This window comes from Pelomonas sp. Root405 (genome assembly GCF_001425165.1).
GTDB lineage: Bacteria > Pseudomonadota > Gammaproteobacteria > Burkholderiales > Burkholderiaceae_C > Pelomonas.
Genome location: NZ_LMDU01000014.1, coordinates 228,274 through 285,944, shown reverse-complemented (window position 1 = coordinate 285,944; position 57,671 = coordinate 228,274). Strand labels below are relative to the sequence as shown.

General features: G+C 67.8%; 47 protein-coding genes, 2 tRNA genes and 1 pseudogene (2 of these 50 only partly in view). 25 read left to right on the top strand and 25 right to left on the bottom strand.

The annotated features are described in order from the left end of the window. The 5 genes from ASC81_RS19255 to ASC81_RS19235 form a co-directional block, all read left to right on the top strand. Positions 1-1,858 carry the 3' portion of a glycoside hydrolase family 13 protein gene (locus ASC81_RS19255; protein ID WP_056270629.1) on the top strand. The gene continues 527 nt to the left of window position 1, outside the view, so only the last 1,858 of its 2,385 coding nucleotides appear in the window; its start codon lies off the left edge, out of view; the stop codon is at positions 1,856-1,858. Next, entirely contained in the window at positions 1,855-2,733 is an 879-nt protein-coding gene (locus tag ASC81_RS19250; RefSeq protein ID WP_056270627.1) for an aldo/keto reductase, read from the top strand. The genes ASC81_RS19255 and ASC81_RS19250 overlap by 4 nt, the downstream gene beginning before the upstream one ends. Further along, complete coding sequence (locus ASC81_RS19245; RefSeq protein WP_056270624.1) at positions 2,715-3,794, top strand: hypothetical protein; 1,080 nt, start codon at positions 2,715-2,717, stop codon at positions 3,792-3,794. The genes ASC81_RS19250 and ASC81_RS19245 overlap by 19 nt, the downstream gene beginning before the upstream one ends. A 68-nt stretch (positions 3,795-3,862) precedes the next feature. Next, a complete protein-coding gene (locus ASC81_RS19240) occupies positions 3,863-4,753 on the top strand; it encodes an ABC transporter substrate-binding protein (protein ID WP_056270620.1) in 891 nt (296 codons plus the stop codon). A gap of 57 nt (positions 4,754-4,810) precedes the next feature. Then, entirely contained in the window at positions 4,811-5,692 is an 882-nt protein-coding gene (locus tag ASC81_RS19235) for a hypothetical protein (protein WP_056270618.1), read from the top strand. Here ASC81_RS19235 and ASC81_RS19230 read toward each other — a convergent pair whose 3' ends face one another. The 6 genes from ASC81_RS19230 to glk form a co-directional block, all read right to left on the bottom strand. Further along, the gene (locus ASC81_RS19230) at positions 5,693-6,532 is read right to left on the bottom strand and encodes a PA4780 family RIO1-like protein kinase (protein WP_056270615.1); all 840 of its coding nucleotides are present in this window, start codon (positions 6,530-6,532) and stop codon (positions 5,693-5,695) included. 31 nt (positions 6,533-6,563) lie between these two features. After that, positions 6,564-7,298 carry a sugar nucleotide-binding protein gene (locus ASC81_RS19225; RefSeq protein WP_056270612.1) on the bottom strand — a complete coding sequence of 245 codons (735 nt, stop codon included), beginning with the start codon at positions 7,296-7,298 and terminating at the stop codon, positions 6,564-6,566. Continuing rightward, positions 7,295-8,611 (bottom strand): alpha-amylase family glycosyl hydrolase, encoded by a 1,317-nt coding sequence (locus ASC81_RS19220; RefSeq protein WP_082536655.1) that lies wholly within the window; start codon positions 8,609-8,611, stop codon positions 7,295-7,297. Before ASC81_RS19220 ends, ASC81_RS19225 begins: the two co-directional genes overlap by 4 nt. A 28-nt stretch (positions 8,612-8,639) precedes the next feature. Then, the gene (locus ASC81_RS19215; RefSeq protein ID WP_056270605.1) at positions 8,640-10,154 is read right to left on the bottom strand and encodes a tryptophan halogenase family protein; all 1,515 of its coding nucleotides are present in this window, start codon (positions 10,152-10,154) and stop codon (positions 8,640-8,642) included. Between the two features lie 70 nt (positions 10,155-10,224). After that, a complete protein-coding gene (locus tag ASC81_RS19210) occupies positions 10,225-13,002 on the bottom strand; it encodes a TonB-dependent receptor (RefSeq protein ID WP_056270602.1) in 2,778 nt (925 codons plus the stop codon). 435 nt (positions 13,003-13,437) lie between these two features. Beyond that, complete coding sequence (glk, locus tag ASC81_RS19205) at positions 13,438-14,430, bottom strand: glucokinase (protein WP_056270599.1); 993 nt, start codon at positions 14,428-14,430, stop codon at positions 13,438-13,440. A 343-nt stretch (positions 14,431-14,773) separates the two neighbouring features. On the opposite strand from glk, the gene ASC81_RS19200 reads away from it, so the two are divergent. The 5 genes from ASC81_RS19200 to ASC81_RS19180 all read left to right on the top strand — a co-directional run bounded on the left by ASC81_RS19200 (position 14,774) and on the right by ASC81_RS19180 (position 22,359). Then, positions 14,774-16,684 carry a glucokinase gene (locus ASC81_RS19200; RefSeq protein ID WP_056270596.1) on the top strand — a complete coding sequence of 637 codons (1,911 nt, stop codon included), beginning with the start codon at positions 14,774-14,776 and terminating at the stop codon, positions 16,682-16,684. Between the two features lie 180 nt (positions 16,685-16,864). Further along, on the top strand, positions 16,865-18,004 hold the full coding sequence (locus ASC81_RS19195) for an efflux RND transporter periplasmic adaptor subunit (RefSeq protein WP_056270594.1): 1,140 nt from the start codon (positions 16,865-16,867) through the stop codon (positions 18,002-18,004). 121 nt (positions 18,005-18,125) lie between these two features. After that, positions 18,126-20,126, top strand: coding sequence for an ATP-binding cassette domain-containing protein (locus tag ASC81_RS19190; protein WP_056270591.1), 2,001 nt, complete (start codon positions 18,126-18,128; stop codon positions 20,124-20,126). Between the two features lie 17 nt (positions 20,127-20,143). Continuing rightward, a complete protein-coding gene (locus ASC81_RS19185) occupies positions 20,144-21,526 on the top strand; it encodes a TolC family protein (RefSeq protein ID WP_162253765.1) in 1,383 nt (460 codons plus the stop codon). Positions 21,527-21,561: 35 nt separating this feature from the next. Then, a complete protein-coding gene (locus ASC81_RS19180) occupies positions 21,562-22,359 on the top strand; it encodes a glutaminyl-peptide cyclotransferase (protein WP_056270586.1) in 798 nt (265 codons plus the stop codon). Positions 22,360-22,536: 177 nt separating this feature from the next. Here ASC81_RS19180 and ASC81_RS28305 read toward each other — a convergent pair. The 3 genes and pseudogenes from ASC81_RS28305 to ASC81_RS19170 form a co-directional block, all read right to left on the bottom strand. Beyond that, a pseudogene (locus tag ASC81_RS28305) lies at positions 22,537-22,677 on the bottom strand (nuclear transport factor 2 family protein); the annotation flags it as partial. A gap of 218 nt (positions 22,678-22,895) precedes the next feature. Beyond that, entirely contained in the window at positions 22,896-23,486 is a 591-nt protein-coding gene (locus ASC81_RS19175) for a UdgX family uracil-DNA binding protein (RefSeq protein ID WP_056270583.1), read from the bottom strand. A 28-nt stretch (positions 23,487-23,514) separates the two neighbouring features. After that, the gene (locus ASC81_RS19170; protein WP_056270580.1) at positions 23,515-24,693 is read right to left on the bottom strand and encodes an acyl-CoA dehydrogenase; all 1,179 of its coding nucleotides are present in this window, start codon (positions 24,691-24,693) and stop codon (positions 23,515-23,517) included. Between the two features lie 143 nt (positions 24,694-24,836). Between ASC81_RS19170 and ASC81_RS19165 the strand changes: the two genes are divergently transcribed. Then, complete coding sequence (locus tag ASC81_RS19165) at positions 24,837-25,724, top strand: LysR family transcriptional regulator (RefSeq protein WP_056271789.1); 888 nt, start codon at positions 24,837-24,839, stop codon at positions 25,722-25,724. A 70-nt stretch (positions 25,725-25,794) separates the two neighbouring features. After that, complete coding sequence (locus ASC81_RS19160; RefSeq protein WP_156392303.1) at positions 25,795-27,942, top strand: transglutaminase-like domain-containing protein; 2,148 nt, start codon at positions 25,795-25,797, stop codon at positions 27,940-27,942. A 629-nt stretch (positions 27,943-28,571) separates the two neighbouring features. On the opposite strand, the gene ASC81_RS19155 is transcribed toward ASC81_RS19160, so the two are convergent. Then, positions 28,572-30,653, bottom strand: a complete 2,082-nt coding sequence (locus ASC81_RS19155) for an ATP-binding protein (protein WP_056270574.1) — start codon at positions 30,651-30,653, stop codon at positions 28,572-28,574. 215 nt (positions 30,654-30,868) lie between these two features. Here ASC81_RS19155 and ASC81_RS19150 point away from each other — a divergent pair, with 215 nt between their 5' ends. The 8 genes from ASC81_RS19150 (at position 30,869) to ASC81_RS19115 (ending at position 40,181) form a co-directional block, all read left to right on the top strand. Next, the gene (locus tag ASC81_RS19150; protein ID WP_056270570.1) at positions 30,869-32,503 is read left to right on the top strand and encodes a S9 family peptidase; all 1,635 of its coding nucleotides are present in this window, start codon (positions 30,869-30,871) and stop codon (positions 32,501-32,503) included. 168 nt (positions 32,504-32,671) lie between these two features. After that, on the top strand, positions 32,672-33,268 hold the full coding sequence (locus ASC81_RS19145) for a hypothetical protein (protein ID WP_056270568.1): 597 nt from the start codon (positions 32,672-32,674) through the stop codon (positions 33,266-33,268). Between the two features lie 253 nt (positions 33,269-33,521). Then, the gene (locus ASC81_RS19140; RefSeq protein WP_082536651.1) at positions 33,522-34,655 is read left to right on the top strand and encodes an ABC transporter substrate-binding protein; all 1,134 of its coding nucleotides are present in this window, start codon (positions 33,522-33,524) and stop codon (positions 34,653-34,655) included. A gap of 105 nt (positions 34,656-34,760) precedes the next feature. Beyond that, positions 34,761-35,417 carry an arylformamidase gene (kynB, locus tag ASC81_RS19135; RefSeq protein ID WP_056270565.1) on the top strand — a complete coding sequence of 219 codons (657 nt, stop codon included), beginning with the start codon at positions 34,761-34,763 and terminating at the stop codon, positions 35,415-35,417. Continuing rightward, positions 35,414-36,667: a kynureninase gene (gene kynU / locus ASC81_RS19130; RefSeq protein WP_056270562.1), complete on the top strand. Its 1,254-nt coding sequence runs from the start codon at positions 35,414-35,416 to the stop codon at positions 36,665-36,667. Before kynB ends, kynU begins: the two co-directional genes overlap by 4 nt. Positions 36,668-36,669: 2 nt before the next feature. Continuing rightward, entirely contained in the window at positions 36,670-37,497 is an 828-nt protein-coding gene (gene kynA, locus ASC81_RS19125) for a tryptophan 2,3-dioxygenase (protein WP_255354442.1), read from the top strand. Positions 37,498-37,580: 83 nt separating this feature from the next. Next, positions 37,581-38,264 (top strand): Type 1 glutamine amidotransferase-like domain-containing protein, encoded by a 684-nt coding sequence (locus ASC81_RS19120; RefSeq protein ID WP_056270561.1) that lies wholly within the window; start codon positions 37,581-37,583, stop codon positions 38,262-38,264. Between the two features lie 99 nt (positions 38,265-38,363). Beyond that, positions 38,364-40,181, top strand: a complete 1,818-nt coding sequence (locus ASC81_RS19115; protein WP_056270558.1) for an aminopeptidase P family protein — start codon at positions 38,364-38,366, stop codon at positions 40,179-40,181. Positions 40,182-40,185: 4 nt separating this feature from the next. Here the strand turns inward: ASC81_RS19115 and ASC81_RS19110 are convergent, their stop codons facing one another. Continuing rightward, positions 40,186-41,382 (bottom strand): MFS transporter, encoded by a 1,197-nt coding sequence (locus ASC81_RS19110; protein ID WP_056270555.1) that lies wholly within the window; start codon positions 41,380-41,382, stop codon positions 40,186-40,188. A 155-nt stretch (positions 41,383-41,537) separates the two neighbouring features. On the opposite strand from ASC81_RS19110, the gene ASC81_RS19105 reads away from it, so the two are divergent. Then, positions 41,538-42,620: an NAD(P)/FAD-dependent oxidoreductase gene (locus ASC81_RS19105; protein ID WP_056270551.1), complete on the top strand. Its 1,083-nt coding sequence runs from the start codon at positions 41,538-41,540 to the stop codon at positions 42,618-42,620. Here the strand turns inward: ASC81_RS19105 and ASC81_RS19100 are convergent. Next, positions 42,617-44,857, bottom strand: coding sequence for an aminotransferase class V-fold PLP-dependent enzyme (locus tag ASC81_RS19100; protein ID WP_056270548.1), 2,241 nt, complete (start codon positions 44,855-44,857; stop codon positions 42,617-42,619). The two genes, ASC81_RS19105 and ASC81_RS19100, sit on opposite strands and share 4 nt — an antisense overlap. 79 nt (positions 44,858-44,936) lie before the next feature. Between ASC81_RS19100 and ASC81_RS19095 the strand changes: the two genes are divergently transcribed. After that, complete coding sequence (locus tag ASC81_RS19095) at positions 44,937-45,518, top strand: cysteine hydrolase family protein (protein WP_056271781.1); 582 nt, start codon at positions 44,937-44,939, stop codon at positions 45,516-45,518. 154 nt (positions 45,519-45,672) lie between these two features. After that, positions 45,673-46,236 carry a hemerythrin domain-containing protein gene (locus ASC81_RS19090; RefSeq protein WP_056270544.1) on the top strand — a complete coding sequence of 188 codons (564 nt, stop codon included), beginning with the start codon at positions 45,673-45,675 and terminating at the stop codon, positions 46,234-46,236. 92 nt (positions 46,237-46,328) lie between these two features. Here the strand turns inward: ASC81_RS19090 and ASC81_RS19085 are convergent. The 7 genes from ASC81_RS19085 to uvrC form a co-directional block, all read right to left on the bottom strand. Beyond that, positions 46,329-46,404: transfer RNA gene (locus ASC81_RS19085), tRNA-His, on the bottom strand. Positions 46,405-46,432: 28 nt separating this feature from the next. Continuing rightward, positions 46,433-48,346 carry a SurA N-terminal domain-containing protein gene (locus ASC81_RS19080; RefSeq protein WP_056270541.1) on the bottom strand — a complete coding sequence of 638 codons (1,914 nt, stop codon included), beginning with the start codon at positions 48,344-48,346 and terminating at the stop codon, positions 46,433-46,435. Positions 48,347-48,466: 120 nt separating this feature from the next. After that, a tRNA-Val gene (locus ASC81_RS19075) sits at positions 48,467-48,542 on the bottom strand. A gap of 25 nt (positions 48,543-48,567) precedes the next feature. Next, positions 48,568-48,840 (bottom strand): HU family DNA-binding protein, encoded by a 273-nt coding sequence (locus tag ASC81_RS19070; RefSeq protein WP_056201680.1) that lies wholly within the window; start codon positions 48,838-48,840, stop codon positions 48,568-48,570. A gap of 221 nt (positions 48,841-49,061) precedes the next feature. Beyond that, positions 49,062-49,628: a CDP-diacylglycerol--glycerol-3-phosphate 3-phosphatidyltransferase gene (gene pgsA, locus ASC81_RS19065; RefSeq protein WP_056271778.1), complete on the bottom strand. Its 567-nt coding sequence runs from the start codon at positions 49,626-49,628 to the stop codon at positions 49,062-49,064. Between the two features lie 77 nt (positions 49,629-49,705). Next, a complete protein-coding gene (locus ASC81_RS19060) occupies positions 49,706-50,233 on the bottom strand; it encodes a hypothetical protein (protein WP_235533711.1) in 528 nt (175 codons plus the stop codon). A gap of 56 nt (positions 50,234-50,289) precedes the next feature. Next, positions 50,290-52,254 carry an excinuclease ABC subunit UvrC gene (uvrC, locus tag ASC81_RS19055; protein ID WP_082536648.1) on the bottom strand — a complete coding sequence of 655 codons (1,965 nt, stop codon included), beginning with the start codon at positions 52,252-52,254 and terminating at the stop codon, positions 50,290-50,292. A gap of 32 nt (positions 52,255-52,286) precedes the next feature. On the opposite strand from uvrC, the gene earP reads away from it, so the two are divergent. After that, positions 52,287-53,318, top strand: coding sequence for an elongation factor P maturation arginine rhamnosyltransferase EarP (gene earP, locus ASC81_RS19050; protein ID WP_056270539.1), 1,032 nt, complete (start codon positions 52,287-52,289; stop codon positions 53,316-53,318). An 84-nt stretch (positions 53,319-53,402) separates the two neighbouring features. Next, positions 53,403-53,957, top strand: a complete 555-nt coding sequence (efp, locus tag ASC81_RS19045) for an elongation factor P (protein ID WP_056270537.1) — start codon at positions 53,403-53,405, stop codon at positions 53,955-53,957. A gap of 51 nt (positions 53,958-54,008) precedes the next feature. On the opposite strand, the gene ASC81_RS19040 is transcribed toward efp, so the two are convergent. The 6 genes from ASC81_RS19040 to tmk form a co-directional block, all read right to left on the bottom strand. After that, positions 54,009-54,236, bottom strand: a complete 228-nt coding sequence (locus ASC81_RS19040; protein WP_056270535.1) for a hypothetical protein — start codon at positions 54,234-54,236, stop codon at positions 54,009-54,011. 117 nt (positions 54,237-54,353) lie between these two features. Then, a complete protein-coding gene (locus ASC81_RS19035) occupies positions 54,354-55,016 on the bottom strand; it encodes an ankyrin repeat domain-containing protein (RefSeq protein WP_056270532.1) in 663 nt (220 codons plus the stop codon). Continuing rightward, positions 55,013-55,798, bottom strand: a complete 786-nt coding sequence (locus ASC81_RS19030) for a TatD family hydrolase (RefSeq protein ID WP_056270530.1) — start codon at positions 55,796-55,798, stop codon at positions 55,013-55,015. Before ASC81_RS19030 ends, ASC81_RS19035 begins: the two co-directional genes overlap by 4 nt. A 4-nt stretch (positions 55,799-55,802) precedes the next feature. Continuing rightward, a complete protein-coding gene (locus tag ASC81_RS19025) occupies positions 55,803-56,192 on the bottom strand; it encodes a PilZ domain-containing protein (RefSeq protein ID WP_056271770.1) in 390 nt (129 codons plus the stop codon). A gap of 64 nt (positions 56,193-56,256) precedes the next feature. Then, complete coding sequence (locus tag ASC81_RS19020) at positions 56,257-57,264, bottom strand: hypothetical protein (protein WP_056270528.1); 1,008 nt, start codon at positions 57,262-57,264, stop codon at positions 56,257-56,259. Next, positions 57,258-57,671: the 3' portion of a dTMP kinase gene (tmk, locus tag ASC81_RS19015; protein WP_056270526.1), read on the bottom strand. It continues 204 nt past the right edge of the window; only the last 414 of its 618 coding nucleotides appear in the window; the start codon falls outside the window, past its right edge; its stop codon occupies positions 57,258-57,260. The genes ASC81_RS19020 and tmk overlap by 7 nt, the downstream gene beginning before the upstream one ends.

Sequence of the window (57,671 nt, the reverse complement as noted above, 5' to 3'; positions counted from 1 at the left end):
GCGCGCCACCCTTGTCATCGAGCGCCGCCAGATGACGGGCAACCAGGAACAGCTGGCCTACGAGCCGGTCGCGCGCATCGACATGACGCCACAGTCGCGCGGCATGGGCACCGGCTTCACCGCGAGCTACAGCTTCACCGCGACCGGCATCTACGGCTACTGGTTCGAGATCGAAACCGACCAGGGCAAGTACGCGCTGCAGAACAACAAGGACGCCATCTACTGGACCCGCGAAAAGGGCTCGATGGGCCCCGCCTCGGTCGAACGCCTGCCGGCCAACCTGAACCGCGTGCGCCGCTACCGCCAGACCATCCACGCGCCCGGTTTCGAGGTGCCGGCCTGGGCCCAGGACATCGTCTACTACTACGTCTTCCCCGAGCGCTTTCGCAACGGCGACAAGGCCAACGACCCGCGCCCCGGTGGCGGCCGGCCGCAGGACCGCTACCAGGATCGCGACGTCGAGCGCCACGCCCGGTGGAACGAGAAGCCCTTCAAGCCCGGCACGGGCGATGGCTCCGACAAGCTCTTCAACAACGACTTCTTCGGCGGCGACCTGGCCGGCCTCATCGAGAAGCTGGACTACATCAAGGGCCTGGGCGCCAACGCCCTCTACCTGACGCCGGTGTTCCGCGCGCCCAGCAACCACAAGTACGACGCCGCCGACTACAAGCAGATCGACCCGGCCTTCGGCACGAACGACGACTTCGTGCGCTTGTGCGCCGAAGCGGCGAAGCGCGGCATCCGCGTCATCCCCGACACGTCGCTGAACCACGTCGGCAGCGACTCGCCCTACTTCAACCGCTTCGGCAATTTCCCTGCGGGCGGCGCCTTCGACGGCGGCAAGATCAACCCGGCGTCGCCGTATGCGAGCTGGTTCAAGTTCAAGCCCGAAGAGACCGACCCGGACAAGCAGTTCCAGGGTTGGGTGGGCGTCAAGGACCTGCCGGAGTTGGACAAGGACGACCCGTCCTGGCGCGCCTACGCCTACCGCGACCCCGACTCGGTGACCAACTACTGGCTGGACCGCGGCGCCGCCGGCTGGCGCATGGACGTGGCGCCCTGGGTGCCCGACGACTTCTGGCGCGAATGGCGAGCGGCGGTCAAGAAAAAGAATCCCGACGCGCTGACGGTGGCCGAGACCTGGTTCGACGCGAGCAAGTACTTGCTGGGAGACATGTTCGACTCGACGATGAACTACATCTTCCGCAACGCCGTGCTGGACTACGCCGCCGGCAAGCCCGCGCGCGAGGCCTATGCCAACCTGGAGCTGATGCGCGAGGCCTATCCCAAGCAGGCGCTGTATGCGCTGATGAACCTGCTGTCCACGCACGACCAGGCGCGCGCGCTGCACCACTTCGGCTATCAAGACGACGGCAACGCTGTGGCGCTGAAGCTTGCCAAGCAACGTCTGCGCCTGGCCGTCTTCTTCCAGATGACCTATCCCGGCTCGCCCACCATCTATTACGGCGACGAAGTGGGCCTCGGCGGCGGCGACGACCCCTTCAACCGCGCGCCCTATCCCTGGGCCGACGAAGGCGGCAAGCCGGACGAGGCACTGCTGGCCGACTTCAAGCGGCTCACGAAACTGCGGCACGACCTGCCCGTGCTGCGCCACGGCTCGCTGAGTGCGCCGCTGCACGCGGACAAGCACGTCGTCGTGCTGGCCCGCCAGGACGGCAAGACCTGGGCCATCACGGCCACCAACAACAGCACCGCACCCCAGACCGTGAGCGTCGTCGTGCCTTTCGAATCGGGCCGTCTGCGCGACGCGCTGGGGGGCGAAGACGTCACCGTCAAGAACCACGGCATCCAACTGACCGTGCCGCCGCTGTTCGGCCGGGTGCTCGTCAATCCATGATCCTGAATCCCCTCGGCCACACCGGCCTGCAGGTGTCTGCGCTCGGCTTCGGCGCCATGCACATCAACGACGAGCGCACGACCGAAGCTGAGGCCGGCGCGCTGCTCAACCATGTGCTGGATGTCGGCATCAACCTCATCGACACCGCGCGCGGCTACGGCCTGAGCGAGGAGCGCATCGGCCGCCATCTCAGCGCGCGCCGCACGGAGTTCATCCTGTCCACCAAGGTCGGCTATGGCGTCGAAGGCGTGCCGGACTGGACGTATGACTGCATCGTGCAGGGCGTCGAGCGCGCGTTGCGGTTGATGAAGACCGACTGGCTCGACATCGTCCACCTCCACTCCTGCCCGCTGCACGTGCTCGAACAAGGCGACGTCGTGCGGGCGTTGAACGACTGCCGCACCGCCGGCAAGCTGCGCGTCGCCGCCTACTCGGGTGACAACGCCGAGATCGACTTTGCGATTGCCAGCGGCGCCTTCGGCAGCCTGCAAACCTCGGTCAGCCTGTGCGACCAGGCGCATCTGCAGCACCGCGCAGCCCGCGCCGACCACGCCGGCATCGGCGTCATCGCCAAGCGCCCGCTGGCCGGCGCGGTGTGGCGCCATGCAAAGCGGCCCGTTGACTCCGCCGAAGGCCAGTACTGGGACCGCTTCCGCGCCATGGGCCTGATCGCGCAGGAAGACTGGGCCGACGTGGCCTTGCGTTTCGCAGCCTTCCACACGGGCGTGGCCAGTGCCATCGTCGGCACCGCCAAACCGGCCAACCTGCAACGCAACCTCGAAGCGGTCGAGCGCGGGCCGTTGCCCGGAGAACTGGTGGTGGCCATCCGCGCGGCCTTCGACCGCCATGGCGATGCATGGACGGGCCTGATCTGACGCTGGACGAGGCGCGCCAGCGGGCCAACCTGGCCTTCATCGCCAGCGGCGCGGAGTTCGCCTTTGGCAACGCGGCCGCCCTGCCCTTGCCTGTCGCAGCTTTGAAGGCGCTGCACGCCGGCAGCCCCGGCGTCGAGGCCGTCCACGATGGCGGCTTGACCGCCGAGGTGCTGTGCCTGCACCACGCGGGCCGCCGCTGGGCTGTCAAGCGTGCCCGTACGGAGTGCCTCGTGCGCAATCCGGACGGTGAGACGTCGTTCCTCAATGAACTGCAGCGCCACGCCGAACTGGCACCGTTGAAGCTGCCCGGCGTCGCGTCGCCGGTTTACGGCTCCCTGCGCAACGGCCTCGTCGTGTCGCCCTGGATCGCCGGCCGCCACCCCGGCGTGTTGAACGAGCGTCAGGCCCGCACGCTGCTGGAAAGCGGCTGCGCGTTGATCGAGCAGGGCTTCTTTGAGTGGGACTACAGCGCCGGCAACCTGCTGGACGACGGCGAGCGCCTCTGGCTTTACGACTTCGGCTACTGCTACCGCTTCGACCCGCTGACGCAGCTCAACAGCGCCGGCCACGGCCTGGACCACCCGCAGCATCATCCCGCCGAACGCATCGAAGGCCGCCACCTGTTCGGTGCCCTGCTCGACGCCGGCGACGACGACGACGATGCCCTGTCCCATTTCATCGCCTTCAAGCAGCTGGCCGCGCAGGCCTATGAGGCACTGGCCGACCGCCTGGCCGGCCGTGGCGCGACATCCTGCGTGCTGGGCCACTACCGCGGCTTGGCCGCCCACTGGCGCCAAGAACTGGCCGATGCCCCCGGCGGGCTCTACCTGGCCGCCGCCTGGCAGGCCCACAGCAGCGATCTCGACGACGACCTGCGCGGCCGCTCCTGCACGCCGCGCACGCTCAGGCGCGCTCTGTGGCTGCAACGCGCGCTGCGGGAGCATGCGGCGGAGCTGCGCGCCTGCGGTGCGCTCTCGCCGGCCGACGCCGCGTTGAGCGACGCCGCCCTGCTTCAGCGCCTTTGCCAACGCGAACTCGAAGCCCGGCAGCACCAGCTCTGACGCCCGTCAAATGCGGGATTGCGAGGCCGCGACGCACCGCCCGTCGCGCTGTCGCATGATTCGGCTTCATGCTGCCCACCGAGACTACGCTGCGCCGCCGGCCGCTGCTGGCCCTGCCACTGCTGCTGGCCGGCCGCACGCTGCATGCCCAGTCCGGTGAGCCAGTGCGCCTGCCGCGCCACATCAGCATGCCGGACCCGCAGCTGGACTATGTGCGCCGCCTCGTCGAGCTGGCGCTGGCGCGCGCCGGCAGCAAGCTGGAGATCCGCCCCGTCGCCCTCGACATGGCGCAGGGCCGAACGCTCGTCGAGCTGGCCACGGGCAACAGCCCCATCGACCTGATGTGGACCGTGACGGACCGTGAGCGCGAATCGTCCGGGCTGCTGCCGGTTCGCATCCCCATCGACCGCGGATTGATGGGCTGGCGATTGCTGCTGGTGCGCCGCGGCGAGCTGGCGCAGTGGGCCCGCGTGCGCAGCCTGCAAGACCTGCGCGGCCGCCTGGCAGGCCAGGGACATGACTGGCCGGACACCACCATCCTGCGCGCCAACGGGCTTCAGGTCGGTACCAGCAGCGGCTATCAGGCGCTGTTCCGCATGCTCGCGGCCGGCCGGGTCGACTACTTCCCGCGCTCCATCCTGGAGATCGATGCCGAGATGGCCGGCGGCCGCCATCCGGAGCTGGCCATCGCGCCGGGCCTGATGCTGCACTACCCGGCGGCGGCCTACCTGTTCGTCAGCCCGCACCGGCCCGAGCTGGCCGCCGCTTTGAAGGCGGGGCTGGAGGTGGCCGTGGCGGAGGGCAGCTTCCAGCGCCTGCATCGCGAGCGCTATGGCGCCGCGCTGAAGGCCCACCCGATCGCGCCCGGGCGCGTGCTCAAGCTCAGCAACCCGCTGCTGCCTCGCGAGACGCCGCTGCAGCGCCGCGAGCTGTGGTTGCAACCCGGCGAGACAGCCTAGCGCGGCAGGTGAAACTCATTGGCCCGCCCATTTATGAGGCTGGCATGATGGGTCGCCATGATTCCTCACCTGTTCGACATCCCCAGGCGGGCCCTGCTGCTCGGGGCGCTTGCCGCGCCGCTTGCGCGTGCCGAGTCCGTGCGCGTCTGGCTGCCGCGGCACATGAGCACCGCCGACCCACAGCTGCCCTATGTGCGCCGCCTCGTGATGCTGGCGCTGGACCGGGCCGGCGTCAGTGGCGATGTCCAACTGATGAACTTGGAGATGTACCAGGGCCGCAGCCTGACGGAACTGGCGCGCGGCAGCAGCCCCATCGACCTGATGTGGACGATGACTGACCATGAGCGAGAGTCGTCGGGCCTGCTGCCGGTTCGCATCCCCATCGACCGCGGCCTGATGGGCTGGCGCGTGCTGCTGGTGCGCCGGGCCGACCTGCCGCGCTGGGCCCGGCTGCGCGGCCTGGACGACCTGAAGCAACGCGTCGCCGGCCAGGGCCACGACTGGCCCGACACCGCCATCCTGCGCGCCAACGGCCTGCAGGTCAGCACCGCCAGCGGCTATGACGCCTTGTTCCGCATGCTGTCCTCGGCCCGCTTCGACTACTTTCCGCGGGCGGTGTTCGAGGTGGACGCCGAGCTGGCCAGCAATCGCCACCCCGACCTCACCGTGGTGCCCAATCTGATGCTGCACTACCCGGCGGCAGCCTATCTGTTTGTTTCGCCGCGCCGGCCGGAGCTGGCCGAGTTGCTGCGCGCCGGGCTGGAGAAGGCGGTGGCCGAAGGCTCGCTGCAGCAGCTGCACCAGGCCCATTTCGGCGCGCTGATCAAGACGCATGCGGTCAGCCGCGAACGCGTCATCAGGTTGCAGAACCCGCTGCTGCCGCCGCAGACGCCGCTGCAGCGGCGCGAGCTGTGGCTGCAACCCGGCGAGCCTGCCTGATCAGCTCATGCGCAGCACCCGCTCCGCTTCTTCCAGCCGCGCATCCTCGATCTCGCGCAGCACGCTGGACAAATCCACCTCGCCGGCCTTGCGCTCGTAGCGCCCGGTCAACGGCATGCCCGGCACCAGCCGGCCGGTGGCGTAGATGGCCCAGATCTCGGGGCCATATTGCGTGCCCAGCAGGGCCGGCGCGTACTGGCCGAAGAAGTTGCGCAGGTTGTTGACATCGCGGATCAGCATGCGCGGCGCGTGGTTGTTGCCGGCGGCGTCCACCGCCTGCGGCAGGTCGATGATGACCGGCCCGTCGGCCGCCAGCAGTACATTGAACTCCGACAGATCGCCGTGGATGACGCCCGCGCACAGCATGCGCACCACCTCGTCAATCAGCGTCGCATGGTGCTGCAGCGCCTCGGTGGCGGTGAAGCTCAGGTCGTTCAGGCGCGGTGCGGCGTCGCCGTGTTCATCGGCCACCAGCTCCATCAGCAGCACGCCGTCGTGGAAGTTGCCAGGCTGCGGCACGCGCACGCCGGCCGCGGCCAGCCGGTACAGCGCGTCCACCTCGGCGCTCTGCCACGCAGCCTCCTGCTGCTGGCGGCCATAGGTCGTGCGCTTGGCCATGGCGCGCCCCTGGCGGCTGTTGCGCACCTTGCGGTTCTCGGTGTAGTCCACCGCCTGGCGGAAGCCCCGCTTGTTGGCTTCCTTGTAGACCTTGGCGGCGCAGGTGTCGTCGCCGCAGCGCACCACGTAGACATCGGCTTCCTTGCCGCTCTTGAGCTGCCGCACGACCGTGTCGATCAGGCCTTCGTCAATCAGTGCCTGCAGGCGTGGGGGTGCTTTCATGCCCGGATTGTCGGGCCGCTGGAACCAGCGGCTAACGCGACAGACGCGCCGACAGTGGCGGCAGCCCGGTCGGCCCGCCGACGAGGCGCTGGTCGTGGCGATAGTCCTGGTGCGCCTCGACGCGCCAGTCGCGGCCGAACTTCCGCGCCAGCGCACGGGCCAGCTCGTCGAAGCGCCAGGCCTCGTCGGCATTGCTGTCCAGGTGGTGCACGCCGGCCAAGGGCCGCTCGATGAGACCCAACAGGGCCACGGCCGTGTCGGCCATGAAGGAGCAGGCGGGCGTCCAGGCGCTGCTGGCCTTCACGCAGCCATCGCGTTGCTGCCACTCGTCCAGCGTCAGCAGCATGTTGTTGCCGGGCCGCGTCTCGTCGATCTGCCAGCCGATGCGGGCGATGACGGGGCGCTCGCAGGCCAGCAGCACGGCGTCTTCGCACTCGGCCTTGTAGAGGCCGTAGTCATTGGTGGAGTTGCGCGTGTCGGCCACGTCGTGCGGGCCGTCGGGCTCGTGGTCGAACACCATGACGGTGCTGGTGAACAGGAAGTTCGGGCAGCGCGAGGCCAGCCAGCCAGCGAAGCGCGCCGAGGACATGCCGAGGTGGGCAATGGCATCCACGGACTGCGCGGACAGCCAGGCGGCCGACAGCTTCTCGTCGTCGATGTCCACCGCCTTGCGGTCCCAGCCAATCACTTCGTGCCCCGCCGCGCGCGCGGCTTCGGCCAGGCGCGGGGCGAGCGTGCCGTTCAGGCCGGTGATGAGGATTCTCAAGACAGGCTCCAACCCCAGGGCCCGAGCTTGCTGGCACCCCAGGCCTGCTCGGTCCTGGACAGGTTGACGGCGACGCGCACGACGTCGTTGCCGAGCCGGCGCTCGAAGGCGACCACGTCGGCGGGCGCGTCCAGCAGCTTGACGGGCGCGCCGTACTGCCCGGCCGCCAAGGCCGGATGCTTGTGCTTCAACGCGATGAGCCGCTGGTAGAAGCCCGTCAGCTCATGGCTCTTCCAGGCAATCGGGTCCTTCTCGAAGAATTCCAGCTTTTTGGTCAGGCGGGACTCCTGGCCGTTGTAGATCAGCGGCATGCCGGGCAGCGTGAAGGTCAGCACCGCCAGCGCCGGGTAGGCGTCGCCGTAGAGATCAGCGTCGGTGCCGTGCCAGGAGTTGAAGTCATGGTTGCTCGTGAAGCGCATGCGATAGGCGTGGGCCGGGTAGCCATTGCCCGGGCCTTGTTCCTTGGCCAGCCAGGCCTTCAGCAATGGCGCTCCCGCCTCGCCCTTGCCGATCTTCTTGAACACCTGGTCTGCCAAATCCCAGGAATAGGTCATGTCGAAGGCGCCGCTCGTGTGCAGTTCGATGGCGTCGGACTCGGCCAGCATGAACATCGGCTTGATGGCGTCGAGCGCCTTACGTGCACGGACCCAGAAGTCGGTCGGCACCAGGCTCGCCACGTCGCAGCGGAAGCCGTCCAGGCCGACCTCGCGCACCCAGAAGGCCATCGCGTCGATCATCGCGTCGCGCAGGGCCTGGCTTTTGTAGTCCAGCGCGACCACGTCGGTCCAGTGCTCCTCGCCGGGCTGGCCTTCGTTGAAGGTGACCGGGTAGATCTCGCCCTTGGCATTGAGCTTGTACCAATCCTTGTGCGCCGTCGCCCAGGCGTGGTCCCAGGCGGTGTGGTTGGCCACCCAGTCGAGGATGACCTTGAGGCCGAGCTTGTGTGCCGCCGCGACGAAGGCCTTGGCATCGGCCAGCGTGCCGAACTCGGGGTTCACGGCCGTGTAGTCGCTGATCGAGTAATAGCTGCCCAGCGTGCCCTTGCGGTTGAGCTTGCCGATGGGCTGCACCGGCATCAGCCACAGGATGTCGACGCCCAGCGCCTTGAGCCGTGGCAGGTCGGCCTGCACGGCCTTGAAGGTGCCGGCCTGCGAATACTGGCGCACGTTGACTTGGTAGATGACGGCCTGGCGGGACCAGGGGAGATGGGGCATGTCAGCCGCACTTGCGGTGGCAGTGGCAGCGGTGGCGGTGTTCATCATGGGCAGGGCGAGCGAGGTCGCAGCGGTCAGCACGGTCCGGCGGTTAGGCATGGTGGATTCTCGGTCGGCAAGGCCAGGCTCACATGGGCTTGGCCGCGCAGTGCTGCGCGATATAGGCAGCGTGGTCGGGCATGACCTCCACGCATTTGGCAATCACCTCACGGACGCCTTCGAGGTAGTCGTGCGTGTCCTGCTCGGTCTGCAGCTCGGCCAGCGGATGGTGACGCAGCGGTTTGAGGTTCTGGCCTTCCATGACCTGGACCCACCCCACCTCGCTAAAGAGTTCGTTGTCGCGGCGGATGACGCGGCCGTGGCTGCGGTAGAGATCGATCTTCTCCTTGAGCGTGTCGGGGATCGCCATGTGCGCACAGGCCTGCCAGAACGCGGAGTCGTCGCGTTGGTTCAGGTGGTAGTGCAGGATGACGAAGTCGCGGATGCGCTCGTAGTGGAAGCGGCTGTGGCGGTTGAATTCCGCGATGTCGGTCGCGTCAAAACCACGGTCCGGGAAGAAGTCGATCAGCTGCTGGATGGCCGACTGGATCAGGTGGATGGAGGTGGACTCCAGCGGCTCCAGGAAACCGCTGGCCAGGCCGATGGCGATGACGTTTTCGTTCCAGGCAAGGCGGCGCATGCCGGTCTTGAAGCGGATGGGGCGCGGGTCGGCCAGGGGTTTGCCATCGAGGTTGGCCATCAGCGTGGCGGCGGCCTCGTCGTCGCTGATGTGCTGACTGCAATAGACATGGCCGTTGCCGATGCGGTGCTGCAACGGGATGCGCCATTGCCAGCCGGCGCGGTGGGCGGTGGAGCGGGTGTAGGGGGTCAGCGGTGCGACCGATTCACAAGGCACAGCCAGCGCACGGTCACAAGGCAGCCAGTGGGTCCAGTCCTCGAAGCCGGTGCCAAGCGTCTGCTCGATCAGCAGGCCACGGAAGCCTGAGCAGTCGATGAACAGGTCGCCCTCGACGCGCTCGCCGCTTTCCAGCATCACGGCGTCGATGTGCCCGGCCTGAGCGCCTTCGCCGCGGCGCGTGGCATGGGTGATCTTGCCCTCGATGCGCTGCACGCCGCGCTGCTCGCTCAAGCGGCGCAGGTAGCGCGCATAGAGGCTGGCGTCGAAGTGGTAGGCATAGGCAATCTCGGCCAGTGGCGAGTTGCCGAGGTCGGTGCGCGGCGGCATGAACTTGTTGGCCAGCGCCGCCATGCGCGCGATGCAGTACTGCTCCAGTGGCTGCGCCCGGCCGAGCGTGTGCATGCGCTGCCAGTACTGGTCGAACGGTACCGTCCACAGGTCCTGGCCGAGGCGGCCAAAACCGTGCATGTAGCGGTCGCCCAAACGGCCCCAGTTCACGAACTCGATCCCGAGCTTGAAGCTGCCGCAGGTCTCACGCAGGAACTCGTTCTCGTCGATGCCGAGCAGCCGGTTGAAGCGCTGGATCATCGGGATGGTCGCCTCGCCGACGCCGACCGTGCCGATCTCGTCGGACTCGACGACACGGATCTGGTACCGGCCACGCAACACCGTGGCCAGAGCAGTGGCGGTCATCCAGCCGGCAGTGCCACCACCGACGATGACGATGCGATCTATCTGATGCATGGGAACAGCGCTTCGCAAATGAAAAGGCCCCCGCCACCTTACGCTGGCGAGGGCCAAAGGGTCGACCGGATTACAGCTTGTAATTCAGACCGAACAGGTAGGTCTTGCCGTACTTGGTGTTCTCGCGGATGTCGTTCGGATTGTTGGCGTAACGGATGAACGGCTCGTCGGTGACGTTGTTGATCTGGAACACCAGCGAAAGACCCTTGAACATGCCGCTCTGCATTTCGTAGCCGAGCTGCACGTCGGTGACGGTGTCGCCCTTGACCCAGGTGAACTGCTTGTCGCCCGTGAAGCTGCTGACTTCGCCGATGAAGTCGCTGCGCTTGCGAGCGGCCACGCGGGCCGAGAAGCCGTACTTGTCGTAGTAGAGCGTCAGGTTGCTGACGTTCTTGGACAGGCCGGGCAGCGGGATGTCGACGGAGCTGATGCCATCCACCGTCACGCCGCCGAGCAGCAGCTTGACCGAGCTGTCGGTGTAGCTGTAGTTGGCCTGCATGCCGAAGCCATCCAGCGGCCGCCACAGCATGCTGAACGGCAGCGAGGCTGACAGCTCGACACCTTGCAGCTTGCCGCCGTTGCCGTTGAGCGGCATCGTCAGTGCACCGATGTTGCTTGGCAGCTTCTTGGTGGAAGGCGTGATGTAGGAGGAGAAGTCGAACGGCACCGACTGGCGCAGCACATAGGTACGCAAATCCTTGTAGAAGCCCGCGACGCCGACATAGGCCTTGGTACCGAAGTACTTCTCGTAGGCGATGTCAAAGGCGTTGGCGCGCGTCGGTTCCAGCGCGGGGTTGCCCGCGTCACCGGTATAGATCTCGCGCTGCACGCCGTTCTCGTTGAAGGTGCTGACGCTCAGGCCCAGGCTCGCACGCATCTCGTTGAGGTTGGCGCGAGCCATCACGCGCGACACACCCAGGCGAACGATCTGGTCAGCGCTGAGCTCGAAGTTCAAGTTCAGGCTCGGCAGCACGTCGGTGTAGCGCGTGCCGCCCTTGCTCTCCAGCGCCGGGCAGTTCTGGTCGCTGGGGCAATTGCCGCGGTCCACATTGAAGCCGGTTGAGTTCTGCTTGGTACCGACGATCTGCAGACCGAGGTTGCCGCGCACGGGCATGCCCAGCAGTTCAGTGTCGATGTCGGCTTTGGCAAAAGCGGTGGTCAGCTTTTCCTGAACCTTCCAGTCCTTGTTGTAGATGTCCGGATGCAGCTTGGGGGCGATCTGGTAGACGGAGCCGATGGCATTCGTGGGATCAAACGTCGCGAAGCTGACGCCGCTGAGCGTCAGCGTGTCAGAGCCAGGCATCGCGGCTGAAGCAAGCCCGCTGGTGCCGCCGGCGATGATCAGTCGACCCTCGATGTAAGCGCGCGTCTTCTCACGCTCGGTGTAGTTGGCGCCGAACTGGTAGCCGGAGAACCACGCGTTGTCCTTCAGCGCCCTGTGCAGCACGACCTTGCCGGAGTTCAGCTCGTCATTGACGTTGGGCAGCTTGGAGTAGCCCGCCTGCGGCGAGTTGACGCCACCACCCCAACCTTGCACGTCGGTCAGCTTGACGATATTGCGGTCGGTGTAGTTCAGGCCCGGCGTGAAGCTGCGACCATCGGTGAACTGCATCGTGTCGAGTTGCGCCGTGTTCAGCGCCGATTGCGCTGTGCCGGCGGTGGTTTCGAGGATCTGGCCACGGCGCTTGGCCGTCGAACGGTTCAGGTCGGCTTCGACCATCCAGTCTTCGGCGAACTTCAGCTTGTTGTTCCAGCCTACCGAGCTGAGGCGGTCCTTCAGGTCCTCAGCATCGTTGCGGATGACGGCGCGGACGTTGTTGAACGTGCCCTGCGTGACATTGCTGCCGCTCAGCGTGGCGCTGGTCAGCGTGCCCGGCTTGTCGTAGCCGTTGCCTGCCGGGTCCAGCCACGAGTCGTTCAGCGGCGCTTGGAAGCCTTTGGTGCTTTTGACCTGATCGAACTTCGAGTAGTAGACGTCGACCGCGCTCTCGAAATTGGCGTTGGGCTTGAACTGAAGCACTGCCATTGCGCCGTCGCGCGTTTGCTTGGTCTGGTCGGCGAACAACCCAAAACCGTTGTACGGCACGTTGACCGTCTGGCCATTGAAGGTGGTCGTGCCACCGCCCCAGGAGTCGAAACGCTCGGTCTGGCCGGTCGTTTCGTCGAGGCGCGCAAAGCCCAGTGCAATGCCGATCGTGCGGTCAGCGAAGTTGTCGATGTAGGACACGCTGGCACGAGAGCCATCGCCCTCGCTGATCGTGCCGACGCCCAGCTTCTGTTGGCGATAGTTGACGGCCGCAGCGCGCTGCTTGAATGCAAGCGGCCGTGCCGTCTGCATGTTGAATGTGCCAGACAGGCCATGCCCGACCAGCGCTGCGTCAGGCGACTTGTAGATGTCGACCTTGCTGATCAGTTCGCCGGGGAACTGGTCGAACTCGACGCCGCGGCTGTCACCCGTGGTGACCTGCTCGCGACCGTTCAGCAGCGTGGCGGCGTAGTCGGGCGCCATGCCGCGAATGCTGATCTGGGAGGCGCGGCCACGCGTGCGCTGCGCAGCGATGCCAGGCAGGCGGGCAATCGATTCCGCAATGCTGGTGTCCGGCAGCTTGCCGATGTCTTCGGCGGAGATCGACTCGATGATGGAGTTCGAATTCTTCTTGGTGACGATGGCGTCTTCGATGCCCTTGCGGATACCCGTGACAACCACGGTGTCCAGCGTCTGGGGGGCAGCGGTCTGCTGAGCGCTTGCGCAGGTGGTGGCGATCAGCAGCGTGCAGCCGACGGCGACCGGACTGATGCGGAAGAACGCGGCGGTGCCCGATCCGCGCTTGTCTTGGCTCTTGGTCATGGATGTCTCCTCTAGTTCATTGCAAAACGGCTTGCCCGAATGCGAGCCGGCGGCCGGCTTGCTTCTTGTTGGGCGAGAACCTTGTGTCTCCACCGCGTTTGTATCAAAACTAGATTTTTTTCCGCACCTGCGTAAACCCTAGACGTTGCGCATAAGCGACCTGATTTCACCCTGAAACCAAGGGTATACCAGCATGGAACAGGGGATTGCGACTGACATCTCGTGGACTGAACTTGAACCCAAGACGAATCTTGTAGCTCAACTACAGCCTCAATCTAGGGTTAACAACAGGTGGTTGACCGTCGGGGCTGCATCGACAGTACGCGCGACCGGGCGCACGCCAGCGCCCGTGCTTGCGCAGCCGAAGCAACGCCAGCACAGAAGAATCTCGTGAAGGAAGAGAAGAGCCGCGCGCGCAGACCTGCGCGCGGGCGGTCAGGCGTCGGCCTGCTCCAGCGCCAGGGCGGCGCCCGACAGCGCGGCGAGCGTGTCGGTGATGAGAGCGGTCGGGATGCCCTCCAGATAGGACTGGAAGCGGCCCTTGGCCTCGAAGCGAGCCCGGAACTCAGACTGGAAGAAGCGCTCGCCCAGACGCGGCACGATGCCGCCGCCGATGAAGACGCCACCGCGCGAACCCAGCGTTAGGGCAACGCTCCCGGCAAAGCCGCCGAGCATGGCGCAGAAGACATCCAGCGTGCGCACGCAGGCCGGGGACTCGCCGCTCAGGCCGCGCGCGACGATCTGTTCGGTCGGCAGCGCGCTGACATCTTCACCTTCACCCAGCGCAGCCGCCACCGAGCGGCACAGCACCGGCAGGCCGATGCCCGACAGGAAGCGTTCGGCCGACACATGCGGGAACTCGCGGCGCGCGTGGCTCAACACGGCGCTCTCGAAATCGTCGGCTGGCGCCAGTGTGACGTGACCGCCTTCGCCCGGCAGCGCCAGCCAGCGGCCCGGCGCACGCACCACGCCACCGACACCCAGGCCCGTCCCCGGGCCGATGACGGCCATCACGGTGCCGGTGGCGACGCTGTCAACCGGCGGCGGCGGCGCGCCCCATGAACGCAACTGGTGCGACTTGAGGCGCGGCAACGACAGCGCCTGGGCTTCAAAGTCGTTCAAGCAGATCAGCGTCTGCAAACCCAGTTCGGCCTGGGTCTGAGCGCGCGAGAAGCCCCAGGCACCGTTGGTCAACTCGATCCGGTCATCAGTGATCGCCGTGGCGAGCGCAAGGGCGGCACTCCTGGGCGCGGCGCTGCCGGGCGCTTGACCGTCCACATAGGTTCGCACCGCCGCTGCCAAGCCCGCATGGCCCGCCACCGACAACACCCGCACGTCTTCCACCGCGGCGCCTGGGCCGGCCACGATGCCGAAACGGGCATTCGTGCCGCCGATGTCTGCCACCAGCCAGGGATAGACCGCGCTCATGCCCGGGCTCCGGAATCGAGGGGGCACGACAAGCTGTGGATATTCAGGAGGCGGACAGGGGCAAACACGGGTTCTGAAGGTGAAATTGGCGGCGCGGCGGACGGTAGCAAAACTACATGAAATCGACAATACAAATGCACCCTGGGTTTCGTTCCACTAGGGCGAAAACGGTTTCAGCGTTCATTGACCCAGTGATCGCCGCATGGAAACCGCGGTGTGTGAGCCGTAGTGCAGCTACAGCGCTTTTCAGCGCCATCACGAAGATCGCCTGCGAGGCGCGCCGGCTGACCCGCCAACGCATCTGCTGATAATCGACCGTTCATTCTCAGGTTCAGCCAGCCCCATGCCACGTTTCGACAGCCCCCGTCTGCTCGCCGATATCGGCGGCACCTATGCCCGTTTCACGCTCGAAACCGGCGCGGGCGAGTTCACGCAGCTGGCCTCGCTGCGCTGTGCTGACCATGCCGACTTCCATGCCGCCGTGCGTGCCTATCTGGAGTCGCTGAATTGGCAAGACGGTGGCACGCAGCAGATCGCGCACGCGGCCATCGCCATTGCCAATCCGGTGGAAGGCGACCGGGTGCGCATGACCAACTACCACTGGCAGTTCTCCATCGACGAGATGCGCCAGCGGCTGGGGCTGGACACCCTCGTCGTCGTCAACGACTTCACCGCGCTCGCCATGGCGCTGCCGCGGCTGGCGGAGGCCGACGTGCACCAGGTCGGGGGCGGCCAGGCACGGCGGCCCAGCGTCATCGGCCTGCTGGGTGCGGGCACCGGCCTGGGCGTGTCGGGGCTGATTCCGGCGGGTGAAGGCTGGATCGCCCTCGGTACGGAGGGCGGCCATGTCAACTTCGGCCCGCGCGACGAGCGCGAGATGGACATCCTCAAGTTCGCGTGGAAGACGCTGGACCATGTGTCTTATGAACGCCTGATCTCCGGCCCCGGCCTGGAGCTGATCTACCGCGCCCTGGCCGACCGCAACGGGGTGAGCGTGGACCCGCTGCAGGCACCCGCCATCACCCAGCGCGCGCTGGAGGACGGCGACGCCCTCTGCCTGGAGACGCTGGAAATCTTCTGCGGCCTGCTCGGCACGGCCGCCGCCAACCTGGCAGTGACGCTCGGATCGCTGGGCGGCATCTATATCGGCGGCGGCATCGTGCCGCGCCTGGGCGAGTATTTCGACCGCAGCCCGTTCCGCGAACGCTTCGAGGACAAGGGGCGTTTCCGCGAATACGTGTCGGCCATTCCGACCTTCGTCATCACCGCCGAGCACGCCACCTTCAAAGGCGCGTCGGCCATCCTCGAGAACCAGCTGCGCAACCTGCAGGCCTCGCCCGGCTCGGCCATCCTGGGCCAGATCCGGCGCGCGCGCAGCGAGTTGTCGCCGGCCGAGCTGCGCGTGGCCGACCTGGTGCTGGCCCAGCCGCGTTCGGTGCTGAACGATCCCATCGCCGAGATCGCCCGCGCCGCCGGCGTCAGCCAGCCGACCGTCATCCGCTTCTGCCGCTCGCTGGGCTGCGAGGGCCTGTCGGACTTCAAGCTGCGCCTGGCCTCGGGCCTGACGGGCACGGTGCCCGTCACGCACACGCAGGTCAACACCAACGACTCCATGCTGGAGCTGGGCGCCAAGGTGCTGGGCAACACGGCCAGCGCCATCCTGCAGGTGCGCAGCCACCTGAACCGCGACACCATCGACCGCGCCATCGACATGCTGCTGTCGGCACACCGCATCGAGTTCTTCGCGCTCGGCCATTACGGCGTCGTCGCCCAGGACGCGCAGTTCAAGTTCCTGCGCTTCGGCATGCCTTGCGGCGCCTACACCGATCCGCGCCTGCAACTGCTGGCCGCGGACGTGCTGCGCGAGGGCGACGTGGCCGTCGTCATCAGCAGCGGCGGCCGCCTGCCCGAGCTGTTGCAGGTGGTCGATAAAGCGCAGGAGCGCGGCGCCAAGGTCATCGCCATCACGGCCAGCCAGAGCCCGCTGGCCAAGAAGGCCGACCTGACGCTGATCGTCGACCACATCGAGGACATCGCCACGCACCTGCCCATGGTGAGCCGCATCCTGCATCTGCTGGTCATCGACATCCTGGCCGTCGGCGTGGCCATGCGCCGCAACCCCGACAGCATCGCCGCGCTGACCGCCGGCGCCAGCGAGGACGACGACGGCAAGGCCGGACGCGGTGCCAGCACGGCGGCGCCCGGCGTCAGCATGGCGTCGCCGCTGGCGCGGCTGACCTCGCACAGCCGTTGAGCGGGCAAGCCCTGACCCCAGCGTCGTGCGTGACTTTCGCCAAGTCGCGCTTCACCCAAGACGATGAGTCGACGGCGGCCGGCCCGGCTACCGTGCGACTGATACGCTAGCAACGCCATCGACCCATCGCGCCGACGCGAACCGAAGGGGCGAACAGACCCCATGAGTCCTGGGAGGGACATGAAAGCTTTTCTCAAACGCTGGCGCGTGCGCCTGATCGTCGTCGCCCTGCTCGCCGCCGGTGGCGCCGCCTGGTGGTTCACCCGCACCCCGCCCGCACCCCCTGCCCCTCCCACCGGCGTCGTCGCACTCGCCGATGTGTCCCAGACCGTGCAGGCCGCCGGCGTGCTGCAGGCCAAGACCCGCGTCGATGTCGGCGCCCAGGTCAGCGGCCAGATCCAGACCCTGCACATCCAGTTGGGCGACAAGGTCAGCAAAGGCCAGCTGCTCGTCAGCCTCGACCCCGAACTGGCCCGCAGCGACGTGGCCCAGGCCGAAGCCGCCGTCGCCCAGGCCGGCGCCGCCATCGACAGCCGCCGCATCGACGCCGAGTCGGCCCGCCGCGAGCTCAAGCGCCAGCAGCGCCTGCTGGCCGGCCAAGCCACTGCGGCCAACGAGGCCGAGAAGGCCGAGACCGAGCTGGCCAAGATCGAAGCCGACCTGCGCGGCCAGGCCGCCAACCTCGCGCGGCTGCAGGCCGACCTGGACAAGCGCAAGGTCAACCTTTCCTACACGCGCATCACCGCGCCCATGGACGGCACCGTCGTCAACCTGCCGGTGCAGGTTGGTCAGACGGTCATCTCGGTGCAGATCACGCCCATCATCCTGACGTTGGCCGACCTGGACACGATCACCGTGCGCACCAAAGTGCCCGAAGCCGACGTGCAGGCCGTCAAGGTGGGCCAGGTGGCCCGCTTCACCACGCTGTCGGGCGAGGGCAAGCGCTACGAGGGCAAGCTGCGCGTCATCCAGCCGGTGCCCGAGCGCGCCGGCAATGCCGTCTTCTACAACGTGCTCTTCGACGTCGACAACCGCGACCGCGCGTTGTTCAGCGACATGACGGTGCAGGTAGACATCGAGACCGGTGCCGTCAAGCAGGTGCCGACCATGCCCATCGTGGCCCTGGGCGAGCGGGGCAAGGATGGGCGCTTCACGGTGACGGTGCTGGACGCTGCCAACAAGCAGGCGCCGCGGCAGGTGAAAGTGGGGCTGCAGGATGGAGCGAGGGTTCAGGTGGTTGACGGCTTGAAGGCGGGCGAGAAGGTGTTGCTGGCGCCGCCAAGTGCGGTGGATGCGGCGGCGTCGGCGGCGAGCAGCTAATGGTTACCTTCTTGGGCGCCCAAGAAAGTGACTCGCCCGCGGGGGCGAAAACCGAAGGTTTCGGCGAAGCCAAATCCCCGCTGGTCCTGGGCGGCAAGCCAACGTTCACAGAGGCCTCCCCATGCCTCTGATCGAACTCAACAACGTCGCCCGCCACTACCAACTCGGCGAGATCGACGTCCCCGCGCTTGACGGCGTGACGCTGGCCATCGAGGCCGGCGAGTTCGTGGCCATCATGGGCCAGTCGGGCTCTGGCAAGAGCACGCTGATGAACGTGCTCGGCTGCCTGGACAACCCCACCCACGGCAGCTTCGTCATCGACGGCAAGGACGCGAGCACGCTCGGCGCCGACGAGCTGGCCGCACTGCGCCGCGAGCGCTTCGGCTTCATCTTCCAGCGCTACCACCTGCTTCCCCACCTGGACGCGCGCGCCAACGCCGCCCTGCCGGCCGTCTATGCCGGCGTGGGCACCGGCGCGCGCGGCGAGCGGGCGCGCGCATTGCTCGAACGCCTTGGGCTGGGCGACCGCCTGCATCACCGCCCCAACGAACTCTCAGGTGGACAACAGCAGCGCGTGTCCATCGCGCGGGCGCTGATGAATGGCGGCCAGATCATCCTGGCCGACGAGCCCACCGGCGCGCTCGACTCCGCCTCGGGCGCCGAGATGCTGCGTCTGCTGCGCGAGCTCAATGAGCGCGGTCACACCATCATCCTCGTCACACACGATGCCGCCGTGGCGGCCCATGCCCGCCGCGTCATCGAGCTGAAGGACGGCAAGGTCGTCGCCGACAACGGCACGCCGGCCGGGCATGTCGCGCCCGCCGAACCAACCAGCGACGCACCGCCCGTGAAGCGCAGCGCCTGGCCCGGCCGCTGGCTCGTGCAATGGCGTGAAGCGGTCGCCACGGCGCTGCTGGCGCTGCGCAGCAACCGGCTGCGCACGGCGTTGTCCATGCTCGGCATCAGCATCGGCATCGCCTCGGTGGTCAGCATCGTCGCGTTGACGACGGCAGCCCGTGACTCCATCGAGAGCAATGTCGCCAGCATGATGTCCGGCCGCATCCCGGTCTGGGCCGGCAACCCCTCGCTGCCGCCGGGCGTGCAGGCCAAACCCTTCCGGCCCAACGAGATCGACTCGCTGCGCGCGCTGGACGGCGTACGCGGCATCACGCTGAACCGGCAGATGCAGCTGACCGCCCATCACCGCTCCCGCGACGCAACGGTGCAGGCCGTGGCCGCCGACGCCAACACGCTCAAGGGCCGCAAGCTCAAGCTCGTGCAGGGGCGCTACTTCGGCGCTATGGACTTGGAGGCCCACAGCCAGGTGCTGGTGCTGGACGAGAAGGCGCGCGACGCGCTGTTCAAGAAGGGCCAGTCGCCCATCGGCCAAGTGGTGCTGCTGCAGCTGGGCGGTGGCCCGGCGGCCGGGCAGATGGCCGCGCCGCCCTCGGCTGCCCTGCCATTCACCGTCATCGGCATTGCCGCCGCAGACGGTGGCGCGATCAGCTTCAGCGGCGGCCAGAGCCAGCTCTACCTGCCGAACACGACGTTCGGGCGCAAGCTGGAGTCGCGCGCCGAGGTCTGGAGCTTTGATGTGCAACTGGACACCAGCGTGCCGCCGCAGCAGGTGCGCGAGCACGTCATCCACCGTCTGAAGGCCTTGCACGGTCGTGAGGACTTCAGCAGCTTCAACGCCGAAGAAGAGTTCCGCAAGTTCCAGCAGATCACCAGCGCGATGGCGGCCGTCTTCGCCGGCGTCGGTGCCATCTCGCTGCTGGTCGGCGGCGTGGGCGTCATGAACATCATGCTGGTGTCGGTGTCCGAGCGCACCCGCGAGATCGGCATTCGCATGGCCGTGGGCGCGCGCCAGGGCGACGTGCGGCTGCAGTTCCTCATCGAAGCCGTGGTGCTGTGCTGCCTGGGCGGTCTGGTGGGCGTGGGCCTGAGCTGGCTCGCCGCGCAAGGGCTGAACGCGGCGCAGAAGGAAGTCGTCGTGGTCGTCAGCTGGGCGGCGCTGGGCGTGGCCTTCGCGGTGTCCAGCCTGGTCGGCCTGGTGTTCGGCACCCTGCCCGCGCGGCGCGCGGCGGCATTGAGCCCCGTGGATGCGCTGGCGCGCGAATGAGCACGAGAGTGAACAAGATGAAGCTGACCACGATGGCCTTCGCCGCCCTGCTGCTCGCCGGCTGCGCGCACGGCCCCACTGCGCAGGCGCCTGAAGCTGCCTTGCCTTCGGGCTGGAGCGCCGCCGGCGGCGACGTCGGCCCCGACTGGGCCGGCCTGCTCGACCCGCAGCTGGCGGCGCTGCAGGACCGCGCACTGGAGGCCAACCGCGACATCGCCCGCGCCGCGCTCAGCTGGCGCCAGGCACAGTTGCTGGCCGACCAGAGCGCGCTGCGCTTCACGCCCAGCGCCAGCCTGTCGACCAACGCGAGCCGACCGGTGGAAACGCAGAGCAGCACCCGCAATGTCGACATCGGCGGCGGCATCACCGTGCCGGTGACGACGTCCACCGGCTGGAGTCGCAGTTATGGCGCCTCCGTCGGCGTCGGCTATGAGCTGGACCTGTGGGACCGCCTGGCGCAGACGACGGCCGCCCAGCGCGCCAATGCCGAGGCGGCGCGTACCGACATCGAGGCCGCCCGCCTGTTGATCCGTAGCCAGGTGGCCGAGGCTTACTGGACGCTGGCCGCCATCGGCGCGCAGCGGCCGCTGGCCGAAGCCCAGCTCGCGCTGACCCGTGAGACGCTGGACCTGACCCGCCAGCGCGTGCGCGAGGGCAAGCTGCTGCCCATCGAGCTCGACAAGATCGCCGTCAACCTGCAGGCCGCCGAGTCGCGCCTGGCCGACCTCACCGCCGACGCGCAGTTGCAGCGGCAGATCCTGGCCCTGCTGCTCGACGAGCCGCTGCCTGGCCCGTCGCCTGAAGCGGTGCTGCCCGCCGCCGATCCGCCGCGCTGGCGGCTGGCAGAGCCGGCCGAGGTACTGGCGCGTCGGCCCGACGTGCAGCGGGCCCGCCTGGGGGTTGATGCATCGCTCGCGCGACTGCGGGCCAGCGAGGCCGCGCGCTACCCGAGCCTGAGCTTTTCAGCAGGCCTCAGCACCGGCGGCAGCCATGCGCGCGACTGGCTGTCGCAGCCGCTGGCCTCGCTCGGGGCCAGCCTGGTCGTGCCGATGATCGACTGGCAACGCCTGGCCCTGCAGCGCGACGGCGCCCGCACCGAACTCGACCTGTCGGCGCTGGTGCTGCGCGACACGCTGCAGCGCGCGCTGGCCGACATCGAGACCCAGCGGATCGAAGCCGAGCGCGCCGCCCAGCAGCTTGACGCCAACGCCGGCCGGCTGCGCGAGGCGACCGAGAACGAGCGGCTTGCCGCCCTGCGCTACGAAGTGGGCGCCGTCGCTCGCGCCGATTGGTTGCAGACCCGCAGCGCAGTGCTGGACGCCGAGCAGGGACGCATCCGGCTGCGGCTGCAGCAGTGGTTGCGGCAGGCCGCCTTGTTCAAGTCGCTGGGCGGTGCCTGAGCAGCGCCATCAACGACCTGATTTACGCTGACGGCATGCACCCGATATTCGACCCTCGGCGACGTACGCTGCTGGCCGCGCTGGCCCTGCTCGGCGGCGGTGCCGTCGCCACTCGCACACATGCGGCCGTCGCGCTGCCCGTCCAAGGCTTCAAGGTCGTGCAGAGCTACCCGCACGACCCCGACGCCTTCACGCAGGGCCTGTTCTTCCACGCCGGGCATCTGTACGAAAGCACCGGCCTGCGCGGGCGCTCCACCATCCGCAGGGTCGAGATCACGACGGGCCGCGTGTTGCAGGCCGTCGACCTGCCACCGGAGGTGTTCGGCGAAGGCATCACGCGCTGGGGTGACCGCCTCATCGCCCTGTCCTGGCAGGAGCAGACCGCCTTCGTGCTCGACCTCAAGACCTTCAAGCTCTGGCGCAAGTTCAGCTATGCCGGCGAGGGCTGGGGCCTGGCGAACAGCGAGCGTGAGCTGATCATGAGCGACGGCACGGCCGAGCTGCGCCTCCTGGACCCGCTGACCTTCAAGGAGCTGCGCCGCCTGCGCGTGACCGCCGCAGGCCGGCCGGTGGCGCAGCTCAACGAGCTGGAGTGGGTGGACGGCCAGATCTGGGCCAATGTCTGGCAGACCGATCGCATTGCCCGCATCGACCCCAGCAGCGGCCGCGTGCTCGGCTGGATCGACCTGACCGGCCTGCTGCCGGCGGCACAGCGAACGGGCCATGACGACGTGCTCAACGGCATCGCCTACGACGCGGCGGCCAAGCGCCTGTTCGTCACCGGCAAGCTGTGGCCGCGGCTGTTCGAGATCCAGCTCACCCAGCCGCGCTGACGGGTCAGTTGCAGACGTCGCTGCCCTGGTCGAAAACGATCTCCCAGCCGCCGGCCGGCTTGCGCCTCCACACCGACTGGAAGCGCGCGACCGCCTTGCCATCGGGGCTGGTGACGGCCCGCTGCTCTGGGCCAGGTCGCCGCTGGGTAGCACGACGACGATGTCGGGCGCCCAGGAAAACGGGGCCTTGGGCCCTTCGAAGAACCGGGCCCAGCCCGCCATCACGGCGTCGGGCCCGTGCTGCGGCGTCCTGCCATTGAGCCAGATCGTGTCGGGCGCCAGATAACGCCGGAACGCAGCGGCGTCACGGTCCGCCATGGTCTTGGCGAAGGCCGTCTCGACGGCAGTGACCTCGGCGACGCGGCGGGCGATCTCGTCGGCACTTGGCCAGGCCTGGTTGGTGGCCGCACCCGCTGCGGCGGGCAGCGTGGCGGCGGCAAGCAGGGCGTGGCGGCGTGTGGTCATGGGCAGTCCTGGTCATGCAAGGGGAGCAGCATGCCTCGCACCGGTCGACCATGCCGCAAGTCATCCGGTGTTCATCCCGGCGAAGCACCCGGCAGGCGCCGCAGGTCGTCCAGCCAGGCGGCGTAGGCGGCCGCTCGCTCCTCGCCCTGCAGCCTTAGCAGGGCCGACGGGTGCAGCGTGATCAACACCGGGATGCCGTCCTCACGCTGCAGCCACTGGCCGCGCTCGCGCGTGACGGCCACCGGCCGCCCCAGCAGCGCGCGGGCGGCGGTGGCGCCGAGTGCGGCGATGGCACGGGGCCGCACGGCCTGGATCTCGCTTTCCAGCCAGTGGTTGCAGGCGGCCACTTCGCTCTGCGCCGGCGTCTTGTGCATGCGACGCTTGCCGCGCAGCTCGTACTTGAAGTGCTTGACCGCGTTGGTCACGTAGAGGTCTGCGCGGTCCAGCCCCAGCTCGCGCAGCGCCTCGTCCAGCAGCCGTCCCGCCGGGCCGACGAAGGGGTGGCCAGCCAGGTCTTCCTTGTCGCCTGGCTGCTCGCCCACCAGCATCAGCGGTGACTGGGGCGGCCCCTCGCCGAAGACGGTCTGCGTGGTGCCTTGCCACAGCGGACAGTCACGGCAGCCGGCGGCCGCCTCGCGCAATTGCTTGATCGTCGGGCGCATGCCGCCGCAGCGGCAAGACAGATGCCCGTCAGAAGGCGGCGATGCCCGTCTGCGCCCGGCCCAGGATCAGCGCATGGATGTCATGCGTGCCCTCGTAGGTGTTCACGACTTCCAGATTGACCAGATGGCGGGCGATGCCGAACTCGTCGGAGATGCCGTTGCCGCCGAGCATGTCGCGCGCCATGCGGGCGATGTCCAGGCTCTTGCCGCAGCTGTTGCGCTTCATGATGGACGTGATCTCGACTGCCGCCGTGCCCTCGTCCTTCATGCGGCCCAGGCGCAGGCAACCCTGCAGTCCGAGCGTGATCTCGGTCTGCATGTCGGCCAGCTTCTTCTGCACCAGCTGGTTGGCCGCCAAAGGTTTGCCGAACTGCTTGCGGTCCATCGTGTATCGGCGGGCCGTGTGCCAGCAGTCCTCGGCCGCGCCGAGCGCACCCCAGGCGATGCCGTAGCGCGCGCTGTTCAGGCAGGTGAACGGGCCCTTCAGGCCGCGCACGTCGGGGAAAGCGTTCTCCTCGGGGCAGAACACGCCGTCCATGACGATCTCGCCGGTGATGGACGCGCGCAAGCCCACCTTGCCGTGGATGGCCGGGGCGCTCAGGCCCTTGGCGCCCTTCTCCAGCACGAAGCCGCGGATCTGCCCACCGTCGTCCTTGGCCCAGGCGACGAACACGTCGGCGATGGGGCTGTTGGTGATCCACATCTTGCTGCCGGTCAGCTCGTAGCCGCCGTCGACCTTGCGGGCGCGGGTGACCATGGAGCCGGGGTCGGAGCCATGGTTGGGCTCGGTCAGGCCGAAGCAGCCGATCCACTCGCCGCTGGCCAGCTTGGGCAGGTATTTGCGCTTGGTCGCCTCGTTGCCGAACTCGTTGATGGGCACCATCACCAGCGACGACTGCACGCTCATCATGGAGCGGTAGCCCGAGTCCACGCGCTCCACCTCGCGGGCGATCAGGCCGTAGCTGACGTAATTCAGGCCGGCGCCGCCGTACTCGGCCGGGATGGTCGGGCCCAGCAGGCCCAGCTCGCCCATCTCGCGGAAGATGCCCGCATCGGTCTTCTCGTTGCGGAAGGCTTCCAGCACGCGCGGCCGCAGGCGGTCCTGGCAATAGGCGGCAGCCGCGTCGCGCACCATGCGCTCGTCATCCGAAAGCTGCTCGTTCAGCAGCAGCGGGTCGTCCCAGTGGAAGCTTGCCTTGGTGGCCATGTGCGGTCTCCTGAATCAGAAAGCGCCCGGCAGTCGGCGGGCGCAAGTGGGGCGAAGTTTCCGCCCGGTTGGCCATTCGTGTCCAATTCAAGAAACGACTTCGACGATTCGCAATGCCTATCGAGCCCGCCGCCACCCGTTCACTGGAATTCCGCCACCTGCGCTACTTCATCGCGCTTGCCGAGGAACTGCACTTCGGCCGCGCGGCCCAGCGGCTGGCCATCTCGCAGCCGCCGCTGTCGGTGGCCATCCAGCAGTTGGAAGCCAACGTCGGCGCCCGCTTGTTCGACCGCGACAGCAAGGGCGTGCGCCTCACGCCCGCAGGCGTCGCCTTCCGCAGCAGCGCGCAGGGCCTGCTCGACCGCGCCGAAGACGCCTGCGCCCTGGCCCGCGAGGTGCAGGCCGGCGAGGTGGGGCGGCTGCGGCTCGGCTTTGTCGGCTCCACGCTGTTCAACGGCCTGTCCGCCTGGCTGCAGGCATTCCAGGCCAGCCACCCCAAGGTCGAGGTCGTCGTCGTCGAGCTGAATTCCCAGGATCAGATCAACGCCTTGCTAGGCGAAGAACTCGATCTGGGCCTCGTCCATACCGACCGCCTGCCGCCCACGCTGATCTCGCAGCCGCTTTACAGCGAACCGTTTCTCGCCTGCCTGCCGGCCAACCACCCGGCGGCGAAGTTGAAGGAGATCCCGCTGGCCTTGCTGAGTGATCAACCCTTCATCCTGTTTTCCCGCAAGGGCTCACCCGACTATCACGCCCGCATCGTCGAGATCTGCCGCCAGCACGGCTTCTACCCGCGGCTGCAGCACGAGGGTCGGCATTGGCTGTCGGTGGTGTCGCTGGTGGCGCAGGGGATGGGGGTGTCCATCGTTCCGGCGGCATTTCAGCGATCGGGCATACAGGGCGCCACCTTCAGGCCGCTGGCCGAAGCCATTGAATCCTCGGCGGTGTTTGCGGCATGGAGGCAAAACTCGGCCGACCCATTGATTCAGCGCTTTCTTTCGATGCGCACAATCCCTAATTTGTTGATTTAACCAATCTCACACGGACGTGTAACTTTATTCAGATGAATTAAAATCAAAGCAGGCGCAGATTAATATAAACATGCTGCAACAAATGGTTTCAAAGTCGAAACTATCTTTTGAATTAGGGCTTGCCCGCGCGGCTGTGGCGGGAGTCGCCGCGTCGTCAATTGCCGGTTGCGGAGGGGGCGGTGGCAGCGCGGCGGCCCCCGGCCTGCAGACCGCCGCCGAACACGCAGCACCGGGCCCGACCATCGTGACGGCAAGCGTCTACCCCGCCGTTGCGGGTCTGGTCTTCGTTGAGTACGACGCCGACGGCAACGAGCTTCAGAAATCGGCGCCGACGCAAGCAGACGGCAGCTTCAGCCTTACCGGTCCGTTGTCCGGAACGCGGCTACAAGCGCTCGGAACGCCGTCCGGGGCCACGGTGGCCCCGCTGTACTCGACGCAGCTGCGCGCGGCATCACTGACGGCCTCCCGGTTGCAGGTCACCGCGCTGACCACCTGGCACGACCAGTTGCGCAAGCACGGTGTGGCGGAGGAGGAGGCAGCGAACCGCGTCGTCTCGCTGGTGGCCGGAAACTGCCTGGCGCAGTTCGATCCGACCGATGGCCAGCAGGCTGGCGCCCTGCATGCCGACATGATCGTGCCTGCCCATAACCATGACTGGCTGCTCAGCGCCGTCTCGGCTTATCTGCAGTCTGCTCGGGCGATCGGCCTCGGCCCGCAGGTCGACTTCAACGGTTGGAATAAGGTGCTGGACAAGCGTGGTGAGCTGCTCGCCCAGCTGTGTCAGTACGCGTCCTCCGTCTCTGCTGCCAGCTGGAAGGAAAAACAGGCGCTGCGCGTGCAGACGGAAGCCAAAGTTGCTGCCGTTGACAACGCGCGGCTGGATGCGGCCATCTCCGAAGCCAGAACCCAGGGGCTCGCATTGCTGGCCCGACGCATCCAACTGCTTGAGTATCCCGATCAGACGGCAGTTCTGCTACCGCAGACCACCGCCGTGCAGGGGCAGGAAATGTCCCTGGCCTCCAACTTCGTCATGGCCCAGTACAAGCTGCAGGCGTCGACAACCAAATCGCAGGCGCTTGTGGCCCCGCCGACGCCCATGCTGCTGGGCGTCACCTCGACCGGTCAAATCGTCGGCGCGGTTCAAGCGAGCGCCACGCCCACGGTGGACGCAACCGCGCTGCTGCGGCTGTCGAACCGCGGTGGTGAGGACAAACGGGTGGGCCTCACCCTCAACGGGCAGAACATGGCCGACCTCGGTGGCGTGCTGGAGCATATTCTTGCGCTGCCGGTGGCCCACACCGGCGAACCGCTGTATCGCAAAGCCTGGCGCTACGTCATCGCCCAGCGGCAACGCACCGTGCCTGTGGCCATCGGCAATTTCCAATACCAGCCCGACCTGTGGCTGCGCTCCGTCGGTTCCAGCTACTGTGAGGCGCAGGCCACCGCGCTTCACTTCATCTGGAAGGCCATGGGGTACGAGGCTCGCGTCATTGGGCTTACCGGTCACGTCGTTCCCGAGGTCAGGATCGACGGCCGTTGGCAGGTGTTCGACCCCTACCTCGCCACCTACTACACGGATCGGGGCGGAGCGAACATCGTCGGCGTCAGCGAACTGCAGCAGGACACCAGCTTGGTCAGCAATCCGGCGACGCCGCTGCTGCCCTTGCCGGATACGGCTTACTCCCAACTTGTCGCCGACTTCTACGGCAGCACCGACGACAACTTTCCGTTGTCCTCCGTGATGACGCCCACGGTGCAGCCCATGGGCAACGAGCTGCAGGTCCCCGCAGGCGGGTATGTCGATTTCGACGCTTCCGCAGGTCTGGCGCGTCCGTCGACGGAACCCGGTCATCAGGTCAGCATGGCCCAGCTGAGGCTGTGGGTGCCGCCGGGCTACAAAGGCGTCATCAAACTGCCGTTGCTGCTCGTGGACGTCAAGGGCGTTGGTCAGGTGACGATGTTCGGGCGCAGCCTCGACCCCTCGGTCACCAACGTCGGCGCCCTGCTGAACGACTTCCTGTTGCTGAGCAATTCGGAGGTCGGCGTGAGTGAACTGGTCATCGACTCCGTCGGCACAGGCGGACTCACGCTGACGCTTATGCTCAACCCGCTGTATTTCAGCAACAGGCAGCATCTGACCGTCCGCGCCTTCGGCCCCGATGTCAAGGGGCTGAGCTTCGACGGCGAGGCGACAGCCATGCCCGCGCAGCCCCTGTAGCCGGCTCAATGACCGGGGTCGACCTGAGCGCTGCACTTGTCTTTGGATCCGGTGCGTGTCTCCATGTCGGATGACGCAGCGAACGACACCCATGATGGCAGCAGCTTGGTGTGCTACTTGCCGCCTTGATCAGTCCGGCGGCCTGCGGCGGCGGTTGCGGCTCCTCCGGCGGCAGTCACGCACCCATCCCGTCGCCTGCACTGGCGCGGCGCTCCCGCGCCAGTGCCTGCACCCACTGCACGACACTGGCCGCGCCCAACCGCCCGCTTCCCCTTCCCCGGCTTTGGCGCCCCGGCCATCGCCCGCGCCTGCGCCAGGCGCCGCTCCGCAAATTGACATGTTCAACACGCGCATTGACGATGTGCAGGGCTTCCCCGTGCACGCCAGCAGCGCGACCGGATCAGCAACATCAGCACAGCGCGAGCTTTCCGCCCCGACTGGGGCGCCAGCGAGAACCCGCAGCAACCGGCCGACTACTATGTGCGGGGCGAGCCAGCGCGCTGTGGCAGGACGGCATGATTCGCCCATCTCAAGACGCTGCGCGCGCCGGATTTCTGGTCCGTCTACATGGGCACCACCACTTTGACAGCCAGTTAGGCGCGAATTCGTTCCACGCGAGCTGGTAGCGCTCAGCCCGGCGCACTGGCAGCCCGGGCGACCAGCAGCGCGTCCACCGCGGCAAAGTCCACCGGCTTGACCAAGTGATGGTCGAACCCCGCCTCGGCGGACAGCCGGCGGTCGTCGGCTTGGCCCCAGCCGCTGGTGGCGATCATCAGCGCGTCGCGGCCCCAGGGCGTCTGGCGCACCTTGCGGCACACCTCGTGGCCATCGAGGCCCGGCATGGCGATGTCCAGCAGCATGACCTGTGGCCGAAACGCCTGCGCGATCTCGAAAGCCTCGCGCCCGTTCACGGCGGTGCGCACCTCATTGCCGTTGATGGCCAGCAGCAGCGACAGGCTCTCCGCCGCGTCGGCGTTGTCGTCGGCCACCAGCACGCGCAGGCCGGACGCCACCCGGACCGCCGCCGCCGCCGTGCCCGCATCAGGCAGAACCAGCGCCTGCCCGCCCAGCGGCAGCCTCACGACGAACTCGCTGCCCTGGTTCGGGCCGGCGCTATGGACCGCCACGCTGCCGCCGTGCCGCTCCACCAGTTGCCGCACCAGGGTCAGGCCGATGCCCAGCCCGCCGCCGACATGCGCGTGCGAACGCTGCACCTGCGTGAACATGTCGAACACGCGGTCCAGCATCTCGGGCGGGATACCGATGCCGTCGTCCCGCACCGTCAGCACCGCTGCCCCGTCTTCGCAGCTCAGGCCCACCTCCACCGTGCCACCTCGCGGCGTGAACTTGGCAGCGTTGTTGATCAGGTTGGACAGCACCTGGATGAGCCGCGTCTCGTCGGCCTCCACCACGCAATCCTGCGCCGGCAAGGTGGACAGCAGCCGGTGACCGGCCTGTTCCACGCCGGGGCGGCTGGCCTCCACGGCCTGGCGCACCACACCCAGCAACGACAGCGGCTCGCGCTTGAGCTCGACGATGCCGCGCGTCAGGCGCGACAGGTCCAGCAGGTCGTCGATGAGCCGCACCATCTGCACCACCTGGCGCTCGATGATGCCGCGGCTGGACGCCAGGATGTGCTCGCTGTGCTGGCCGTGCTGTTGCAACGCCAGCGCATTGCTGATGGCCGCCAGCGGGTTTCGCAGCTCGTGTGCCAGCGTCGCCAGGAACTCGTCCTTGGCGCGGTTGGACTCGGCCAGCGCGCGCGACAGCTCGCGGTAGCGCGCCTCGTTGGCGCGCAGCGCAGCGTCGGCCCGCTCACGGTCGGTCACGTCGGCGCCCTCGACGAAAATGCCCGTCACGCGCCCGTCCTTGCCCTTGATCGGCTGGTAGACGAAGTCGACGAAGCGCTCGGTCGCCGGCTCGCCCGGGCGGCTCTGCGACATGAACTTGGCGCCCGTGGCGATGTAGGCCTCACCGCTCGCATAGACGCGGTCCAGCAGCCCGCCGTAACCCTGCGCCACTGCGTCGGGCATGGCCTCAGCCAGCGTTTGGCCCACCACCTCGCGGTCCACCAGCTTCAGGTAGCTGGGGTTGGCGATCTCGAACTTGTGCTGGGGGCCGCTGAGCAGCGCCATGAAGGTGGGCGCCTGCTCGAAGAGCTGGCCGAGCTGGTCGCGCTCGGCGGCAATGCGCTGGTGGGCCAGCACCTGCTCGGTCGTCTCGGTGCACACCACCAGCACACCGCCGATGCCGTTCGGGCTGTCCTCGTCGTCGATGGGGCTGTAGCTGTAGGTCCAGTACACGTCCTCGCGCTGGCCGTGGCGCGTGATCGGCACCAGGTGGTTCACGTTCCACGTCGCGCCGCGGCCCTCGCGCACCTGCTCGATCTGCGGGCCGATGATGGGCCAGATCTCGTCCCACACCTCGCGCGCCGGCCGGCCCAGCGACCCCGGGTGGCGCTCGGGGCCGATGCACTCACGGTAAGCGTCGTTGTAGAGGCAGGCGCCCTCGGGGCCCCACCAGATGTACATCGGGTGGCCGGTGTTCAGGATCAACCGCACCATCGCGCGCAGCGGCTGCGGCCAGGCCTGCGGCGGGCCCAGCGGCGAATGGGTCCAGTCGTGCGCCCGCATCAGCGCGCCCATTTCGCCGCCACCGGCCAGGAAGGCGGGCGAAGCGGGGGCGGCGTCGTGCGCGGTGAGCGTATTCAAAGGGGCTTGCATCGTCCTGCGGCGTGTCAACGTCGGGCGATTGTCAGCCGAGTCTGCGGGGCAGCACGGGGTGCGATCAGCAGGTAGCCGACCGCCGCGCGGGAGGGGCGCAACCGTTCGTCGTGGCCATCCGGCAATCTGTCGCAACGCCGCTGCGCGGCCCGGCCAGGCTGCGGAAGATGCCGGCTTCGTTCGACATTCCGACAGCTTTTCTCATGACCTCCTCCCGATTTCGATCCCGCGCCGCCCTGCTCTCCCTGCTGCTTGCCCCGCTGATCGGAGCAAACGCCGCAGCCAGCGAACCCATCAATGGCGAATGGGCCGGCCTGATCGAGATGGACGGCCGCGCGGCCTTCTGGCGCCTGCGGGCCGAGCAGGCCGACGGCAAAGCGCAGCTGGCCTATGCCATGCCCGGCGGCGGCGTGAACGCCGGTGGTGAATGGCAGCCGCTGCCGGGCGCGACGCTGGCCGATGGCCGCATCGGCTTTGCGCTGCCGGCCGCGATGGGCGGTGGCTCATGCACTGCCAAGCGCGAAGGCGGGTCGCTGCTTTCCGCAGCGACCGACAGCTGCCGGCTGTCGATGGTGCAGGTGGTCGCGTCGCCGCCGCAGCCCGCCGTCACGCCCGGGCTCTACCGGCTCCAGGACGGCCGGCTCGTGTCGGTGGGCTCTTTTGCCGATTTCCCCCAGCCGACCCTGATCGAGTTCGGATCGGGCCGTTGGACCTTCCTGTTCGAACGCGGCGACGGCGTGGCCACTGCGGGCCCATCGCTTCAATCGCCATGGCCGGTGCGGCTGACACTGAAGCGCCTGCCCGAGCAAGGCTCGCGCGAGCGACTGCTGTGGGCCGAAACCGGCGCCAAGCCACTGGTCGGTGAGCGGGTCGACATCATCGAGCGGCCGCTGCGCTGGACCAACGGCGCGCTGAGCCTGGCCGGCACCCTGCTGCTGCCAACCACCCCTGGCCCGCATGCCACGGTCGTGCTTTCGCCCATGTCCACCAACGCGCCGCGCGAGGCCTACCGCCAGCAGGCCGAGTTCTTCGTCAGCCAGGGCCTCGCCGCCCTCATCTACGACAAGCGCGGCGTGGGCGAGTCCAAGGGCGACATCCGCGACACCGGCCTCAACGACCTGGCCGACGACGCCATCGCCGCGGTGCGGCTGCTCAAGCAGACACCCGGCGTCGACCCCCGGCGCATCGGCGTCTGGGGCCACTCACAGGGCGGCTGGGTTGCGCCCATCGCGGCGGCACGCAGCAGCGACGTCGCCTTCGTCATCGCGCAGTCCGGGCCCTCCGTGACTGCGGCCGAGCAGGAGATCTACCGCGTCGAGACCAGCGCCCGCAACGAGGGCCTCAGCCCCGACGAAGTGGCCGAAGCCGCCGACTACGAGCGCCGCCTGATGCATTGGGTCGAGACCGGCGAGGGCCGCGAGTGGCTGGAAGCGGCTGCACGCACCAAGACCAGCGCGCGCTGGGCCCACCTGGTGGAATTCAACGAGAAGCTGCCGGACCTGCCGAGCCGACGTGCCAAGACCTTCTGGTACTTCGACCCGATGCCGTCGTATGCCCGGGTCAAGGTTCCCATGCTGGCCGTGTTTGGCGACCGCGACGCCTTCGTGCCGGTGGAGCGCAGCGTGACGCTGCTGCGCCAGGCCCTGGCCCAGGCCGGCAACCGCGACCACCAGATCACCATCCTCGACCACGCTGCCCACGGCCTGTGGGCGACCGACCTCGACAGCGGCCATAAGGCAGCCACGACGACGGGCTTCCATGCCGACTACTTTCCGACGCTGGTGCGGTGGATGAAGGCGCAGGGGCTGACCGGGACGGGGACCGAAAGCGCTAGGTAGCAGCTGCCAGCGGCGGCAGGCGAGGCTCCTTGTTTGCGCAAAACCGCACGTTACCGTCGGCCTGACCCCACGGTCGAGCGGTACCTGCACCGGGACCGACTGGGACACTGCGCACCGCCCGAGCCGACCCACACAGGTCGCCGGCAATCAGCAACCCAGGGAGAACCCATGCGAAAGATCTTCGCCCCGTTGGCCGTGGCCCTCTTGGCCATGTCCACTCAAGCCAGCGCCGGATGGCGCACCTTCGTGGCCCATGGCCACGTCACTATCGCCACTCCAACCGCCCCCAGCGGTGCCAAAGTCACAATCCAGTTCTCGTACGACGCCGACATCGGCGAACCCAATCTCGCCAGCCATGGCGATGGCAAAGGCAGCGGGTACACCACAGCGGCCTACGGCTTCGCCACCGAGGTGACGATGAAAGTCAACGGGCACGTCATGACTGCGCCAAACGTGCGCATCGATATCCTCAACAACGCCGGCAGCAATGTGGAAGACGCGTTCAGCGTCTACGCCTACCCGATGGTGATGGATGGGACAACTTTTCCCGAAGGAAGCATCGGCTTCTACCTTGGCTCCGGCCCGGGCAACACCAAGGTGCTGAAAAGTACGGCGCTGCCCCGCAAGATCAAGGTCGAAGAATTCGACTCACCCGGCTTCCAATACGGCTTTGCACAGACGGACGGGTCGTCCAATGGCGGCCTGTTGAATATCGTGATTGACTCGGTCGAGGAAATTGATTCCCACAAGGGCGGCAAGCACTGATCACCGCTCACTGCGGCAATCCTCGGGGCAGGCCATAGGTCTGCCCTTTTGCTTCCGCCTTTTAGATGCCCCATAGCGACGAAACCTCTCGTTGCTTTTGGCGCGGGCAACGCCCAGCGCCATACGTGAAGTCCACACGCTGCCGTCGTCCGCCCGGCACACCCCGCATGCTTGAATTGCACACCCGCGCGCAGGCCGCTCAGAGCCTCTGACAAAGAGCCAGCCGCACCCAGGGGCAGCTTGGAGACAACCCATGACCTCACTACGGCAAGTGGCCCGGCGCCTCCTGCTCGCCGCCACGGCCACCACCCTGGTCACCGGCGTGGCGTCCACTACGGCACATGCGCAAATCAACATCGGCCAGACCGCCGGCCACACCGGCCAGGTGGCTGCGAGCGTCGGTGAGGCGACTCGAGGCGCCAAGCTCTACCTGGACGTCGTCAATGCCGCCGGTGGCGTCAATGGCCAGAAGATCAACCTGGTGTCGCTGGACGACAAGTTCGACCCCAAGATCGCCGTCACCAATGCCAAGCAGCTGATCGACCAGGGGGTCATCTCGCTGTTCCTGAACCGCGGCACGCCGCACACGCAGGCCATCATGCCGCTGCTGACCGAGCACAAAGTGCCGCTGGTGGGGCCGTCGACGGGCGCGATGGTGCTGCACAAGCCGGTGCACCCATGGCTGTTCAATGTGCGAGCCACTTACCAGCGCGAGGCGGAGCGCGCCATCGAGCACTTGAGCCTGATCGGCATGGAGCGGATCGCCATCGTGCAGGTGGACGACAGCTTCGGTGAGGACGCCGTGGCCGGCGCGCTGGCGGGCCTGGCCAAGACCAACAAGACGGCCGTGGCACACGAGAAGTACGACCGCGCCAAGCCCGACTTCGCGCCCATCGTGCCCAAGCTGCTGGCCAAGCAGCCGCAGGCGGTGCTGTTCGTCGGCTCGGGCACCGCGGTCGTGCAGGGCATGAAGGCGGTACGGGCGGCGGGCTCGAATGCGCAGTTGGTGACCTTGTCCAACAACGCGTCGGCGGGCTTCATCAAGGACCTGGGCGAGCTGGCCTACGGCGTCATCGTCAGCCAGGTGTTCCCGTACGAGCGATCGATTGCCAAGCCCATCATCAAGGAGGCGCTGGAGGCCGCGCGCAATGCCGGCCTGGAGCTGACGCCGACGGTCGTTGAGGGCTATGTGTCGGCCAAGGTGCTGGTGGAAGGCCTGAAGCGCGCCGGCAAGCAGCCCACGCGCCAGAGCCTGCGCGATGCGCTGGAGGCCATGGGCCGCTTCGACGTGGGCGGCATCGAGGTGGGCTACAACGCCAAGGACCACAGTGGCCTGGACTATGTGGACCTGGCCATCATTGACCAGTCGGGCAAGTTCCGGCGCTGAGCCTTCTGGCCTCACGCTGGCCGTCTACCAGCCGGGCGCTGGTTGACAGGCAGTTGGAATTAACCGACACCACGCTCTCCGGCCTGCCGCTATGGTGCCGCCGCCATGAGCAGTTCCAACGCCCCACCCATCCACCGGCCCCGACTCTGGGACATCTCCCCCACCGTCGCGCCCGACGCGCCCATCTTCCCGGGCGACGAGCCCTACAGCCTGCGCTGGACGGCGCAGCTGTCGCCCGGCTGCCCCGTCAACCTCAGCGCGATCACGATGTCGCCCCACGTGGGCGCGCATGCGGATGCGCCGCTGCATTACGCCAACGACGCGCCGGCCATCGCCGACGTGCCGCTAGACACCTACCTGGGCCGCTGCCGCGTCATCCATGCAATTGGCGCGACGCCGCTGATCACGGTCGCGCACCTGCAGCACGCTGAAGGCGACCTGCCACCGCGGGTGCTGGTGCGCTGCTGCGAGCGCGCCGACACCGCCTGGAACCCGGCCTTCACCGCTTATGCGCCCGAGGCTGTCGAATGGCTGGCCGCGCGCGGCGTGCGGTTGATCGGCATCGACACGCCGAGCGTGGACCCCGCCGATTCCAAGGTGCTCGACAGCCACCAGCTGCTGCGTCGCCACGACCTGCGCGTGCTGGAGAACCTGGTGCTGGACGATGTGCCCGAGGGCGACTACGAGCTGATCGCCCTGCCCCTGAAACTACAAGGCGCCTGCGCTTCGCCCGTGCGCGCCGTCCTGAGGGAACTCAAATGAACCTTGACGATGCCAAGCGGCTCGACGCCGCCGACCCCCTGCGCAGCCTGCGCGACCTGTTCACGCTGCCGGACGGCGTGACCTACCTCGACGGCAACTCCCTCGGCGCCCTGCCTCGCGCCACGCCGGAGCGCATCCAGCGCGCCGTCGAGCAGGAGTGGGGCCAGGGCCTGATCAAAAGCTGGAACACCGCCGGCTGGATCGACCTGCCGCGCCGCCTGGGCGACCGGCTGGCGCCGTGGCTGGGCGCTCGGCCGGGTGAAGTGCTGGTGGCCGATTCAACGTCCATCAACCTCTACAAGGTGCTGCACGCGGCGCTGCAGCTGCAGCAGGGCAAACGCAAGGTGGTGGTGAGTGAGCGCAGCAACTTCCCGACCGACAACTACATCGCCCAGAGCGTGGTGCGCGCCCACGGCGGCGAGCTGATCCTGGCCGAGACGCCGGAGGACATCCCGCCGCTGCTGGACGAACACTGCGCGGTGCTGATGCTGACGCATGTGAACTACCGCACTGGCCGCATGCACGACATGGGGCTGCTGACGCGCTGGGCCCAGCAGGCCGGCGCACTCGCCGTGTGGGACCTGGCGCACAGCGCCGGCGCGGTGCCCATCGACCTGCTCGGCAGCGCGGCGGATTTCGCCATCGGTTGTGGCTACAAATACCTCAACGGCGGCCCGGGTGCGCCGTCCTTCGTGTGGATGCACCCGCGCCACGAGGGCCAGGTCTGGCAGCCGCTGACGGGCTGGCTGGGGCACGCCAACCCCTTCGACTTCGACAGCGAATACCAGCCCGCGCCGGGCATCCAGCAATACCAGTGCGGCACGCCGGCGGTGCTGGCGATGACCGGGCTGGACACCGCGCTGGACGTGTTCGACGCGGCGCAGAAGCTGGGCGGCATCAAGGCACTGCGCAACAAGTCGCTGGCGCTGACCGAGGCGTTCATCGGCGGCGTGGAGGCCCGCGTGCCGGGCGCCGTCATCGCGACGCCGCGCGACGCCGCGCTGCGCGGCTCGCAGGTGTCGTTCTCGCTGCCCAAGGGCGTGGACGGCTATGCGGTGATGCAGGCGCTGATTCACCACGGCGTCATCGGCGACTTCCGCGCCGGCGACCCGGAGCTGCTGCGCTTCGGTTTTGCGCCGCTGTACAACGGCTTTGCCGATGTGGCGCACGCGGTGCAGGTGCTTGGCGACATCCTCGATGCGGGTTCCTGGAATGCGCCGCAGTTCACCAGCCGCAGCAAGGTGACCTGACTGTGAGCACGACTGAACACCATGGCGCTCAGCTCGATTTCTCCAAGGAGATGAGCTACGGCGACTACCTGCAGCTCGACGCCATCCTGAACGCTCAGAAGCCGCTCTCGCCCGACCACAACGAGATGCTCTTCATCGTGCAGCACCAGACGTCCGAGCTGTGGATGAAGCTGATGCTGCACGAGCTGCACGCCGCCGTCGCCAACGTGGCCGCCGACCGCCTGCCCGAGGCCTTCAAGATGCTGGCGCGGGTGTCGCGCATCATGGAGCAGCTCGTCCACGCCTGGGACGTGCTGGCGACGATGACGCCGCCCGAGTACAGCGCCGTGCGGCCCTACCTCGCCAAGAGCAGCGGCTTCCAGAGCGCGCAATACCGGCGCATCGAATTCACCCTGGGCAACAAGAATGCGGCCATGCTCAAGCCCCACGAGCACCGGCCCGACCTGCTGGCCCAGGTGCAGGCGGCCTATGAAGCGCCGTCGCTCTACGACGAGGTGCTCAAGCTGATGGCCCGCCGCGGTATCCCCGTGCCGGCGGCCCACCTGAACCGCGACTGGACGCAGGCCCACGTGGCCGCCGACGGCGTGAAGGACGCCTGGCTGATCGTCTACCGTGCGCCACAAAGCCACTGGGACCTCTACCAGATGGGCGAGGAACTGGTGGACCTGGAAGACGCCTTCCGGCTTTGGCGCTTCCGGCACGTGACGACCGTGGAGCGCGTCATCGGCTTCAAGCGCGGCACGGGCGGCACGGGCGGCGTCAGCTACCTGCGCAAGATGCTGGACGTGGTGCTGTTCCCCGAGCTGTGGGCGCTGCGGACGGAGCTGTAGACGCACCGCTTCATGTCGATATCCGGCGTCGTGGATCGTCGTGAACTGCCCGGCCCGGTTGGCCGGTTCCGGGACAAGCCACGATGAAACTCCTCCTCACCTCCGCCGGCATCCGCAACGCCAGCATCCATGCGGCGCTGCTGGACCTGCTCGGCAAGCCCATCGCCGACTGCAACGCCCTTTGCATCCCGACCGCCTTGTACGGCCATCCACACGGCAGCCCCGACAACACCTGGCGTTTCGTCAGCGGCCAGCAGCCTTCCACGCCGATGTGTGGGCTCGGCTGGAAATCGGTCGGCGTGCTGGAGCTGACGGCCCTGCCCAGCATTGATCGCTCGCGCTGGGAAGGCTGGGTCAGGCAGGCCGACGTGCTGCTGGTCGACGGCGGCGACGCGCTCTACCTGTGCCACTGGATGCGCCAGTCTGGCCTGGTCGATCTGCTGGAGACGCTGCCCGCCATGGTCTGGGTGGGCCTGAGCGCCGGCAGCATGGTCATGACGCCGCGGGTGGGCGAGGCCTTCGTCGAGACCAAGCCGCCCATCACCGGCAACGACAAAGCCCTGGGCGTCGTCGATTTCGCCATCTTTCCCCACCTGGACTACCCAGGCTGGCCGGACAACCGCCTGGCTGCCGCCGAGAAATGGGCGGCGGAGATCGGCTGCCCGGCCTATGCCATCGATGACGAGACGGCCCTGCGGGTGGTGGACGGCCAGGTGGACGTCGTGTCCGAAGGCCACTGGAAGGCCTTCCGCCCCAACCCGGCATGACAACCTGACGTGCAGACCCCGGCTCCTACAATCCGCGACACCCCTTTTCCATGACCCGGCGCCCACCCGGCGCGGGTCCCTGACCGAGGTCCTGACGCCATGGACACCCGCACCCACGAAACCCGCCTGCGCATCGAGCGCCTGCGCGACGCCCTGGCCGCCACCGGCGCGCATGCCGTGCTGGTGCCGTCCAGCGACCCGCACCTGTCCGAATACCTGCCCGGGCGCTGGCAAGGCCGCGAATGGCTGTCGGGCTTCACCGGCTCGGTCGGCAGCCTGGTCGTCACGCGCGAACACGCCGCGCTGTTTGCCGACAGCCGCTACTGGGCCCAGGCCGAGGCGCAGATCGCCGGCAGCGGCATCCAGCTGGAGAAGATGGCCAGCGGCGCGTCAACCCAGTACATCGACTGGATTGCGCAGCAGTTGAAACCCGGCCAGGTGCTGGCCGTGGACGGCCAGGTGCTGGGCCTGTCGCTGGCCAACGCGCTGCGCGGCGCGATGCATCGCGCCGGCATCCAGCTGCGCACCGACGCCGACCTGCTGCAAGCCGCGTGGGACGGCCGCCCCGACCTGCCCACCGAGGCTGTCTACGAACACCAGGCGCCCCACGCCGCCGTGGCACGAGCCGACAAGTTGGCGCGTGTGCGCAAGGCGATGGCCAGCATCGGCGCCAGCCACCACCTCGTCTCGACCGTCGACGACGTGGCCTGGCTGCTGAACCTGCGCGGCGCCGATGTCGAATGCAACCCCGTGTTCATCGCCCACCTGCTGCTGGACCCGACAGGCGGCCACCTCTTCATCGGCAACGGCAAGGTGCCGGCCGACGTGGCGGCGCGCCTTGCAGCGGATGGCATCCAGCTTGCGCCCTATGACCAGGCCGCCGCGGCGCTGGCCGCATTGCCGGCCGATGCCAAGCTGCTGATCGACCCGCGCCGCATCACGCTGGGCCTGCGCGAGGCCGTGCCGGCGGGCAACAAGGTGGTCGAGCAGATCAACCCCAGCACGCTGTTGAAGAGCCGCAAGACGCCGGCCGAAGCCGTCTTCATCCGCGAGGCCATGGCCGAGGACGGCGCGGCGATGTGCGAGTTCTATGCCGAGTTCGAGGCGTCGCTGGCCCGCGGCGAGCGCTGGAGCGAGCTGGACGTTGACACGCGCCTGTCCGCGCAGCGCCGCAAGCGCAAGAACTTCATCGGTCTTTCCTTCTCGACCATTGCCGGCTGGATGGCCAATGGCGCCCTGCCCCACTACCGCGCCACGCCCGAGTCCTTCGCCCAGATCGAGGGCGACGGCCTGCTGCTGATCGACTCAGGCGGCCAGTACCTGGGCGGCACGACGGACATCACGCGCGTCTGGCCCATCGGCACCGTCAACACGGCGCAGAAGCGCGACTACACACTGGTGCTCAAGGGCACGCTGGCGCTGTCGCGCACCCGCTTCCCGCGCGGCACGCTGAGCCCGATGCTGGACGCGATTGCCCGTGCACCGCTGTGGGAGCACGGCTTGGACTACGGCCACGGCACCGGCCACGGCGTGGGTTACTTCCTGAACGTGCACGAAGGCCCGCAGAGCATCAGCAAGGCAATCCCAGAGCCGCAGATGGCGATGGAGCCCGGCATGATCACGTCCATCGAGCCTGGCCTGTACCGGCCGGGCCTGTGGGGCGTGCGCATCGAGAACCTCGTCATGAACGTGGCCGTCGACACGCCCGAGAAGAATGCCTTCGGCGAGATGCTGGCGTTCGAGACGCTGACGCTCTGCCCCATCGACACGCGCTGCATCGACCTGAGCCTGATGCGCGCCGACGAGATCGCCTGGCTGAACGACTACCACGCCACGGTGCGCGGGCGACTGCAGCCCCTGGTCAGCGGCGCGGCGCTGGCCTGGCTGCTGACGCGCACCGAACCGATCGCCGCCTGAGCAATCAGCCCGCAGCCACGGCAGCAGGCTGCACCGCCGGGTAGTGCCACACCAGCGCCGCACTGGCCATCAACATCAACAGCATGCTGCCGAACAGCGGCACCGTGCTTTCCGCATGGCCCATGAAGGGCGCAACGACCTGCGTGCCCACGGCGCCTGCGGCCAGTAGCGCCAGGACCAGCATGGCCGTGGCCCGGCCCATCTGCGCGGGCGGCACGGCCAGCGCGTCGCCAAACGTCGCCGGCCCGCGGATGGCCAGCGCACCGCAGAAGCAGAACCAGTAGGCCAGCAGCGCCTCGTAGGGCAGCGCTCCCCACACCAGCGCGGCGACGAGGGCCAGTGAGCAGGCCGCCAGCTGCACCGCATTGCCCAGCCACACCAGGCGGGCATGGCCCAGCTTTGCGGCCAGCCGGCCTGACTGCGTCGCGAACAACATGAAGGCGCCCACGCCGATGACCTGTTGCAGCGCGAAGGCCTCAGAGCCCAGCCCCAACGTGTGCTGAAGCAGTTGCGGCGAGCTGGCGAGGAAGGTCAGCAGCGCACCGATGCACAGCGCATGGGACAGCGCCAGCCGCAGGAAGCGCGGGTTGCGCGCGATGTCCAGATAACTCGCATGGTGGGCCATGTCCAGCCCCGGCAGCCGGCGCGGCGCGATCTTGACGACCCAGGGCAGCACGGCCAGCGACAAGCCCAGCAGCACCCAGAAGGTGCCGCGCCAATCCATCACCTGCAACAGCAGCGCGCCGATGACCGGCCCAGCCGCCGGCACGATGGCCTCGACCATCGAGATGGCGGCAATGCCGCGCACCATGTCGGCATCGCTCAGCGTGGCGCGCACGACGCTGGGCGACACGATGGTGGCCGCCCCGGCCGCCACGCCCTGCAGCAGGCGAAGCACCAGCAGGGTCTCGATGTCGGGCGCGAGTGCGCAGCCCAGGCTGGTCAGCGCCAGCAGCACCAGGCCCACCTCCATGCAGCGGCGCGGGCCCAGGCGGTTCAGCAGCTCACCCCACAGCAACTGGGCGGCGGCCAGGCCAGCCAGGTAGACGGCCACGGTGGCCTGCGCCATGGGCACGCTGATGCCCAGGCCCGATTGCAGGGCCGGCACGGCGGGCAGGTAGAGATCCAGCGCGGCCATGCTGACGCCGGTGACGATGGCCAGCGGCAGGATGGTGCGTATGGAGGGGGACGGTGATTGCATGGCGAGCCTCTTCTTCACAGAGGGCGCCCTTGTCCTGTCGTCACCACCCAGCGTGGCGGAAGCATCGTGGCCTCCGTCGCAGCACCCCTGGGCAGGAACGGCACCGCGGCAACAGCCCGCGGCGCGCATCAATTTTAGGCAGGCAAACTCCCGTCATGGACCAAGTTGAAGTGGCCGTCATTGGCGCTGGCGTCGTCGGCCTTGCCATCGCCCGCGAGCTGGCTTTGCGCGGTCGCGAGGTCGTCGTCATCGAGGCGGGCAGCGCCATCGGCACCGGCATCTCCTCGCGCAACAGCGAGGTCATCCACGCCGGCCTCTACTACCCGGCGGGCAGCCTGAAGGCTCAGCTGTGCGTGCGCGGCAAGGCGCTGCTGTACGACTACTGCGCCGCGCGCGGCATTGCGCATCGGCGTTGCGGCAAGCTGGTGGTGGCGACGCGCGATGAAGACCTGCCGCGGCTGGCGCAGCTGGCAGCCAGCGGCGCGGCCAATGGTGTCGATGACCTGCGCCTGTTGAGCCGCGCCGAGACGCTGGCGCTGGAGCCGGCCCTGCGAGCCGCCGGCGCGCTGTTGTCGCCGTCCAGCGGCATAGTCGACAGCCATGGCCTGATGACGGCGCTGCTGGGCGACGCCGAGGCGGCCGGCGCGGTGCTGGCGCTGGCCAGCCCGGTCACCGGCGGCGCACGTGAAGGCGGGGGCTGGCAATTGCGCGTCGGTGCGGACTTCGAGCTTGCCGCGCGCTGCGTCGTCAACGCGGCCGGGTTGTTTGCAGCGCAGGTGGCCACTTCACTCGGCACGCCGGCGCCGCCGCTGCGCTTCGCGCGTGGCCACTATTTCTCGCTGGCGGGCCGGGCACCGTTCACGCGGTTGATCTATCCGCTGCCGGTCGACGGCGGCCTGGGCGTGCATCTGACACTGGACCTTGGCGGCCAGGCGCGCTTCGGTCCGGACGTGCAGTGGCTGCCCGACGCCGATCCGGCGGCGCTCGACTACGCCGTCGACCCGGCCCTCGGTCCAGCCTTCGAGGCCGAGGTGCGCGGCTACTGGCCAGCGCTGCCGGCCGGCGGGCTGCAGCCGGCCTACAGCGGCATCCGGCCCAAGCTGAGCGGCCCGGGTGAAGTGACGGTGGACTTCCGCATCGACTGCGCCACACCTGGCCTGGTCAACCTGTTCGGCATCGAGTCGCCCGGGCTGACGGCCTCGCTGGCGCTAGCCGAAGCGGTGGCCGCGCGGCTTTAGATCGCCAGCGCTGCGTCGCTCGCGGCCGCGCGCGGCCACAGTGCCAGTCCACCGCCGAGGCTCCAGGCCTGCTCATGGCCGAGCCGGCGCAATGCCTTGGCGGCCTGCGCGCTGCGGTTGCCGCTGCGGCAGAAGAAGACAACGGGCGTCTCGGCCGGCAGGGCCAGCCAGCGCGTCAACGCATTCGGCAGGCCGGACAGCGGCACGGCCTCGCGCCTGACTGAGTGACCAAGTTCGGGCGGCTGCCCAAGGCGCTGCTCATAGGGTTCGCGCACGTCGACGAGCAGCAAGCCCGGGTGCCCGATCAGCAGCTCATGCAGTGCGTCCAGGCTGACCTCGCTCGACACCAGTGCGCAGCCGCTGTCGACGCGCGCGCCGCAGGCCACGGTCTGGTACTGCGTCAAGGCCAGGCCCTGCTCCAACTGCGCCTTGGCCGCGGCAAAACCGGCGGCGTCGATGCGGCCGCTGAGCACGTCGGCCAGCAGCGGCTGGGCGGCGCATTCGACGGCCAGCGTGCTGGCGAACCGGTCGTCGTAGTCATGGCCCGGCAGCAGCAGCGTGTGCGGGCCGACGACCTGTTCCAGGCGGGACAGCGACGCGCCATATTGCAGCGGTGCGCTCTGCTCGAAGTCGCTGCGGCCCAGCGCGCCCGGCATGACGGTGTCACCGACGAAGGCCAGGCGCAGCTCGCCCGCGCTGTGCAGCAGGTAGGCGGTCGAGTCCTCGGTGTGGCCGGGAACGACCAGGCGGGTCAAGCGCGACGCACCGAGCGTGATCGCCTCGGCGCCCCGCGGCCAGCCCAGCGCGTCGACATCGCCGCGCGCTTGCTGCACGGCAGCCAGCAGCTCGGGCGCGGACGAGGCATGGTCGCCATGGCTGTGGGTGTCCAGCACGGCAGCGAGTGCATAGCCCTGGCAGCTGACCCATTGGGCCAGGCGCTCGGTGAGCTCAGGCAGCGGGTCGATGACGACGGCGCGGCGGCTGGCGGCGTCGGCGAGCAGATAGCAGCAGGCGCCATCGACGACGAAGCGGGTCAGGCCGTCGGCCGGCAGGGCTTGCCCCGGGGCGTTCGGGTCCAGGCAGCTTTCGCGCAGCGACTCACCGCAGACGCGGATGCGCGCACAGGCCTCGGCGATGAAGGCGGCGTCAGCCACCGGGCCGAAGGACAGGCGCACCGCCGAGGCGGTCTGCCAGGCGGGCAGGCCCATGGCTTCGAGGACATAGCTGGGCTGCGCCTTGGCCGCGCTGCAGGCCGAGCCGCCGCTGACGCGCAGCTCGGCGGCGTCGAACAGGTCCAGCAGCAGCTTGGAGCTGATGCCGGGGACGGCGAAGTTCAGCGTCGTCGGCAGGCAATGCTCGAGCGGCGCATTGAAGACGAGCCCAGGAAAGGCCTGCTGCAGCGCTTCGGCCAGGCGGTCCCGGTAGGCGACCAGCGTCGCGTGATCGCGGAATGACCTGCCGTCCTCCAGCGCTGCCAGCACCGCGCCGAGGGCGGCGATGCCCGACATGTTCTCGGTGCCCGAGCGCAGAGCGCCCTCCTGGCCACCGCCGGCCAGCAGCGGCGTGAACGGCGCACCCTCGCGCACATAGAGCAGGCCGATGCCCTTGGGCGCATAGAGCTTGTGGCCGGAGAAGGGGGCGTAGTCGATGCGGCGCTCAGCCAGTCGCAGCGGCAACTTGCCCAGGGCCTGCACGCCGTCCACCATCCACAGCGCGGCGCTACCGGCCAGCGCGGCGGCGATGCCGTCGAGGTCGCTGATGACGCCGGTCTCGTTGTTCGCGGCCATCGTGCAGACGAGGCCGGCACGCGGCGCGTGCTCGCGCAGCCAGGCCAGGTCATGGCGGCCATCGCGACCGACGGGAATGGCAAGCACGGTCAGGTCCAGGCCGAGCAGTGCGTTCCAGTGCTTGATGGCCTCCGGCACGGCCTTGTGTTCGGTGGCGCCGTAGAGCAGCAGTTCGGGCTTGACGGCCGCATCACGGAGGGCGCCGAGCGCCGACAGCACGGCGGTCTGAATGCCTTCGGTCGCACCGCTCAGGAACAGCAGCCGGCCGCTGCCCGCACCCAGGACGCGCCGCGCCCGCGCACGCACCCCGTCCATCAGCGCACGCGCCTTCAGGCCGGTGCTGTGGATGCTGCTGGGGTTGCCGAAGTCGTCGGCCATGGCGGCCATCGCTGCCTCGCGGGCCTGGGGCAGCACGGGCGTGGTGGCGTTCGCGTCGAGATAGATTTCCATGGCGCCGAATGTTAGGCCCCTGCCCGCGCGCACGGCATGCCGTTGTGGCATGCGGTTTGCCGTCGCGACGGCAAGCATCATGAGCAAGATCAGCACTGACAAGCTTGAACCCAGCAAGACCGTCCTGCTGCTGGTGGACTTCATCAATCCGCTGAATTTCGACGGCGCAGAACAGATCGCGCCCTCGGCTCTGGAGGCTGCCAGGCAGACCGCCGCATTGCGCGGCCGACTCGCGCAGCAGGGCGTGCGCACCATCTACGCCAACGACAACTACGGGCGCTGGACGTCAGATTTCAAAGAGCTTTGCAAGCATTGCGCCGCCCTGCGTGGGGTGCCCGGCAAGATGGCCAAGCTGTTGGCGCCGACGCGGCAGGACTTCACGCTGCTCAAGGCCAGGCACTCGGCGTTCTATGGCACGCCCTTGAACATCCTGCTCGAACAACTGCGCTGCAAGCGCTTGATCGTGACCGGCATCGCGGCCGACAGCTGCGTGCTGTTCAGCGCGATGGACGCCTACCTCAGGGGCTACTCGATCTGGGTGCCGCCCGATTGCATCGCATCGGAGACCGAGCAGGCGCGCGACATGGCGCTGGCGCAGATGGCACGCGTGCTGAAAGCCGACATCAGGCCCTCGGATCGGCTCAAGCGCCGCGACCTGTAATCCCTACCGTCAAAACGCCGACTCGCGTGCACGCGATTTGGCACAGCAGCGCGCCAGCCGCATGCGGCACGCGGTTTGCCCATAGCGGTGGCTCCGCGCGCCAGCGACATGTCGTCGCAAAGCGCTTCTTTGCCACCAGCCAGTAGGACATCACATGCCAACCACCGCAACGAAGACCTCAGCCAAGGCGTCCAAGGGCGCCGCCACCAAATCCGCAGCGAAGAAGACTTCGAGCAGCGCCAAGAGCAAGTCGACGCCCGACGCTGTCGACATGCTGACGCAGGACCACAAGGACGTGAAGGCGCTCTTCAAGGAGTACGACAAGCTGGTCAAGGCCGATGGCGACGCCGAGGAGAAGCAGGCCCTCGCACTGCAGATCTGCGCCATGCTGACGGCGCACGCCACTGTGGAAGAAGAGCTGTTCTATCCGGCCGCCCGCGAGGTGCTGGGCGAGGACGAGGACCTCGTCGACGAGGCCGATGTCGAACACGCCAGCGCCAAGGATCTGATCGCCCAGATCGAAGCCGCCACACCGGACGATCCCTACTACGACGCCAAGGTGAAGGTGCTGGGCGAATACATCGACCACCACGTCAAGGAAGAAGAAGGCGAGATGTTCCCCAAGATCCGGAAGTCCGATCTGGATCTCGACGTCATGGGCGAAGAACTCGCCGCACGCAAGACGCAGTTGCTCGGCGACCTGGCCGAGCCGCACTGACCGGCGAAGCGACCAGGGCCACTCCCAGTAATTCAGAGCTGGCCTCGGAAAGCAAAACAGGCACCTTGGTGCCTGTTTTTACTTGGAGAGTTTGGGGTGGCTGACGGGACTCGAACCCGCGACAACAGGAATCACAATCCTGGACTCTACCAACTGAGCTACAGCCACCGCAGAGCCAAAGAGTATAGCGGAAAAGTCAGGGGGCACTGGCCGCCGACGCTGGGGCGGCGACGTTGATGACGGCCTTGTATTGGGACTTCAGCGCTGCCAGAAAGGCTTGCCCTTCGGCCCGGGCCCATGCACCTGCGTATTGCTGGGCAGCCCGCTTGTCGTCGATGACGGCGGCATCGCGCGGCTGCAGCTGATTGATGCGCGCGACGATGTAGCCGCCGTCATCTGCCGCAAAACCCACCGCGGCAGGCAGCTTGGCGGCGTCGGCGCCGAGCACAGCTTCCAGCTGCGCGCGTGTCAACGCTTGCGGCTTGGCACGTGACACCGTGACGGCCGCTTCCAGACCGGCTGTATCGGCGGGATTGGCCTTCAGCGCAGCCAACCGCGCCTCGCCCACCTTCTTGGCCTGTTCCGAAGCCAGCTTCTGGACGAGCTGCTGTCGCACCTTGTCCTTCACGTCGGCGAGCGGCGGCACGCGGGCCGGGTTGTGCTGGACAACGCGGGCCGACACCAGCTGGCTGGCACCCGTCTCAACGGCTTCGGTATTTCGCTTGTTGCGCAGCGCTTCGGCGCCGAAGACAGCGTCGAGCAGCTTGGGCGAAGCCAGCGGGCCTGTCACACCGGCCTGGGGCTGGCGCTGGACGGTGGCGGTCTGGAGCTTGAGCTTGAGCTTGTCCGCGGCCGGTTGCAGGCTGTCGGCCTGCTCGTAAACGAGATTGCCGAACTGCTCGGCGGCTTCCGCATAGCGACGCTGAGCGAGCTGCTTGCGCACTTCGCCCTCGACCTCGGCGCGCACGGCTTCAAAAGGCTTCTTCTCGCCACCACGGGTGCCGGTCAGCTGGATGATGTGATAGCCGAAATCGGTCTCGACAAGGTTGCTGATTTCGCCCGACTTCATGGCGTAAACGGCAGCGTCGAACTCCTTGACCATGGCACCGCGGCTGAAGAAGTCGAGGTCGCCGCCATTGGCCGCGGAGCCTTCATCCTGGGAGTTCTTCTTGGCCAGCGCTGGGAACTCGGCGGGGTTCTTGCGCACTTGCGCCAGGATCTCTTCCGCCTTGGCCTTGGCCTTGGCCCGCTCGTCAGCCGGCGCGCTGCGCTCTGCCTTGATCAGGATGTGGCTGGCGCGGCGCTCTTCGGGCACGCCGTAGCGCGCCGCGTTTTCCTTGTAGTAGGTCAGCAGGTCGTCTTCGGTGAACTTGACGTCCTGCTTCAGGGCCTCCAGGTCCAGTACCACGTACTGGATCTGGGCAGTTTCGGGCAGCTGGAACTTGGCGGCGTTGGCCGGTTCCTTGTAGAAGGCTTCGATGTCGGCATCGCTCGGATTGAGCTTGGCGGCAAAGCCCGCGACGTCGAAACGCTGCAACTGCACTTCACGCTGCTGCAACAAGGCATCGAAGGCCAGCTTGGGCGCCGCAGTACCGACAGTGGCCGACGTTTCGATAGGCGTCGTGACTTGGCGGATGGCGTAGTCCTGTCGCAGGCGCTCCAGAAAGATCGAGGGTGTCATGCCCTGCGCGGCGAGCATGGCCTTGTTGACGGTGCCGTCGGGGTTGCGCAGAAAAGCGAACTGGGGGTCGTTCCAGAACCTGGCGTTGACGGCCTCCGCGCTGGGCGTGAAGTGCTGGTGCTCCGCCGCCGCCTTGAGCGTGCGCTCGTTGACGAGGCCTTCGAGGGCCTGGCGCTTCACCTCGGGCGTGTCCAGCAGTTTGGCGTCGACACCGGGGCTTTGGCGGCGGATGCGATCGGCCTGCTCGCGCTGCGCGGAATCCCACTCGGCTTGCGTGATCTTGCGGCCATTGACGGTGGCCACGCTGGCGTTGGCGCCGTCCATCATGCTGGTGTAGCCCTGCATGCCGACGAAGGCGAAGGACGGCAGGATCAAGATCAGCAGGATGAACTGGAACAGGCGGTTGTGTTGGCGGACGAATTCAAACATCTCAGGAAGCCTTGACGATCAAGCGCTAAGAATCAAACGCGACGAAGGCGAACCGGGTGGTTCGCCTTCGAGGGGAGCCGCATTCTAAGTGCGGGACGGCTGATGCCGTCCCCGGGCGGGTGGTGGGCGCTGACGGGCTCGAACCGCCGACAATCTCCGTGTAAGGGAGGTGCTCTACCAACTGAGCTAAGCGCCCGGGAATTCCGGAACCGGCTGAACCTTCAGTTCACGGCGTCTTTGAGCGCCTTGCCGGGTTTGAACTTCGGCACCTTGGCCGACTTGATCTTGATCGTATCGCCTGTGCGGGGGTTGCGGCCAGCTCGCGCGGCCCGCTTGGTGATGCTGAAGGTGCCGAAGCCTACCAGCGACACCGTGCCGTTCTTCTTCAGTGTCGTCTTGACGCCGCCGATCACGGCTTCGAGCGCACGGCCGGCAGCAGCCTTAGAAATGTCTGCCTGCTTGGCGATGTGCTCGATCAATTCGGACTTGTTCACTCGTGCCCCCTCATGACGATTCTGCGGACTGTTGAGCCCTGCGCATGGATGTGTGCAGGGCTGCAAATGCGGATGTCGATCCCGCATTGCGCTGCCGCATGGAGCCATCAGAAGATGGTTGTGACGCGCGCGGGGAAGCGGATTCTAGACGCGCGCCAAGAAGCAGGCGGGGCGGGAAAAGTCCCGATACAACTCGGTCTCCGGGTTCGCTCGTGAGGGCGCTAACGCGCCTTGGCCCGAATCTCGGGCAGCGCCTTCTGCAGGTAATAGACCATGGACCAGATGGTCAGCACGACGGCCGCGTAAATCAGCCAGGTGCCCCATTCATGCGTCGGGATGACACCGAAAAGCCGGCCGTCATACAGAAGAAAGGGAATGGCCACCATCTGCGCCGTGGTCTTGAGCTTGCCCACCATGTGGACGGCGACGCTGCGCGACGCGCCGATCTGCGCCATCCATTCACGCAGGGCCGAGATCGTGATCTCGCGGCCGATGATGACCAGCGCAACGAAAGCGTCCACGCGCTGCAACTTCAACAGCACCAGCAGGGCCGAGCAGACCATCAGCTTGTCCGCCACCGGGTCGAGGAAGGCGCCAAAGGACGAGGTCTGGTTGAGCTTGCGGGCCAGGTAGCCGTCCAGCCAGTCGGTCAGCGCCACGACGATGAAGAGCACCGTCGCGAACAGGTTCTGGTGGTCGGGCGTCAGGTCCAGATAGAACACCCCGACGATCAGCGGGATGGCCACGATGCGGGCCCAGGTCAGCAGAGTCGGCAGCGTCAGGAACATGGCGGCCATTGTGCCCAAGCTTGGGGCGCTGGGAGGAAGGGTATTGGCCTAAAGCTCTAGGCCACGGATGCGTTGGTTCAATCGAGGCTGCGCGGCTTGAAGCGGCGATGCTCGTCGAACAGGAAGGTCTCGGTGAACCTCCAAGGCGCGGGCATGCGGCGCACATCGCCGTAGGGCGCGGCACGGTGCACCGCATCGATGGCCATCTGCAGTGTTTCCGGGCCAAACCGGGGGGGCCGCACCACGTCGATCTTGCGAACGCTGCCGTCAGCCTTCACCTCGACTTCCAGCACGATGACGGTCAGCAGATGCGAAGGCGCTGGCGTCATGTAGCTGCGCTCAGGGTTTGCCATGACCAGGCGCTGGGCCGCCTGACGGCGCAATTCATCGTGGGTGCGCACCGGCTTGGGCGGTGGCATGCCAGGCGGCTTGGGCAGGGCGACGCCGGGCGCGGGGGCCGGCGCGGCAGGCGCAGGCGCAACAACGGGCGCTGGTGTTAGCGCGGGCGTCGGTGCCGGGGCCGGTGCGCGCGGCGCGGCACCGCAGCCGGCCAGCATGGGTGCAATGAGCCATCGCGCGGCGCGCAGAAAGCGATTCACGGGCACGACGGCCTCCTCTCCTCGTGGGTCTGTTGTCGGCAGCATCTTGCGCCAGCTTGGGTTCAGTGCAGTGCGCGGTAGATGTCTTCGGCCAGCTCGCGTGAGATCCCTTTCACGCTGCAGAGCTCATCGACGCTGGCGCCGGCCACGCCGCGGACGCCGCCAAAGCGCTGCAGCAACTGCGAGCGCTTCTTGGGCCCGACGCCGGGCACATCCTCCAGGCGCGAGCCGCCCGTGCGCGTGGCAGCGCGCTTGCTGCGCATGCCGGTGATGGCAAAGCGGTGGGCCTCGTCGCGGATCTGGGCGACCAGCATCAGCGCGGCGGAGTCGCGGCCAAGATAGACCTTCTCACGGTCGTCGGCAAACACCAGCTCCTCCAGCCCGACCTTGCGGCCCTCGCCTTTCTCGACACCGGCGATCAACCCCAGATCGAGGCCAAGCTCCTCGAAGACCTCGCGCGCCATGCTGACCTGGCCGCGGCCGCCGTCCACCAGCACGAGGTCAGGCAGCCGCGCGGTGCCGAGCTGGGCAGCCTCGGCCATCTTGCTGTAGCGACGCGTCAACACCTGCCGCATCGCCGCGTAGTCGTCACCGCCGGTGATGCCTTCGATGTTGTAGCGGCGGTACTGGCTGCTCTGCATCTGGTGGTCTTCGAAGACGACGCAGCTGGCCATCGTCGCCTCGCCCGCCGTGTGGCTGATGTCGAAGCACTCGACGCGGAACTTGTCGATCTCGGCGACCGACAGGTCCAGCGCATCGACCAGTGCGCGCGTGCGCGCCTGCTGCGAGCCCTCCTCCGCCAGCAACCTGGCCAGCGCCAGCTCGGCGCCCTTGATGCACATGTCCTGCCAGACGCGCCGCTGGCCACGTGGCTGGGCCTGCACGCTCACGCGGCTGCCCAGCTGCAGGGCCAGCGCTTCGGCCATGCTGGCGGCCACCGGCTCGCTGACGACGATCAGGCTGGGCACTGGCGCGGCGAGGTAGTGCTGGACCATGAAGGCTTCGAGCACCTGGCGTTCGACGGAGAGCTGCTCCTCGTCATCCAGATGAACGGCTGTCGCCTCGTCGACATGCTTGGGGAAGAAGGCGCGGTCGCCAAGGTGCCGCCCGCCCCGCACCATCGCCAGGTTCACGCAGGCGCGACCACCCTGCACCTTGACGGCCAGGATGTCGACATCACGGTCGCGGCCCGTGGCACTGCTCTCCTCGATGACCTGCTGCTGCAGCACCTTGGACAGCGCCTGGATCTGGTTGCGGACTTCGGCGGCCAGCTCGTAGTCGAAGCGCTCCGCATAAGCCGTCATCTGCTGCTGCAGCGCGGCCATCACCTCATCCGTCTCGCCGCGCAGGAAGCGTTCGGCGCTCTGCACATCGCGTGCGTACTCGGGCGTCTGGCCGAAGGGCACGCAGGGCGCCGAGCACCGCTTGATCTGGTGCAGCAAGCAGGGCCGGCTGCGGTTGTTGAAGACGCTGTCCTCGCAGGTGCGCAGCTTGAACACCTTCTGCATCAGCTGGATGGATTCCTTCACCGCCCATGCGCTCGGGAAGGGGCCGAAGTACTTGTGCCGCTTGTCCACCGCGCCGCGGTAGTAAGCCATCCGCGGCCAGGCGTGCGAGGTCAGCTTGAGATAGGGATAGCTCTTGTCATCGCGGAACAGGATGTTGAAGCGCGGGTTCAACGTCTTGATCAGGTTGTTCTCAAGCAGCAGGGCCTCGGCTTCGGTCCGCACCACCGTGGTCTCCAGCCGCACGATGCGCGACACCATCACGCCGATGCGCGTGCCGCCATGGTTCTTCTGGAAATAGCTGCTGACGCGCTTCTTGAGGTCCTTGGCCTTGCCGACATAGAGCACCTCGCCCTTGGCATCGAAATAGCGATAGACGCCCGGCATCGCCGGCAGCGAATTGACCTCGTTGAGCAGCTTTTCGCGCATCGCGCGCGCGGCGCTCTCGGCGGCTGCGCTGCGTTCCTGTTCGGACAGCTGCGCCTCGGGGGTATCGGGGCTGGAAGGGGTCGGGCTCGACATCGGCCGGATTTTCGCCTGGGACAATCCACCGCATGGAAAGCCGCCCGCTTTGGGACATCTTCTGCCGCGTCATCGACAACCACGGCGACCTCGGCGTCTGCTGGCGGCTGGCGCGTGACCTGGCCATGCGCGGTCACACCGTGCGGCTGTGGGTGGACGATGCGTCGGCCTTGGCATGGATGGCACCCGAGCTGGCCGCCGGCATCGGGTTGCGCGCTTGGCCGGAGCAGGATGTGGACGTGCAGCCGGGGGACATCGTCATCGAAGCCTTCGGCTGCGAACTGCCGCCCTCCTTCGTCGCGCGCATGGCGGCCTGCCCGCAGGCGCCGCGATGGATCAATCTCGAGTACCTCAGCGCAGAAGACTACGTCGAGCGCAGCCATGGCCTGGCGTCACCGCAATTCAGCGGGCCAGGCGCGGGCTTGACCAAGCATTTTTTCTACCCGGGCTTCACGGCACGGACGGGCGGCCTGTTGCGCGAGCCCGGGCTGCTCGATCAAATTGATGGCTTTGATGGGAACAGCTGGCTGGCTCAGCGCGGCTGGGCACCACGGCCGGGGGAGCGAATCGTCAGCCTGTTCGCATATGCCAACGCGGCCTTGCCGGCGCTGCTGGACGCGCTGGCCGAGGAACCGACCTTGCTGCTCGCCTGCCCGGGTCCGGCGCAGGCGCGAATCGAAACGCGGGCGGGCTTGCGCAGCATCGCCGTGCCGTATCTGCCTCAGCAAGACTATGACCGCCTGCTGTGGTCCTGCGACCTGAACTTTGTGCGCGGCGAGGATTCCTTCGTGCGCGCGCAGTGGGCCGGCAAGCCCTTCGTCTGGCAGATCTACCCACAGCATGATGACGCCCATCACGCCAAGCTGGAGGCCTTCATGTCGCGCGCCGATCTGCCCGACGCGTGGCGTGCGGTGTGGCACGGCTGGAATGGCTTGGGCGCGCTGCCGGCTTCGCTGACGGGGCTGGCCGAGGCTGCGGCGCATGCCCCGGCATGGCGTGCGCAATTGGCAGCGCAGCCGGACCTGCTCAGCCAGCTGGACGGTTTCGTGAGGGCTTCCCGCTAGAATGTCGGGCTTTGCCGCGCCAAGCCGAGACGGGATCTGGTGCGCAGCCTGCCGGCAACCCGGCGCTCTACTTCGCAATACACCATGAAACTCGCTCAAGAAATCCGCGCCGGCAACGTGATCATGCAGGGCAAGGACCCGATGGTCGTCCTGAAGACGGAATACAGCCGTGGTGGCCGTGGCGCCGCGACCGTGCGCATCAAGATGAAGAACCTGCTGAACGGCGCCGGCGCCGAGCTGGTCTTCAAGGCCGACGACAAGATGGAGCAGATCATCCTCGACAAGAAGGAGTGCACCTACACCTACTTCGCCGACCCGATGTATGTCTTCATGGACACCGAGTACAACCAGTACGAGGTGGAGGCCGAGAACATGGGCGACGCCATTTCCTACCTCGAAGACAGCATGGCCGCCGAAGTCACCTTCTACGATGGCAAGGCCATCTCCATCGAGCTGCCGACCAGCGTCGTGCGCGAGATCGAGACCGAGCCTGCTGCCAAGGGCGACACGTCGGGCAAGGTCATGAAGCCCGCGCGCCTCAAGGGCACCGGCTTTGAGATCTCGGTCCCGGCCTTCGTGGAAAACGGCGACAGGATCGAAATCGACACCCGCACGCACGAGTACCGCAAGCGCGTCTGAGGCCGCCGCGGCCGTCGCAGTCAAACGCCCGCAGCTTGCGGGCGTTTTGCTTTATTCGTCGCTGTCCGAAAGATCGGAGAGATCGATTTCCGGCTCAGCATCGATCTCGCTGTCGAAATCGACCGTGCCCTTGACCGGGATCCAGGGCCGGTCCAACGGGCGGTAGATGCGGCTTTGCAGACGGGCCAGGCGGTCCGAGCGCCCGATGGCGTTCATGACCTGCTCAGGCGAAATCAGCATCGCAAACGGGTCGGCCAGATTCGGGGTGGTGTTCAGCATGGTGAGCCTCGTGGTGAGTCGATGGCTTCACTGTAGGCAGGCGGCCCGTTTCACGACAGTCGGCCCAGCGCGCTAGGCGCTGTAAGACTTTCCCTTACACGCCCCTTTGACCGAGCACTATTTGGCGGAGTTGGCGGCGTCCGCTGCGCGCTGGCGTTCCTTGATGAGGCGGCGCAGTTCTGCAGCCAGCTTGTCGCGTTCGCCGCGTTGGGCGAAGTCGGCCGCGGTCAGCTCTTGCTCGTTGGCTGCGCGAGGCTCCGCGCCGGCCTTGAGCAGCAGGGGCACAAGGTCGGAGTTGCCATAGCGGGCAGCCATCATCAGCGGCGTCGTGCCGTTCTCGGAGCGCGCATTGAGTTCGGCGCCCTGGGCGATCAGGAAGGCCGCAACGCCGTTGTCCGGGCCGCTGCAGGCGTAGTGCAGTGGCGTCCAGCCGGCCCGGTTGACCGCAGCGCCGCGCTTGACCAGAGCCCGCACGGCCGGCAGCGAGCCACGGATGGCCGCGATCATCAGCGGCGTCTCGCCCTGGGCGTTGGCATCGTCCACACGGGTCTGCGGCGAAGCCAGCAGGCTGTCGAGGGCGCGCTGCGAGCCCTCGTGCAAGGCGATGAAGATGGCCCGGCGGCCGCGCGCATCGTCCTGGTTGGGATCGACGCCTTTGAGAAGCAGGGCCAGCACGGTGCGCCCATCGTCCATCTCGGCGGCCGTGACCAGCTCGTCGATGGGCGCGGCCTGTGCCAGCAACGCGGCAGAAAGCGCAACGCCCGCCAGCCAGACCTTCATGCGACCTCCGGCAAGCAGAACAACCGCCGTGTGTTCGCCGTCGTGAGGGCGGCCAGTTCGGGCACGGGCAGGCCCACCGCGTCGGCCACGGCCTTCGCCACATGCGGCACATAGGCCGGTGAATTGGTCTTGCCGCGAAAGGGCATGGGCGCCAGGTAGGGGCTGTCGGTCTCGATCAGCACGCGGTCCAGCGGCAGCAGCTTCAGCAGGTCGCGCAGGTCCTGGGCGTTCTTGAAGCTGACGATGCCCGAGAAGGAGATGTAGTAGCCACGTTCGACGGCGGCCAGCGCCACCTCGGCGGTCTCGGTGAAGCAATGGAAGACGCCGCCGGCCGACTCGCCGCCCTCCTCGTCCAGCACGCGCAATGTGTCGGCGGCGCTGGATCGGGTGTGGATGACCAGCGGCTTGCGGGCCTGCCTGGCCGCGCGGATATGCGTGCGGAAGCGCTCGCGCTGCCACTCCATGTCGTCGATGCTGCGACCATTCAGGCGGTAGTAGTCCAGACCGGTCTCGCCAATGGCGACGACGCGAGGCAGCGCAGCCAGCCGCACCAGCTCGGCCACATCGGGCTCGCGCATGTCCTCGGTGTCGGGATGAACGCCCACCGTGGCCCAGAGCTGGTCATGCTCGATCGCCAGCGCATGCACCGCCTCGAACTCTTCCATCTGCGTGCAGATGCAGACGGCCTGCTCAACCTGGGCGGCCTGCATGTCGGCCAGGATGGCCGGCAGGTTCTGCTTCAGCTCGGGGAAGCTGAGGTGGCAATGCGAATCAATGAACATCGGGCTAGAGCGTCTGCGTCGGCTTGCTCGACGAGATCGCCGTGCCGAGGATTTCCTCGATGCGGACGCGGATCGCTCGCGTCTTCTCGTCACCTGGAAAGCGCACGCCGACACCCTGGGTGCGCCCGCCGGAGGCGTTGGGCGGCGTCAGCCAGGCGACCTTGCCGGCCACCGGATAGCGCTGGTTGTCCTCGGGCAGGGCCAGCAGCAGATAGATGTCTTCGCCGAGTTTGTAGTCGCGCGTTGTCGGCACGAACAGGCCGCCATCGGTAAAGGCAGGAATGTAGGCTGCATAAAGCGCCGACTTCTCGCGGAAGACCAGCTGGATGACGCTGGGCCGCGCGCCCGCACCGGCCGCGCCGCCCACGGTTGGCAAGGGCAGGCTGCCGCCCATCTGGCTGGGCTGGAATTGCGGGCTGCCGGGCTTGGAATTGGCGTCACTCATGGGCTGAGTGTATTCAGCGCGCGGCCGCCATCATGGCCGTCTGGGCTTGGGCCACCAGCGCCTCGATCCACAGCCCCGCATTGAGTGGATGTTCGGCATGACGTGCCGCACGGCGCAGTTCGGCGTCCCAGGCCAGCAGCGGTGCCGCCCGCTTTGGCAACGGCAATGCAGCTGCGGCAAAGAACTGGCCCGGCTGGCCGTGGCTGCGCCGGACCAGGTCGTGGCACAGGCGCTGCAGCACGTCGATGACTCGCGGGGGCGCCCAGTCGGAAAGGGCTGCCACCTCGCCCCGCGCAACGCGCTTGGGGATGGCCTGCCAGGTCGCGTCAGTCAGCCCGGCCTCATGCCAGGCCAGCGCCTGCTGCGGCCGGCCGCCGGTTGCGGCAAGCAGTCCCTCGGCGCCGTCGACACCCTTGGCAGCCAACCAGGCCAGCGCGGCGGCCCGGTCTGGCAGCGGCAAGGGCAGCGGCTGGCAGCGGCTGCGGATGGTGGGCAGCAAGCTGGCGCTGTCGTGGCTGGCCAGGGCAAAGCGCAGCAGGCCTGAGGGTTCCTCCAGCGTCTTCAACAGCGCGTTGGCGGCAATGCCGTTGAGCGCCTCGGCCGGGAAGATGACGACCACCTTGGCCCTGCCGCGCGCCGACGTGGCCTGGGCAAAGGCGAGCAGGTTGCGCACCGCCTCCACCTTGATCTCGCGGCTGGGCTTGGCCTTGCCAGCCTTGGGCGCCTCGGCCTCTTCGAAAGGCAGGCCGAGCGACTCGCGCGCCGACGCGTCCAGCGCTTCGGGCAGCAGCAGTTGAAAGTCGGGGTGCGTACCGCTGGCGAACAGCTTGCAACTGGCGCAATGACTGCAGGCCGGCTGGTTCTCGGCGCGGTCTTCGCAAAGCCAGCTCTGGGCCAGCTTGACGGCCAGTTCGAGCTGACCGACGCCGGCCGGCCCCTGCACCAGCAGGGCATGCGAGCGCGCCCGCGCCAGCGCATCGGCCAGCGGCGCCTGAAGCCAGGGCAGGTCGGCGTTCAGCATGCCGGGTAACGCTTGTCGAGCACGGCAAGCACCTGGGCCGCCACTTGCTCGACCGTGCCGCTGGCGTCCACGCGCACGATGCGCGCCGGCGCCTGGGCCGCACGGGCCGCATAACCGGCGCGCACGCGCTCGAAGAAGGCCAGGTCCAGCTGCTCGATGCGGTCGGCCTCGCGCGCACTGGCGCGGCGCGCCGCGGCCTGCTCGGCGGGCAGGTCGAACCACAGCGTCAGCTCCGGCTCGGTGCCTTCCTGCACCCAGTCGGCCAAGGGGTTCAGCACCGACAGCGGCAGGCCGCGGCCACCGCCCTGGTAGGCAAAGCTGGCATCGGTGAAGCGGTCACAGAGCAACGTCTTGCCGGCGGCGAGCGCGGGCTTGATGACGGCTTCGACATGGTCACGGCGGCCGGC

What these genes read in the sequence shown, in the direction of transcription:
- ASC81_RS19250 (WP_056270627.1), top strand. Translation starts at nt 1,855, where the DNA reads ATGATCCTGAATCCCCTCGGCCACACCGGCCTGCAGGTGTCTGCGCTC.
- ASC81_RS19245 (WP_056270624.1), top strand. Translation starts at nt 2,715, where the DNA reads ATGGACGGGCCTGATCTGACGCTGGACGAGGCGCGCCAGCGGGCCAAC.
- ASC81_RS19240 (WP_056270620.1), top strand. Translation starts at nt 3,863, where the DNA reads ATGCTGCCCACCGAGACTACGCTGCGCCGCCGGCCGCTGCTGGCCCTG.
- ASC81_RS19235 (WP_056270618.1), top strand. Translation starts at nt 4,811, where the DNA reads ATGATTCCTCACCTGTTCGACATCCCCAGGCGGGCCCTGCTGCTCGGG.
- ASC81_RS19230 (WP_056270615.1), bottom strand. Translation starts at nt 6,532, where the DNA reads ATGAAAGCACCCCCACGCCTGCAGGCACTGATTGACGAAGGCCTGATC.
- ASC81_RS19220 (WP_082536655.1), bottom strand. Translation starts at nt 8,611, where the DNA reads ATGCCTAACCGCCGGACCGTGCTGACCGCTGCGACCTCGCTCGCCCTG.
- ASC81_RS19215 (WP_056270605.1), bottom strand. Translation starts at nt 10,154, where the DNA reads ATGCATCAGATAGATCGCATCGTCATCGTCGGTGGTGGCACTGCCGGC.
- ASC81_RS19210 (WP_056270602.1), bottom strand. Translation starts at nt 13,002, where the DNA reads ATGACCAAGAGCCAAGACAAGCGCGGATCGGGCACCGCCGCGTTCTTC.
- glk (WP_056270599.1), bottom strand. Translation starts at nt 14,430, where the DNA reads ATGAGCGCGGTCTATCCCTGGCTGGTGGCAGACATCGGCGGCACGAAT.
- ASC81_RS19200 (WP_056270596.1), top strand. Translation starts at nt 14,774, where the DNA reads ATGCCACGTTTCGACAGCCCCCGTCTGCTCGCCGATATCGGCGGCACC.
- ASC81_RS19195 (WP_056270594.1), top strand. Translation starts at nt 16,865, where the DNA reads ATGAAAGCTTTTCTCAAACGCTGGCGCGTGCGCCTGATCGTCGTCGCC.
- ASC81_RS19190 (WP_056270591.1), top strand. Translation starts at nt 18,126, where the DNA reads ATGCCTCTGATCGAACTCAACAACGTCGCCCGCCACTACCAACTCGGC.
- ASC81_RS19185 (WP_162253765.1), top strand. Translation starts at nt 20,144, where the DNA reads ATGAAGCTGACCACGATGGCCTTCGCCGCCCTGCTGCTCGCCGGCTGC.
- ASC81_RS19180 (WP_056270586.1), top strand. Translation starts at nt 21,562, where the DNA reads ATGCACCCGATATTCGACCCTCGGCGACGTACGCTGCTGGCCGCGCTG.
- ASC81_RS19175 (WP_056270583.1), bottom strand. Translation starts at nt 23,486, where the DNA reads ATGCGCCCGACGATCAAGCAATTGCGCGAGGCGGCCGCCGGCTGCCGT.
- ASC81_RS19170 (WP_056270580.1), bottom strand. Translation starts at nt 24,693, where the DNA reads ATGGCCACCAAGGCAAGCTTCCACTGGGACGACCCGCTGCTGCTGAAC.
- ASC81_RS19160 (WP_156392303.1), top strand. Translation starts at nt 25,795, where the DNA reads ATGCTGCAACAAATGGTTTCAAAGTCGAAACTATCTTTTGAATTAGGG.
- ASC81_RS19150 (WP_056270570.1), top strand. Translation starts at nt 30,869, where the DNA reads ATGACCTCCTCCCGATTTCGATCCCGCGCCGCCCTGCTCTCCCTGCTG.
- ASC81_RS19145 (WP_056270568.1), top strand. Translation starts at nt 32,672, where the DNA reads ATGCGAAAGATCTTCGCCCCGTTGGCCGTGGCCCTCTTGGCCATGTCC.
- ASC81_RS19140 (WP_082536651.1), top strand. Translation starts at nt 33,522, where the DNA reads ATGACCTCACTACGGCAAGTGGCCCGGCGCCTCCTGCTCGCCGCCACG.
- kynB (WP_056270565.1), top strand. Translation starts at nt 34,761, where the DNA reads ATGAGCAGTTCCAACGCCCCACCCATCCACCGGCCCCGACTCTGGGAC.
- kynU (WP_056270562.1), top strand. Translation starts at nt 35,414, where the DNA reads ATGAACCTTGACGATGCCAAGCGGCTCGACGCCGCCGACCCCCTGCGC.
- ASC81_RS19120 (WP_056270561.1), top strand. Translation starts at nt 37,581, where the DNA reads ATGAAACTCCTCCTCACCTCCGCCGGCATCCGCAACGCCAGCATCCAT.
- ASC81_RS19115 (WP_056270558.1), top strand. Translation starts at nt 38,364, where the DNA reads ATGGACACCCGCACCCACGAAACCCGCCTGCGCATCGAGCGCCTGCGC.
- ASC81_RS19110 (WP_056270555.1), bottom strand. Translation starts at nt 41,382, where the DNA reads ATGCAATCACCGTCCCCCTCCATACGCACCATCCTGCCGCTGGCCATC.
- ASC81_RS19105 (WP_056270551.1), top strand. Translation starts at nt 41,538, where the DNA reads ATGGACCAAGTTGAAGTGGCCGTCATTGGCGCTGGCGTCGTCGGCCTT.
- ASC81_RS19100 (WP_056270548.1), bottom strand. Translation starts at nt 44,857, where the DNA reads ATGGAAATCTATCTCGACGCGAACGCCACCACGCCCGTGCTGCCCCAG.
- ASC81_RS19095 (WP_056271781.1), top strand. Translation starts at nt 44,937, where the DNA reads ATGAGCAAGATCAGCACTGACAAGCTTGAACCCAGCAAGACCGTCCTG.
- ASC81_RS19090 (WP_056270544.1), top strand. Translation starts at nt 45,673, where the DNA reads ATGCCAACCACCGCAACGAAGACCTCAGCCAAGGCGTCCAAGGGCGCC.
- ASC81_RS19080 (WP_056270541.1), bottom strand. Translation starts at nt 48,346, where the DNA reads ATGTTTGAATTCGTCCGCCAACACAACCGCCTGTTCCAGTTCATCCTG.
- pgsA (WP_056271778.1), bottom strand. Translation starts at nt 49,628, where the DNA reads ATGTTCCTGACGCTGCCGACTCTGCTGACCTGGGCCCGCATCGTGGCC.
- uvrC (WP_082536648.1), bottom strand. Translation starts at nt 52,254, where the DNA reads ATGTCGAGCCCGACCCCTTCCAGCCCCGATACCCCCGAGGCGCAGCTG.
- earP (WP_056270539.1), top strand. Translation starts at nt 52,287, where the DNA reads ATGGAAAGCCGCCCGCTTTGGGACATCTTCTGCCGCGTCATCGACAAC.
- efp (WP_056270537.1), top strand. Translation starts at nt 53,403, where the DNA reads ATGAAACTCGCTCAAGAAATCCGCGCCGGCAACGTGATCATGCAGGGC.
- ASC81_RS19040 (WP_056270535.1), bottom strand. Translation starts at nt 54,236, where the DNA reads ATGCTGAACACCACCCCGAATCTGGCCGACCCGTTTGCGATGCTGATT.
- ASC81_RS19035 (WP_056270532.1), bottom strand. Translation starts at nt 55,016, where the DNA reads ATGAAGGTCTGGCTGGCGGGCGTTGCGCTTTCTGCCGCGTTGCTGGCA.
- ASC81_RS19030 (WP_056270530.1), bottom strand. Translation starts at nt 55,798, where the DNA reads ATGTTCATTGATTCGCATTGCCACCTCAGCTTCCCCGAGCTGAAGCAG.
- ASC81_RS19025 (WP_056271770.1), bottom strand. Translation starts at nt 56,192, where the DNA reads ATGGGCGGCAGCCTGCCCTTGCCAACCGTGGGCGGCGCGGCCGGTGCG.
- ASC81_RS19020 (WP_056270528.1), bottom strand. Translation starts at nt 57,264, where the DNA reads ATGCTGAACGCCGACCTGCCCTGGCTTCAGGCGCCGCTGGCCGATGCG.